Origin of the sequence: Methylomonas sp. DH-1, from assembly GCF_046097555.1 — a bacterium.
GTDB classification, from domain to species: domain Bacteria; phylum Pseudomonadota; class Gammaproteobacteria; order Methylococcales; family Methylomonadaceae; genus Methylomonas; species Methylomonas koyamae.
Window position 1 is genome coordinate 4,296,688 of record NZ_CP143089.1, and the last position, 57,127, is coordinate 4,353,814.

54 protein-coding genes and 1 other RNA gene (1 of these 55 cut by a window edge) are annotated in these 57,127 nt (G+C 57.7%); 24 read left to right on the forward strand and 31 right to left on the reverse strand.

All coding sequences use genetic code 11. The features are described from left to right. Positions 1-139: 139 nt before the first annotated feature. The 9 genes from VXJ35_RS19665 to gcvH form a co-directional block, all read right to left on the reverse strand. Positions 140-928 (reverse strand): general secretion pathway protein GspB, encoded by a 789-nt coding sequence (locus tag VXJ35_RS19665; protein WP_064022862.1) that lies wholly within the window; start codon positions 926-928, stop codon positions 140-142. Positions 929-938: 10 nt separating this feature from the next. Then, entirely contained in the window at positions 939-2,528 is a 1,590-nt protein-coding gene (locus VXJ35_RS19670) for an ExeA family protein (protein WP_064022863.1), read from the reverse strand. 173 nt (positions 2,529-2,701) lie between these two features. Then, complete coding sequence (locus VXJ35_RS19675; RefSeq protein WP_064022864.1) at positions 2,702-5,068, reverse strand: phosphoketolase; 2,367 nt, start codon at positions 5,066-5,068, stop codon at positions 2,702-2,704. Between the two features lie 72 nt (positions 5,069-5,140). Then, the gene (locus VXJ35_RS19680) at positions 5,141-5,659 is read right to left on the reverse strand and encodes a hypothetical protein (protein ID WP_054763604.1); all 519 of its coding nucleotides are present in this window, start codon (positions 5,657-5,659) and stop codon (positions 5,141-5,143) included. Positions 5,660-5,758: 99 nt separating this feature from the next. Then, positions 5,759-6,208 carry a hypothetical protein gene (locus tag VXJ35_RS19685; protein ID WP_064022865.1) on the reverse strand — a complete coding sequence of 150 codons (450 nt, stop codon included), beginning with the start codon at positions 6,206-6,208 and terminating at the stop codon, positions 5,759-5,761. A gap of 3 nt (positions 6,209-6,211) precedes the next feature. Next, the gene (gene mazG / locus VXJ35_RS19690; protein WP_082881013.1) at positions 6,212-7,015 is read right to left on the reverse strand and encodes a nucleoside triphosphate pyrophosphohydrolase; all 804 of its coding nucleotides are present in this window, start codon (positions 7,013-7,015) and stop codon (positions 6,212-6,214) included. Next, entirely contained in the window at positions 7,012-7,944 is a 933-nt protein-coding gene (locus VXJ35_RS19695; protein WP_064022866.1) for a carbohydrate kinase family protein, read from the reverse strand. The genes mazG and VXJ35_RS19695 overlap by 4 nt, the downstream gene beginning before the upstream one ends. Before the next feature lie 102 nt (positions 7,945-8,046). Further along, the gene (locus VXJ35_RS19700; protein ID WP_064022867.1) at positions 8,047-8,406 is read right to left on the reverse strand and encodes a diacylglycerol kinase; all 360 of its coding nucleotides are present in this window, start codon (positions 8,404-8,406) and stop codon (positions 8,047-8,049) included. A gap of 9 nt (positions 8,407-8,415) precedes the next feature. Beyond that, positions 8,416-8,799, reverse strand: coding sequence for a glycine cleavage system protein GcvH (gcvH, locus tag VXJ35_RS19705; RefSeq protein ID WP_064022868.1), 384 nt, complete (start codon positions 8,797-8,799; stop codon positions 8,416-8,418). A 145-nt stretch (positions 8,800-8,944) separates the two neighbouring features. Between gcvH and VXJ35_RS19710 the strand changes: the two genes are divergently transcribed. Beyond that, positions 8,945-10,009 (forward strand): efflux RND transporter periplasmic adaptor subunit, encoded by a 1,065-nt coding sequence (locus tag VXJ35_RS19710; protein WP_231914787.1) that lies wholly within the window; start codon positions 8,945-8,947, stop codon positions 10,007-10,009. 15 nt (positions 10,010-10,024) lie between these two features. Here VXJ35_RS19710 and VXJ35_RS19715 read toward each other — a convergent pair whose 3' ends face one another. Next, positions 10,025-11,065: an MJ1255/VC2487 family glycosyltransferase gene (locus tag VXJ35_RS19715; protein WP_064022869.1), complete on the reverse strand. Its 1,041-nt coding sequence runs from the start codon at positions 11,063-11,065 to the stop codon at positions 10,025-10,027. Next, positions 11,062-11,586 (reverse strand): phosphatase PAP2 family protein, encoded by a 525-nt coding sequence (locus VXJ35_RS19720; RefSeq protein ID WP_064022870.1) that lies wholly within the window; start codon positions 11,584-11,586, stop codon positions 11,062-11,064. The genes VXJ35_RS19715 and VXJ35_RS19720 overlap by 4 nt, the downstream gene beginning before the upstream one ends. A gap of 291 nt (positions 11,587-11,877) precedes the next feature. On the opposite strand from VXJ35_RS19720, the gene VXJ35_RS19725 reads away from it, so the two are divergent. The 5 genes from VXJ35_RS19725 to VXJ35_RS19745 all read left to right on the forward strand — a co-directional run bounded on the left by VXJ35_RS19725 (position 11,878) and on the right by VXJ35_RS19745 (position 20,216). Continuing rightward, entirely contained in the window at positions 11,878-13,335 is a 1,458-nt protein-coding gene (locus tag VXJ35_RS19725; RefSeq protein WP_064023616.1) for a TrkH family potassium uptake protein, read from the forward strand. 103 nt (positions 13,336-13,438) lie between these two features. Then, positions 13,439-14,368, forward strand: a complete 930-nt coding sequence (gene secF / locus VXJ35_RS19730) for a protein translocase subunit SecF (protein WP_064022871.1) — start codon at positions 13,439-13,441, stop codon at positions 14,366-14,368. 54 nt (positions 14,369-14,422) lie between these two features. Next, positions 14,423-18,022: an FAD-dependent oxidoreductase gene (locus VXJ35_RS19735; RefSeq protein ID WP_064022872.1), complete on the forward strand. Its 3,600-nt coding sequence runs from the start codon at positions 14,423-14,425 to the stop codon at positions 18,020-18,022. Between the two features lie 118 nt (positions 18,023-18,140). Next, positions 18,141-19,577, forward strand: coding sequence for a sodium:proton antiporter NhaD (nhaD, locus tag VXJ35_RS19740; protein ID WP_064022873.1), 1,437 nt, complete (start codon positions 18,141-18,143; stop codon positions 19,575-19,577). Positions 19,578-20,006: 429 nt separating this feature from the next. Continuing rightward, positions 20,007-20,216, forward strand: a complete 210-nt coding sequence (locus VXJ35_RS19745; RefSeq protein ID WP_054760518.1) for a cold-shock protein — start codon at positions 20,007-20,009, stop codon at positions 20,214-20,216. A 37-nt stretch (positions 20,217-20,253) separates the two neighbouring features. Here VXJ35_RS19745 and rimO read toward each other — a convergent pair whose 3' ends face one another. Genes rimO through VXJ35_RS19765 form a run of 4 tightly spaced genes read right to left on the reverse strand, consistent with a single transcriptional unit; the run spans position 20,254 to position 22,519 of the window. Continuing rightward, the gene (gene rimO, locus VXJ35_RS19750; protein ID WP_064022874.1) at positions 20,254-21,564 is read right to left on the reverse strand and encodes a 30S ribosomal protein S12 methylthiotransferase RimO; all 1,311 of its coding nucleotides are present in this window, start codon (positions 21,562-21,564) and stop codon (positions 20,254-20,256) included. Positions 21,565-21,582: 18 nt separating this feature from the next. Further along, a complete protein-coding gene (locus VXJ35_RS19755; RefSeq protein ID WP_197485042.1) occupies positions 21,583-21,915 on the reverse strand; it encodes a TusE/DsrC/DsvC family sulfur relay protein in 333 nt (110 codons plus the stop codon). Continuing rightward, complete coding sequence (gene tusB / locus VXJ35_RS19760) at positions 21,906-22,199, reverse strand: sulfurtransferase complex subunit TusB (RefSeq protein WP_054760515.1); 294 nt, start codon at positions 22,197-22,199, stop codon at positions 21,906-21,908. Before tusB ends, VXJ35_RS19755 begins: the two co-directional genes overlap by 10 nt. Then, positions 22,199-22,519: a multidrug efflux SMR transporter gene (locus tag VXJ35_RS19765; RefSeq protein ID WP_054760514.1), complete on the reverse strand. Its 321-nt coding sequence runs from the start codon at positions 22,517-22,519 to the stop codon at positions 22,199-22,201. The genes tusB and VXJ35_RS19765 overlap by 1 nt, the downstream gene beginning before the upstream one ends. A 79-nt stretch (positions 22,520-22,598) precedes the next feature. Here VXJ35_RS19765 and VXJ35_RS19770 point away from each other — a divergent pair, with 79 nt between their 5' ends. From VXJ35_RS19770 to VXJ35_RS19790, 5 genes are all read left to right on the forward strand, one after another. Next, complete coding sequence (locus VXJ35_RS19770; RefSeq protein ID WP_064022876.1) at positions 22,599-23,354, forward strand: flagellar brake protein; 756 nt, start codon at positions 22,599-22,601, stop codon at positions 23,352-23,354. A 109-nt stretch (positions 23,355-23,463) separates the two neighbouring features. Continuing rightward, complete coding sequence (gene mfd, locus VXJ35_RS19775) at positions 23,464-26,910, forward strand: transcription-repair coupling factor (RefSeq protein ID WP_064022877.1); 3,447 nt, start codon at positions 23,464-23,466, stop codon at positions 26,908-26,910. Positions 26,911-26,925: 15 nt separating this feature from the next. Further along, positions 26,926-27,114: a hypothetical protein gene (locus VXJ35_RS19780; protein ID WP_064023617.1), complete on the forward strand. Its 189-nt coding sequence runs from the start codon at positions 26,926-26,928 to the stop codon at positions 27,112-27,114. Beyond that, positions 27,108-27,269: a type II toxin-antitoxin system RelE/ParE family toxin gene (locus tag VXJ35_RS19785; RefSeq protein WP_082881014.1), complete on the forward strand. Its 162-nt coding sequence runs from the start codon at positions 27,108-27,110 to the stop codon at positions 27,267-27,269. Before VXJ35_RS19780 ends, VXJ35_RS19785 begins: the two co-directional genes overlap by 7 nt. Before the next feature lie 197 nt (positions 27,270-27,466). Continuing rightward, complete coding sequence (locus tag VXJ35_RS19790; RefSeq protein WP_064022878.1) at positions 27,467-28,336, forward strand: GIY-YIG nuclease family protein; 870 nt, start codon at positions 27,467-27,469, stop codon at positions 28,334-28,336. A 91-nt stretch (positions 28,337-28,427) separates the two neighbouring features. Here the strand turns inward: VXJ35_RS19790 and VXJ35_RS19795 are convergent, their stop codons facing one another. Both VXJ35_RS19795 and VXJ35_RS19800 read right to left on the reverse strand, forming a co-directional pair. After that, entirely contained in the window at positions 28,428-28,805 is a 378-nt protein-coding gene (locus VXJ35_RS19795) for a lipocalin family protein (RefSeq protein WP_064022879.1), read from the reverse strand. A gap of 190 nt (positions 28,806-28,995) precedes the next feature. Next, positions 28,996-29,454, reverse strand: a complete 459-nt coding sequence (locus VXJ35_RS19800) for a hypothetical protein (RefSeq protein ID WP_064022880.1) — start codon at positions 29,452-29,454, stop codon at positions 28,996-28,998. A gap of 67 nt (positions 29,455-29,521) precedes the next feature. Between VXJ35_RS19800 and VXJ35_RS19805 the strand changes: the two genes are divergently transcribed. Then, on the forward strand, positions 29,522-29,938 hold the full coding sequence (locus VXJ35_RS19805; RefSeq protein ID WP_064022881.1) for a DUF805 domain-containing protein: 417 nt from the start codon (positions 29,522-29,524) through the stop codon (positions 29,936-29,938). Positions 29,939-30,005: 67 nt separating this feature from the next. On the opposite strand, the gene VXJ35_RS19810 is transcribed toward VXJ35_RS19805, so the two are convergent. The 4 genes from VXJ35_RS19810 to orn all read right to left on the reverse strand — a co-directional run bounded on the left by VXJ35_RS19810 (position 30,006) and on the right by orn (position 33,118). Then, positions 30,006-30,395, reverse strand: coding sequence for a group 1 truncated hemoglobin (locus VXJ35_RS19810; protein WP_064022882.1), 390 nt, complete (start codon positions 30,393-30,395; stop codon positions 30,006-30,008). A 157-nt stretch (positions 30,396-30,552) separates the two neighbouring features. Further along, the gene (gene serS, locus VXJ35_RS19815; RefSeq protein WP_064022883.1) at positions 30,553-31,824 is read right to left on the reverse strand and encodes a serine--tRNA ligase; all 1,272 of its coding nucleotides are present in this window, start codon (positions 31,822-31,824) and stop codon (positions 30,553-30,555) included. Between the two features lie 41 nt (positions 31,825-31,865). Further along, entirely contained in the window at positions 31,866-32,573 is a 708-nt protein-coding gene (gene crcB, locus VXJ35_RS19820) for a fluoride efflux transporter CrcB (RefSeq protein ID WP_064022884.1), read from the reverse strand. Continuing rightward, positions 32,573-33,118, reverse strand: a complete 546-nt coding sequence (orn, locus tag VXJ35_RS19825; RefSeq protein ID WP_064022885.1) for an oligoribonuclease — start codon at positions 33,116-33,118, stop codon at positions 32,573-32,575. The genes crcB and orn overlap by 1 nt, the downstream gene beginning before the upstream one ends. Positions 33,119-33,207: 89 nt before the next feature. Between orn and VXJ35_RS19830 the strand changes: the two genes are divergently transcribed. The 7 genes from VXJ35_RS19830 (at position 33,208) to VXJ35_RS19860 (ending at position 40,775) form a co-directional block, all read left to right on the forward strand. Beyond that, the gene (locus VXJ35_RS19830) at positions 33,208-34,458 is read left to right on the forward strand and encodes a M48 family metallopeptidase (RefSeq protein ID WP_064022886.1); all 1,251 of its coding nucleotides are present in this window, start codon (positions 33,208-33,210) and stop codon (positions 34,456-34,458) included. After that, positions 34,458-35,348, forward strand: a complete 891-nt coding sequence (gene rsgA / locus VXJ35_RS19835; protein ID WP_064022887.1) for a ribosome small subunit-dependent GTPase A — start codon at positions 34,458-34,460, stop codon at positions 35,346-35,348. Before VXJ35_RS19830 ends, rsgA begins: the two co-directional genes overlap by 1 nt. 122 nt (positions 35,349-35,470) lie before the next feature. Beyond that, complete coding sequence (locus tag VXJ35_RS19840; RefSeq protein WP_064022888.1) at positions 35,471-37,483, forward strand: alpha-ketoacid dehydrogenase subunit alpha/beta; 2,013 nt, start codon at positions 35,471-35,473, stop codon at positions 37,481-37,483. A gap of 8 nt (positions 37,484-37,491) precedes the next feature. Next, complete coding sequence (locus VXJ35_RS19845) at positions 37,492-38,598, forward strand: 2-oxo acid dehydrogenase subunit E2 (RefSeq protein ID WP_064022889.1); 1,107 nt, start codon at positions 37,492-37,494, stop codon at positions 38,596-38,598. Between the two features lie 25 nt (positions 38,599-38,623). After that, complete coding sequence (locus VXJ35_RS19850) at positions 38,624-38,890, forward strand: phosphopantetheine-binding protein (protein ID WP_054760496.1); 267 nt, start codon at positions 38,624-38,626, stop codon at positions 38,888-38,890. A 38-nt stretch (positions 38,891-38,928) separates the two neighbouring features. Then, entirely contained in the window at positions 38,929-39,786 is an 858-nt protein-coding gene (locus VXJ35_RS19855) for a hypothetical protein (RefSeq protein WP_064022890.1), read from the forward strand. Next, complete coding sequence (locus VXJ35_RS19860; RefSeq protein WP_064022891.1) at positions 39,783-40,775, forward strand: polysaccharide deacetylase family protein; 993 nt, start codon at positions 39,783-39,785, stop codon at positions 40,773-40,775. The genes VXJ35_RS19855 and VXJ35_RS19860 overlap by 4 nt, the downstream gene beginning before the upstream one ends. Here VXJ35_RS19860 and VXJ35_RS19865 read toward each other — a convergent pair whose 3' ends face one another. The 8 genes from VXJ35_RS19865 to rluC form a co-directional block, all read right to left on the reverse strand. Further along, positions 40,776-41,120, reverse strand: coding sequence for a histidine triad nucleotide-binding protein (locus tag VXJ35_RS19865; protein ID WP_064022892.1), 345 nt, complete (start codon positions 41,118-41,120; stop codon positions 40,776-40,778). 8 nt (positions 41,121-41,128) lie between these two features. Then, the gene (recR, locus tag VXJ35_RS19870; RefSeq protein ID WP_054760488.1) at positions 41,129-41,725 is read right to left on the reverse strand and encodes a recombination mediator RecR; all 597 of its coding nucleotides are present in this window, start codon (positions 41,723-41,725) and stop codon (positions 41,129-41,131) included. Positions 41,726-41,728: 3 nt separating this feature from the next. Next, the gene (locus tag VXJ35_RS19875; RefSeq protein ID WP_054760486.1) at positions 41,729-42,052 is read right to left on the reverse strand and encodes a YbaB/EbfC family nucleoid-associated protein; all 324 of its coding nucleotides are present in this window, start codon (positions 42,050-42,052) and stop codon (positions 41,729-41,731) included. Positions 42,053-42,068: 16 nt separating this feature from the next. After that, positions 42,069-43,685, reverse strand: coding sequence for a DNA polymerase III subunit gamma/tau (gene dnaX, locus VXJ35_RS19880; RefSeq protein ID WP_064022893.1), 1,617 nt, complete (start codon positions 43,683-43,685; stop codon positions 42,069-42,071). A 33-nt stretch (positions 43,686-43,718) separates the two neighbouring features. Beyond that, positions 43,719-43,815: signal recognition particle sRNA small type (gene ffs, locus VXJ35_RS19885), an RNA gene on the reverse strand. A gap of 97 nt (positions 43,816-43,912) precedes the next feature. After that, positions 43,913-44,887, reverse strand: coding sequence for a signal peptide peptidase SppA (sppA, locus tag VXJ35_RS19890; RefSeq protein WP_064022894.1), 975 nt, complete (start codon positions 44,885-44,887; stop codon positions 43,913-43,915). 9 nt (positions 44,888-44,896) lie between these two features. Beyond that, positions 44,897-45,544: an HAD-IA family hydrolase gene (locus VXJ35_RS19895; protein ID WP_064022895.1), complete on the reverse strand. Its 648-nt coding sequence runs from the start codon at positions 45,542-45,544 to the stop codon at positions 44,897-44,899. Continuing rightward, positions 45,528-46,487 (reverse strand): 23S rRNA pseudouridine(955/2504/2580) synthase RluC, encoded by a 960-nt coding sequence (rluC, locus tag VXJ35_RS19900; protein ID WP_064022896.1) that lies wholly within the window; start codon positions 46,485-46,487, stop codon positions 45,528-45,530. Before rluC ends, VXJ35_RS19895 begins: the two co-directional genes overlap by 17 nt. Before the next feature lie 419 nt (positions 46,488-46,906). On the opposite strand from rluC, the gene VXJ35_RS19905 reads away from it, so the two are divergent. Beyond that, positions 46,907-49,111 carry an Rne/Rng family ribonuclease gene (locus tag VXJ35_RS19905; RefSeq protein ID WP_064022897.1) on the forward strand — a complete coding sequence of 735 codons (2,205 nt, stop codon included), beginning with the start codon at positions 46,907-46,909 and terminating at the stop codon, positions 49,109-49,111. A gap of 56 nt (positions 49,112-49,167) precedes the next feature. Here the strand turns inward: VXJ35_RS19905 and VXJ35_RS19910 are convergent, their stop codons facing one another. Both VXJ35_RS19910 and VXJ35_RS19915 read right to left on the reverse strand, forming a co-directional pair. Further along, positions 49,168-50,052 (reverse strand): carbon-nitrogen hydrolase, encoded by an 885-nt coding sequence (locus VXJ35_RS19910; protein WP_064022898.1) that lies wholly within the window; start codon positions 50,050-50,052, stop codon positions 49,168-49,170. 68 nt (positions 50,053-50,120) lie between these two features. Then, a complete protein-coding gene (locus VXJ35_RS19915; protein ID WP_064022899.1) occupies positions 50,121-51,152 on the reverse strand; it encodes an agmatine/peptidylarginine deiminase in 1,032 nt (343 codons plus the stop codon). Between the two features lie 333 nt (positions 51,153-51,485). On the opposite strand from VXJ35_RS19915, the gene VXJ35_RS19920 reads away from it, so the two are divergent. The 4 genes from VXJ35_RS19920 to VXJ35_RS19935 form a co-directional block, all read left to right on the forward strand. After that, positions 51,486-53,510 carry a TonB-dependent siderophore receptor gene (locus tag VXJ35_RS19920; RefSeq protein WP_231914788.1) on the forward strand — a complete coding sequence of 675 codons (2,025 nt, stop codon included), beginning with the start codon at positions 51,486-51,488 and terminating at the stop codon, positions 53,508-53,510. Positions 53,511-53,535: 25 nt separating this feature from the next. Then, positions 53,536-54,630, forward strand: coding sequence for a lipocalin family protein (locus VXJ35_RS19925; protein WP_064022900.1), 1,095 nt, complete (start codon positions 53,536-53,538; stop codon positions 54,628-54,630). 191 nt (positions 54,631-54,821) lie between these two features. Beyond that, positions 54,822-55,706, forward strand: a complete 885-nt coding sequence (locus VXJ35_RS19930; RefSeq protein WP_082881015.1) for a YfiR family protein — start codon at positions 54,822-54,824, stop codon at positions 55,704-55,706. A gap of 4 nt (positions 55,707-55,710) precedes the next feature. Beyond that, positions 55,711-57,127, forward strand: partial view of a hybrid sensor histidine kinase/response regulator gene (locus tag VXJ35_RS19935; protein WP_064022901.1) — the 5' end (the start) only. The gene runs 1,592 nt beyond the window's last position; 1,417 of the gene's 3,009 nt are visible here — the first part of the coding sequence; its start codon is at positions 55,711-55,713; its stop codon lies off the right edge, out of view.

The following is a 57,127-nucleotide window of genomic DNA, read 5'->3' on the forward strand; positions in this document are numbered from 1 at the left end:
CTAAGCGCCACTCCTGGCTAGGTTCCGCCGGCCCGTTCCGTCGCCGCTCGGCCGGCAATAGGCTATCAAGGCCACCGCCGCTTAGCAACCTCCGGCCCGCCGGACCCGTTCGGACATAGTACCGCCGGCCCGGCCGCAATCACTGGCGTTTGATTTTAAACTGCTGGCCGTCGTAACTGACGACGATGCCGTCTTCCAGGATCTGCTTCAGTTCCAACCGGTCCTTGATCATTTGGCCGGGTACGTATTTGACCATATCGATCATGACGAAACGCTCGGCCGGAATCGGCGAATAGCTAAAGACGTTGATCGGCAGACTGGGTAGAGACTGGCGCAGCTCTGCCGGCAGTTCTTCCAGCGTCGGCAAACCGCTCTTCGCCGCCAGCGCAACCGCGCCAGCCTCATTGGCGATTGCCGCCCGCATCGGCGGCCGGCCGGCCGGTTCCGCTGCCGGCAACGGCTTGGCGGCACTCGCCGGCTCGGCCTGCGCCAGCGTTTTGGCCGGTGCCGGCGGAACCGGCGCCGGTTTGGCCGGCTCGATTGGCGGCTTCTTGAGCTCGGCGGACTTAACCGCAGTCGCCGGGGTTGCGGCGCGCGTTTGCTCCGGCTTGGCCTTGGGCGAAGCTTTCGGCGGCAGCGGCGGCCGTTCGCCAGGCAGCGCCGGGTTCGATTCTGCGGGCGGCAAGGCCGGCAATTGCTGCGCCGCGGCCTGCGCCGGCGGCGCATTGCCATTGGCGGCCATCCTCGGCGCCACACCCAGGAAGTAAGCCAGAATTGCCGCGTTTACCGCCAACAATGCCGCGATGATTTTGGCGGTAGCGTGCGGCGGCGGCGCGTGTTGCAGCGCAATTCGGCCGGCGACCGTATCAGGTTGGCAAGACTGGCGTTCCCGCTCCGATTTACGTAATGCGTTCAGGATATAAGACATGTCCAAGACCCTAGCGTTGACCGGCCTGCAAATGCGGCGAATCGGCGGCGCCGGTTAAATTATCCAGACGAATCAACGTCCTGGCGCCGGCAATGCCATCGGCCGCCAAATGCTGCAAGCGCTGAAATTCCGTCAATTGCCGTTTCAGCGTATCGTCGAAATAGTCCGGCTCGGCCTCGGCTTTCGCCAATTGCATCGCTTGCCCCAGCCTGTCGCGCAACCACAACACTTCGGCCGATTTCTGCGGTGCGGCAATTTCGCTGACGCCCGGGCGCGGCGAACGCCACAGCAGTAAGAAATTGCCGTCCCAGTCCGCCAGTACATCGGCCAATGGAAAACGGATCGCACCGCCGGCTAAAACCAAGGTCCGCCCCTGTTCCACGGCTTGGATCGGCACGAAGCGCTTGCGCCCCTGGCCGTCGGCAAACTCCAGTAGCGCCGGACGATCCAGAGCGAGTACATCCTTCCAATTACCTGTGCCGGGCAAGCAATTCAAGCCTAGCTCGGCCGCATAACGGCAATCGGCCATCCGCCCGGCCGGCACGGCCGCGCCCCAAATCCGCAACAGTTCGCCGAGTGCGGCATCGAAGGCCGGCGCCGAATACTCCAGCCATGCGCGGAATGCCGGACGTTCCGGCTGGGCGGCAACCGGTTTCGATACGCCCGCTTCCGGAACGGTTAGCGGTTTCGCCGGACTTACCAACCCCAATTCATGCCGCCAAGCATAGCCGCCGGCCATCGCGCCGGTTAACAGCAGCGCCGCGGCAACGGCCGGCAGCCAGCGCGGCAGCCACGATTTCAAACCCAAGGTTTCCCGGGCCGAGCGGTTGACGATGGCCGGGGTAATCCGCCCGGCATCGGTGGCATAGGCGCCGAGCAAGGCTCTATCGCACAAGATATTGATCAGCCGCGGCACGCCGGCCGAATAGCGGTAAATCCGCCGAATCGCGGCAGCGCTGAATAAACGGTGGCTGCCGCGGCAGACCCGCAACCGGTGCTGAATGTAAGCTTTGGTCTCGTCGAACGACAACGGCAGCAGATGGTAACGCGCGGTTATACGTTGGTTTAGCTGGCGCAGCTCGCGCCGCGCCAGCATGGCGTTCAGTTCCGGCTGGCCGACCAGGACGATTTGCAGCAATTTGGCCTTGCTGGTTTCCAGATTGGTCAGCAGCCGAATCTGCTCCAAGACTTCCAGGCTCAGATTCTGGGCTTCGTCGATCAACAGCACGGTGCGCCTGCCGGCGGCATAGGCCGAAAGCAAATATTGATTGATGGCGTCGATCAGGCTTTTCGCCGTCATCCCATCGTGTGCGATACCCAATTCGTCGCAAATCGTCGCCAACAATTCGATAGCGCTCAGCTTGGGGTTCAATATCAGGGCGATATCGATGTTGGCGGGCAATTGTTGCAGCAGACAGTGGCATAGCGTGGTCTTGCCGGTACCCACCTCGCCGGTCAACGCGACGAAACCGCCGCCGCGATCGATGCCGTACAGCAAATGCGCCAGGCCCTCCTGATGCCGTTCGCTCATGTACATGAAGTGCGGATCGGGCGAGATCGAAAACGGCGGCTCGCTGAAGTTGAAATATTGCTGGTACAAAGCGGCGGTTAAGTCGGAAGTTACGTTTGCCTAAAAATTACACTTAAATATCTGACCGAGTGCAAAAGATTTAGGCTTGGCCGGGCAATCCTGCTGCCCCAGCACAGGATTAGCCATCAAAAACATAAAACAACAAACCCAGCCACATTGATTGGAATTGATAGATCGCGGCATCACGGCCAAATCCAATCATCCGCCTCCGGCAAATCCACGCCGTGCTCGTAGGCGTAATGCCGGCATTCGAGCTGCATATCGCGCATTTTTTCCTTGACGTGGGCGCCGGCGACTTTTAGCCCAGGCAAACGGTCGATCGCATCGATCACCAGACTAAAGCGGTCGATTTCGTTTTGAATCGCCAACTCCAGCGGGGTGTTGATGCTGCCCTTTTCCTTGTAGCCGCGCACGTGCAGATTTTTGTGGTTGGCACGCCGATAAGCCAGACGGTGGATCAGCCACGGGTAGCCGTGGAAGTTGAACAGAATCGGTTTATCCAGGGTAAACAGACTGTCGAAATCCTTGTCGCTCAAGCCGTGCGGATGCTCGCTGGTCGGCGTCAGTTTGTACAAATCGACGACGTTGACGAAACGCACTTTCAAATCCGGGAAATGCTGGCGCAGAATCACGGTGGCGGCCAACGCTTCCTTGGTCGGTATGTCGCCGGCACTGGCCATCACCAAGTCCGGCTCGGTGCCGGCATCGTTGCTGGCCCATTCCCAGATGCCGATGCCTTTGCTGCAATGCTTGATCGCAGCGTCGATATCCAGATATTGCAAATGTTTCTGTTTGTCGGAAACGATGACGTTGACGTAATTGGTGCTACGCAGGCAATGGTCGGCAATCGCCAACAGGCAATTGACGTCCGGCGGCAGGTAGATGCGGGTGACCGCCGGGCTTTTGTTGACCACCAAGTCCAGGAAGCCGGGGTCCTGGTGGGTAAAGCCGTTGTGGTCCTGGCGCCAAACGGTCGACGTAATCAACAGATTCAACGACGACACCGGCGCCCGCCACGGCACGGCCTGCATCATTGCCAGCCATTTGGCGTGCTGGTTGAACATCGAATCTATGACGTGGACGAAGGCCTCGTAAGTCGAGAAAAAACCGTGGCGGCCGGTCAATAAATAGCCTTCCAGCCAGCCTTCCAGCGTGTGTTCGGACAGCATTTCCATGACCCGGCCGTCGGGCGACAACTCGCCGCCGTCTGCATCCTCCGGCAGATAATCGGCCAGCCAGGTTTTCTTGCTGGCGGCATAAATCGCATCCAGCTTATTGGAGCTATTTTCGTCGGGACCGAACACCCGAAAGTTGTGCATATTGTCGGCCATGATGTCGCGCAGGAACTGGCCGAGCGGCCGGGTGTTTTCGGCGCCGATTTTGCCCGGTCCGGGCAAGGCCACGGCGTAATCGCGAAAGTCCGGCATCCGCAACGCCCGCCGCAACACGCCGCCGTTAGCCTGCGGTATCGCGCTCATTCGGCGCTGGCCTTGCGGCGCCAGCGCTTTCAGTGCCGGAACTAATTTGCCGTCGGCATCGAACAATTCCTCCGGTTTGTAGCTGCGCAGCCAGTCTTCCAGTTGTTGCAAATGCGCCGGGTTTTCGCGCACAGCCGCCATCGGCACCTGATGCGCGCGCCAGAAGCCTTCGACTTTGCGGTTGTCTACAAACTTGGGACCGGTCCAGCCTTTCGGCGAACGCAACACAATCATCGGCCAACGCGGCCTTACTACTTCGCCGCCATTGCGCGCGGCCTGCTGAATCTTGCGGATTTCCAGCAAACAGGTTTCCAGCGTCTCGGCCATTTTCCGGTGCATCGCCAGCGGCTCGTCGCCTTCCACAAAATACGGGGTCCAGCCGTAGCCTTTGAACAAATCGTCCAATTCCTGATGCGAGATGCGCGACAGCAAGGTCGGATTGTTGATCTTGTAGCCGTTCAAATGCAGGATCGGCAGCACCGCGCCGTCGCGGGCCGGATTCAGAAATTTGTTGGAATGCCAGGACGTGGCCAGCGGTGCAGTCTCCGCTTCGCCGTCGCCGACCACGGCCGCGACCAGCAAATCCGGGTTGTCGAAGGCCGCGCCGAAGGCGTGGGAAATGCTGTAGCCCAACTCGCCGCCTTCGTGGATCGAGCCCGGCGTTTCCGGCGTGCAATGGCTGCCGATACCGCCCGGAAACGAGAATTCCTTGAAGAACTGGCGCATGCCCTCTTCGTCTTCGCCTTTGTTGGGGTAAATCTCGCTGTAAGTGCCTTCCAGATAAGCCGGGGCCAATACGCCGGGCGCGCCGTGGCCGGGGCCGGCAATGAACAGCACGCTCTGGTCGTAGCGCTTAATGATCCGGTTCAAATGCACGTAGGCAAAGCTCAAGCCGGGGCTGGAACCCCAATGGCCGAGCAGGCGGCGTTTGATATGCTCGGGCTGCAAGGGTTGGCGCAGCAACGGGTTGTCGCGCAGGTAAATCATACCGGCGGCCAGATAATTGCAGCCGCGCCAATAGGCGTCGATCTGTTGCAATTCGCTATCGGAAACTAAAGTTGTCGTAGTCATTGCTGCTTCACCGTTGGAGTAAAAATGTAGCGTAGTAAATTTTCGATACGGACTGATAAGTGCACAGCGCGGTCAAGCCAAGGCGTAACCGCCGGCACCGCTTAGTTGCCGGGTGCGGGCATAAGTTTCCTGAATGATCAAAGCATCGGTGCTGGCGCGATGCCGGTGCATGGCAAATTCCTGGATCACCTGGCGCTTGGTTTGGCTCCAGATTTCCATTTGAGTTTCCTTCAATATCAGCTCCAACGCGCTGAGGTAAAAACTCGGTTGCAGGCCGGATTGGTAAAACAGGCGGGACAGCCACGGTTTGTCGACCACCCAACCGTCGCAATAAACGGTTCTGTCGGCCAAGAATTCGTTGAGTTCGACGGCGACTTGCCGAATCGGTTTGCCGTAGTCCAGCAAAGTGTCCCGGCTCAGGCCGTGCACCTGTTCCGCCTGCTCGTCCCAATACACCCAGTTACCGGCCGGCCGAATCAACGCGCAGTATTTTTGCCCGGAACCCAGTACCACGCCGACTTCTATCGGATAACTGTCGTTGCCGAATCCGGACGCTTCGAAATCGAGTACATTCGGTCTGATGGGCTGCATCTGCGTATCCTTTTGCAACGGGGTTAACCAGGCTAAGCCTAGCGCAAACCCAGCCGCAGCGCCCGGATTTTGTCGGGCGGCGACTGGGCCGGACAGCCGTTATTTACGCTGCCTTTTATGGCTGGCGTTTTTTTTCGAGGCAGCCTTGGCTTTCTTGGCGGATTTGGCGGGCGCATGCCTGTTGGCACGCGTGCTTGCGGCTCGGGAAGGCCGGGCCGCGGCCGGAATCGCCTTTGCCGGCTCGGCGGCTTCGGCCGGATCGTCCTGGTCCGCCGGCAAGTCGGGTGTCGGCAGGCTTGCCGGGTTATCGGCCGCGCCGGTGTCGTCGACAGCGGTGTGGTCGCAATCCGGCAAATCCCGGTCCTCCGCCGAGCAGATCACCCGGTACACGATGCGGCGGCCGTCGTTTTTGCCGGCCGGGGCCGGTTCGGGCTGCGGTTTCGGCGCGGTGTCGTCGGAGATGCTACCCAGCAATTCGGCCTTGGCCGGTAGCGCCGCGGCCAAAACCAGAGCCAAGCCGGCTATGTGCGAAAAAGAGATGCCGCTCACGCCTCAAACCTGCTTCAGCTCGCGCTTGGCCCGATTCCACAAGCCGTCCAGCTCGGCCAGTTCGCAGTCGCGCAATTGGCGGCCGGACGCGGCGACCTGCTTTTCGATGTAATTGAAGCGGCGGGTGAATTTTTTGGTGGCATCGCGCAGCGCTATTTCCGGATTGACTTTCAAATGCCGGGCCAGATTGACCGCCACCAGCAACAAATCGCCGACCTCTTCGTGGATGTGGGCTTGATCGCCGGATCGCCAGGCTTCGTGGACCTCGTCGAGTTCCTCGCGGACCTTGTCGAACACCGGCTCGGCTTCGGGCCAATCGAAACCATGGCTGGCGGCGCGGTTCTGGATTTTCTCGCATTGCACCAGGGCCGGCAGGCTGTGGGCGACGCCGGCCAGCACGCTTTCCGGCTGGGATTCCGCCTGCTTCTGGCGCCGCTCCTTGGCCTTGGCTTCGTCCCAGGCTTGTTGGCGCTGCTCGTCGTTGTCGAACTTGACGCCGGCAAACACGTGCGGATGGCGGCTGACCAGTTTCTGGCCGATGGCCGCCGCGACTTGTTCGAAATCGAACAGGCCGCGCTCCTGGGCAATTTGCGAATGAAACACCACTTGCAGCAACAGATCGCCCAGCTCGCCGCGCAAATCGTCGAAATCGTTGCGCTCGATGGCATCGGCCACTTCGTAGGCTTCTTCGATGGTATACGGGATCAAGCTGTGAAAATCCTGCTTCAGGTCCCAGGCGCAACCCCGTTCGGGGTCGCGCAAGCGGGACATCAAGGCCAGCAGATCCTGGGTTTTCTGTAAACTCAAAACGTCGAACCGAAGGTTTCCTGATAGCGTTTTTTGAATTCCGCCATCGTGAAGGTGTGGTTCTGGGTGCCGTTGTGCTCGATTTTGATCGCGCCCAGCAGCGAGGCGATGCGGCCGGTAACCTCCCAGTCGTAATCGTTGATCAGGCCGAACAGCAAACCGGCCCGGTAAGCGTCGCCGCAACCGGTCGGATCGAGAATTTGTTTTGGGCTGGCCGGCGGGATGTCGATGATTTCGCCGCGGGTATAGACTTTGGAGCCTTGGCTACCCAAGGTCACGATCAAGGCGTCGACTTTTTCGGCGATTTGTTCCGGCGCCAGGCCGGTGCGCTGTTGCAGCAGTTCGAACTCGTAATCGTTGAAAGTGGCGTAATTGGCCTGCTCCAAAAACTGCAGCAGTTCCGCGCCATCGAACATCGGCATGCCTTGGCCCGGATCGAAAATAAACGGAATGCCTTGCTCGACGAATTGCTGGGCGTGTTCCTGCATGCCTTGCTTGCCGTCCGGCGAGACGATGCCGATCGTGATTTCCGAGTCCAGCGGCACGCTGTTGAAATGCGAGAAATTCATCGCCCCCGGATGGAAAGCGGTGATCTGGTTATCGTCCTGGTCGGTGGTGATGTAGGCCTGGCCGGTGTAATGGTCGTCCAGCACCTTGATGTAGCGGCTGCTGATGCCGCATTGGCTGAGCCATTGCGCATACGGCTCGAAATCGTGGCCGACGGTAGCCATGATCCACGGCTCTTCCTGCAACAGCTTCAGATTGTAGGCGATGTTGCCGGCACAGCCGCCGTATTCGCGCCGCATCGCCGGCACCAGAAACGACACGTTCAGGATATGGACTTTTTCCGGCAGGATGTGGTTTTTGAATTTGTCGTGAAACACCATGATGGTGTCGTAGGCCATGGAGCCACAGATCAATGCACTCATTGTTTTCCTTTGGGTTTGACTAAACTTTAGCGGCCCCTAAGGTAACGGATGTTGCTAACCGGTACAAGATAGCAGGCGAAACAACGAAAAGCCGGCTTTCGCCTACAGTAATATCATGCCCCAGGTCGCCGCCGCCCAGATCAAGGACAGCATCACCGCCGCCGAGCCGATGTCCTTGGCCCGGCCGGACAATTCGTGGTGTTCGAAACCGACCCGGTCGACGACGGCTTCGACCGCGGAATTCAATAGCTCCACCAGCAGCACCAATACCACGCTACCTATCAACAATACCTTTTCTATCGCGCCTTGCCCCAGCCACAATGCCAGCGGCGTCGTCACCACGAATAACGCCACTTCCTGGCGAAACGCCTCCTCGTGTTGCCAGGTCGCCTTGAAGCCGGCAATCGAAAAAAAACAGGCGTTGATCAAGCGCCGCAAACCCTTTGCGTTTTGGTTAGCCATCGGTGGTTCTTATGCCTCTATCAAATTTTGGTAGCCCTGCGCGTCCAATAATTGGTCGAGTTCGGCAGGGTCGTCGGCCTGGATGCAAAACAGCCAGGTTTGGTAAGCGTCTTCGTTGACCAGCTCCGGTGCATCCTGCACTGCTTCGTTAACTGCAACGACGCTGCCGCTGACCGGGCTGAACAAATCGGATGCGGTTTTGACCGACTCGACCACGGCCAATTGCTCCTGGGCTTTGACGGCGCGGCCGACCTCGGGCAGGCCGATGAAGACGATGTCGCCCAGTTCGGACTGGGCAAAATCGGTGATGCCAACCCGCACCAGGCCGCCGTCTTCCAGCTTGGCCCATTCGTGAGTTTGCGCGTATTTCAAATTCTCTGGTGCTTCTGTCATGGGATATCTCTCTGGCCGTAATCAATCCGAAACAGGATAACCGGCTAATTTTTTAACACAACAAAAAAATGCAGGGCCAGCCGCGGCGAACCTTATAATTCCGGCCAACTCCGCCCCGGCCGGCGGCCACTGCCGCCGGCCGGGATTGTTCATTCAAACCGTCATCCAGTTCATGCGTAGCGCTTATGCCCTGGCCTGCTTGTTAGGCAGTTTCTCACTATTGGCGGCAGCGGCCGCAACAGACGGCGACGACGCGCCGGCGCCGGCGCCGGCGCCGGCGAAAACCGCAGCGGCTCCGGCTCGGCCGCAAGGCGATACGCTGGAGCTGGACGCCGCCGGCCAAGCCTTGGCCGGCATTCGCAGCGAACCGCTGCGGGCCGCGCGCCGACAACCGGAGACCACCGCCTACGGCACGGTGCTGAATCCGGAGCCGTTGTTGGCGGTGCGCCAGCAGTTTCTGGCGGCCAGCGCCCAGCAAGCCGGCGCCCGTTCCCGCTTCAGCGAAGCCGAACATAACCTGAACCGCACCCGCGACCTGCACCGCCAGGACATCGTTTCGACCCGACGCCTACAAGAACAGCAGGCGATACGCGATGCCGACCAAGCCAATCTGGCCGCCAACAGCTACCAGCAGCAACTGATCGTCGCCAACAGCCGGTTAACCTGGGGCGACACGCTGACCGAGTGGTTTACCCGCCCCGAACATAAAGCCGCCGCCGAACTGCTCGAGCACCGGGCGCAACTGCTGCAAATCACGCTGCCGGCCGGCACTCGGCTGGAACCCGGAACCGCCCGGATTCAAGCCGACCCGGCCGGACAACGCCAAACCGCGCTTAGCGCCGACCTGGTCTCGGCGGCTCCGCAAGCCGATCCGGTCACGCTGGGCCAGCGTTACTTTTTTAAATGCAGCCAATGCCGCTGGCCGCTGGGCACGCACATTACCGTCTGGCTGCCCAGCGGCCCAGCCGGCGAAAGCGGCGTCGATGTGCCGCAGTCGGCACTGGTCTGGCATATGGGCCAAGCCTGGGTGTTCGTCAAAACCGATGCGACCCATTTCAGCCGGCGGCCGCTGGCGGCCTATTCCGCCAACGGCGCGCACTATTTCGTCGGCGAAGGCCTGCATCCCGGCGAGGAAATCGTCACCGCCGGCGCGCAAACCTTGTTATCGCAAATGCTGAAGGCGCAGATTCCGGAGGAAGACGACGATTGACGGCAACGCGCGAGGCTAGTGCTTGACTTGCAACACTTCGACCGATTCCCAAACCCGTTCGACGAACTCGGTGTCCATGGCCGGCATGCCGGCGTTGATCCACTGCACGATAATCTTGGCGACGTTCGGATAGGTCACCCGCAGGCTGTGCGGATTATGCAGCCAATCCTCGATCACTTGCGGCGCCAGGTCGAACATGGTGTGGCCGTATCCGAGCTGCTTCAGCGCTTTGGCATTGGAGATCTGTTCCATCTGCGAGTGCAGCGGCTTGACCAGAATTTTCTTGCCCAACTGCAAGGACTCGCTCGCCAGCTCGAAACCGGCGTTGCTGATGATGCCGGCGCAATCGTATAAATCCCGCTGAAAGCCGTCGCGCGACAAAGGTTTGCATTGCACGTGCGCATACTTCGAGACGGCGGGTTGCGGCGAGTAGACGTGGAACTCGAAATTTTCGAACGGACACAACAGCCTGACCACTTCGTCGCCGTCTTCGAACGGCAGATACACCACGATCTTGTTGGCCTGCACCTGCTGCGGCAATTCCGGGGTTTCGATGATGGGCGGCAGGATCGGCTGACCGAAGTGGTGCCAATGCAAGCCGATGCCGATGTCGGCCGGTGCAAAATATTTCATGACCCGGTCGGCGATCGGGTCGCCGCCGGCACGCGGAATCTGGTGGCCGAATGCGTATTGATGGCCGATACCGAGCACTTTTTTCTGCTGCCGTTTCGCGGCCCAGGCCGTAACCGGCTCGAAATCGCTGATGACCAAATCGTAGCCACTCAAATCCAGACTGCCGATATCTCTGACGAAGCGGATCGGGCTGGCCTCGAGCGCGGTTTTCAGGTAGCTGACCTGGCCTTTGTGGGTGTTGAAGGTCAAACCGGTTTTCACCCGGTAGCCGTTGAACACTTCCATGTCGAAATATTGTTCCGCCGGGCGGCCGCTGAACTGAAAGTCCACCTGGCAACCGGCCGCATACAATTCCTTTGCCATGACCCGAGCCCGGGTAATGTGGCCATTACCGGTACCTTGCACACCGTAAAAAATTTTCATGATAAAACGTAATTGAGGCTAAAAAATGCGGTGCCGACACCCAGAAACATGCCCATCAACGTGTCGGTCGGAAAGTGCACGCCGAGCACGACCCGGGACAAGCCGACGGCGGCGGCCCAGCAATACAACGCAGTCGCCAGTTGCGGCAGGCAATAGCCGAACAGGGTTGCCACCATGAACGCCGCCGAGGTATGGCCCGAGGGAAAACTGAACTGGTCGGCCGGCTTGATCGCACTTTGAAAGTTGCTGAGCGCTTGCTGCGGGCGGTTGCGTTTAAAACCCTTTTTCAACGCGAAATACACCGGCCTTTCGATCAGAAACGCCAGCACCATGGCTTGCAACAGCCCGTCCTGGCCGCCGCGGTCCCAATACAGCCAGCCGGCCGCCAGCACGTACAGCAAACCGTCCGCCGTCCGAGAAATTCCTCGGCACACCGGCATCAGGCTGGTACGGATCGCGACGGCGTTGACCCAGGTGAACATCGTCACGTCGTATTTGTGTATGGAATAAATCAGTTTCATGTCCGGCCCTCCGGGGTTGATTGCGCAGGTCGACCGCGACTGCCGCGCAAGCTGAAAATCTTGGATTTTCCGTATGTTCGAATTCCCTAACTGCAGTGCCAGCTTAGGATCGGTTTGTGACAGGCGAATGACGCTTTGTTTAAGGTTTTGTGACAGGGCCAAATTCGGGATTGTTTGTTACAATTGCCGGCTGCGGCGCGTCCGGCCCTTCTGCCTGCCGGCCCCGATTTTCCGGCCCGCGCTTTTCCATTAATCGGCAACCCTCCTTTCGGATCGATTCAGGCGGCAAACATGCAACGTTTTTGTACCCTCGGTTTTGTGCTCGGCCTGATTCTGATGGTGTTCGGTTTGACTTATACCCTGCCGATTGCGACGTCTTTGTATTTCGACGACGGCATGGCCGAACACTTCGTCAACGGCATGTCTTTGAATATCGGCGTCGGCAGCCTGCTATCCGGCCTGACCATGCGTTTTCGCGGCGAAGTGAAGACCCGCGACGGCTATTTGTTGGTGGCATTGTTCTGGATATTGATGTCGGCGGCGGCAACCATGCCGTTGCTCTGGGGCATCCCGGGCTTGTCGTTTACCGACGCGTTTTTCGAGTGCGTGTCCGGCTTTACCACCTCCGGTGCCACGGTGTTGGTGGGCCTGGACCATCTGGCGCCATCGCTGAACCTGTGGCGGCACGAAATGGTCTGGATCGGCGGTCTGGGTATCATCGTGTTGGCCGTGGCGATTCTGCCGCTGTTGGGCGTCGGCGGCATGCAGTTGTACAAGGCCGAGATTGCCGGCCCGGTCAAGGACAGCAAGATCACGCCGCGCATCACCGAAACCGCGCGCTTGCTGTGGCTGGTCTACGCTGGCGGCACGGTGTTGTGCACGTTGAGCCTGAAACTGGCCGGCATGGGCTGGTTCGATGCGCTCTGCCACGCGTTTTCCACGCTGGGCCTGGGCGGATTTTCGACCCACGACGCCAGCATCAGTTATTACAATTCTCCGGCGATCGAATTCGTACTGGTCGTGTTCATGCTGATCTCGGCCATTAATTTCGCCACGCATTACACGGTGGTGCATCAAATCAGCCTGAAGCCCTACCTGCTGGATCCGGAAGCGATTCCGATGCTGGGTGTGGTGTCAGGCAGCATTCTGCTTTGCGCCGGCTACTTGTGGCATTTCGAAACCTATCCAGATTTTTTCGAGAGCCTGCGCCACGTTGCGTTCAATTTGGTCTCGGTCGCCACCGATTGCGGCTTCATGAGCGCGGACTACGACCGCTGGCCGCCCTTCGTGCCGTGGTGGATGTTGTATTTGAGCTGCATCACCGCCTGCACCGGCTCGACCGGCGGCGGCATCAAGATGTTCCGCACCCTGTTGCTGTGGAAGCAGGCCGGCCGGGAAATGTTCAGCATTCTGCATCCGCGCGCGGTCAATCCGATCCGGATCGGCGATACCCCGATCGCCAACAAGATCATTTTCGCGGTATTGGCCTTCATCTTTCTGTATTTCATTTCGATCGTCGTACTGACCTTTTCGCTGATCTTTTCCGGGCTGGACCCGATTTCGGCGCTGAGCGGCATTATCGCCTGCATCAATAACGCCGGCCCCGGCTTGAACGTGATCGGCCCAGCGCAGAATTACGGAGTACTCAGCGATTTCCAGACCTGGATTTGCTCGATCGCGATGCTGCTGGGACGCTTGGAAGTATTCACGCTGCTCGTGCTTTTTACACCCACGTTCTGGAGAAAATAGTACAATTCGCCGGACCAATTCTGCGTCGGCCCGGCCAACTGCGCTCGTTTTGAGCCGGCCACAGGCTACAAAAATCTCAATTCTAAAATCAGGAACATTTGACATGACTTCCGCCCGACATATCGACTTTCTCAGCAAAAGAAAAATAGCCTTTTTCTTTTCCGGCAGCCTGCTACTGATTTCGGTCATTTCGTTTTTCGCCAAGGGCTTGGATCTGGGCATCGATTTCACCGGCGGCAGCGTCTACGAGATGCATTACAACCAAGCCGCCGATCTGGACAAGATGCGCGCCACGTTGGAACAGGAAGGTTTTGCCGACGCCAATCTGCAGCATTTCGGCAGCGCGGCGGACGTGCTGATTCGACTGAAGCCGGTAGAGAACATCAGCCAAAAGGAACTTAGCGAAAAAGTCCTGAAAGTCGCCAACAGCAGCCAAGCCCAGCCCGGCGAAATGCGCCGCGTCGAGTTCGTCGGCCCGCAAGTCGGCGAAGACCTGATCAACGACGGCGGCTTGGCGCTGCTGTTCGCTTTTATCGGCATCATGGTTTACGTCAGCGTTCGCTTCGAGTGGAAACTGTCGCTGAGCGCTATCGCCGCGCTGTTCCACGACACCATCATCACCATAGGCTTTTTCTCGGTGTTCGGCTGGGAGTTCGACATGACGGTGCTGTCGGCGATTCTGGCGCTGATCGGCTACTCGATCAACGACACCATCGTCGTCTACGACCGGATCCGGGAGACGGTCCACACCAGCAGGATCAAGGAATCGATCAACGAAATCGTCAACACCGCGCTGAACGACACCTTGAGCCGGACCATCCTGACCTCTTTGACCGTATTCCTGACCTTGCTGGCGCTGGCATTTCTGGGCGGCAAGACCATCCACGGCTTCGCCATCGCAATGTTGATCGGCGTCGTTAAGGGCACTTATTCCTCGATTTATATCGCCAGCTCGTTGGCGCTGAGCCTTGGCCTGACCCGCGAAGACTTGATGCCTCCGGCCAAGGACAACGTCGTCGACGACATGCCTTAATTGGCCGCCTTATTCCGATTCCCAACTTCGAGCGTACATTCACGGACTAACTTGATGACCCAACAGCTAAATACTCGCGAACTGACTCAACTGACTCTCGGCATCCCCGGCTTCGAATACAAAGACCTTTACGACAGCAAACGCCTGGCCGATTTGTTGTCCGTGTTCGACCAATCGGTCAAGCAACACGACTCGGCTCTGTTCGACGAGATCGCCGCCTACCGCGCTTGCGGCGGCGCCGGCATGAAGCCGGAAGACATATCGGATCTGTTGGTCAGAACGGCGCCGCTGGTCGGCACCTTCGTTGCCAAGCTGTTCAACGTTGAAGACGTACGCGACCAGCAAATCGGCCATATTCGCGGCGAGTTCGACAGCGTGTTTACTTACCGCACCCAGATCGTTGGCAACCTGGCCAAACTGTTCAAAGGCCAAACCATCGACGGTTGGGATATAGCGGCATTGCGCGCTGAAATGGACGGCCTGCTGGCCGCCGCCGGCAAAACTGAGTTGTTCGACACCGATCCGGAATTGGCGGTTAGTCAATTGGGCGCCGACCTGTGGCGGGCGACGCAGCAGGAAAACCCCAGCGCGGCAGATGCTGCTGCCTACGATACGGTTTGCCGCTGGAGCTTTGCCGCCAAACAGACCCCCGAATTGCAAAGCCTGGTCGCAAAATGGCTGAGCTTTAAAGTCCCGGAAAAAACCAATCTGGAAAATCTGGTCGACCACGAAAGCGTGGCGCAAAACGGTTACGACGTTTGGGCCTGCGACGACCACCATCACCGCCGCCGCGACGGCTTTGCCTTGACCGACAAGCGCTTCAACCAGCGCCAGGCCTTGTACGAAGTCGACCATTGCATCTATTGCCACGACCGCGACAACGACTCCTGCTCGAAGGGCATCAAAAACAAAAAAGACGGCACGTTCAAAACCAACCATTTGAACGCGCTGATGACCGGCTGCCCGCTGGAAGAAAAAATTTCCGAAATGCACGTCGTCAAACGCCAGGGCGACAACATCGGTGCGCTGGCGATGATCATCATCGACAACCCGATGTGCCCCGGCACCGGCCATCGGATTTGCAACGACTGCATGCGCGGCTGTATCTATCAAAAAACCGAGTCGGTCAACATCCCGCAAATCGAAACCAACGTATTGACCGACGTGTTGTTCATGCCGTGGGGCTTCGAGATTTACAGCCTGCTGACCCGCTGGAACCCGCTCAACGTCAAGCGCCCGGTCGCCCTGCCCTACAACGGCAAAAACGTACTGGTCGCCGGTATGGGCCCGGCCGGTTATACCTTGGCGCATTACCTGTTGAACGAAGGCTTCGGCGTAGTCGGCATCGACGCGCTGAAAATCGAGCCGCTGCCGTTGCATTTGACCGGCGACCGCAACAACCCACCGCTGCCGATCATCGACTTTAAGGATCTATACGAAGATCTGGACAAACGGGTCATGCTCGGCTTCGGCGGCGTCGCCGAATACGGCATTACCGTGCGTTGGGATAAAAACTTCCTGAAAGTGATTTACCTGACCCTGCTGCGCCGCAACGCCTTCAAATGCTACGGCGGCATCCGTTTCGGCGGTACCGTAACGATAGAAGAAGCTTGGGAACTGGGCTTCGACCATATCGCCATTGCCAGCGGCGCCGGCAAGCCGACCATTATCGACCTGAAAAACAATATGACCCGCGGCATCCGCAAGGCCTCGGACTTTTTGATGGGCTTGCAATTGACCGGCGCCGCCAAGGAATCCTCGCTGGCCAATCTGCAGGTGCGCCTGCCGGCCGGCGTCATCGGTGGCGGTTTGACCGCCATCGATACCGCCACCGAATTGTTGGCTTACTATCCCGGCCAGGTCAGCAAAATCCTGCACCGCTACGAGAAACTGGTGGCTAAATACGGCGAAACCGAAGTCCGCCGCCGTTACGACGCCGAGGAATTGGAAATTCTGGAAGAATTCCTGGCCCACGGCCGCGTCATCGAACAAGAACGCGAACGCGCCGCCGCAGCCGGCGAGACGCCGAATTTCCTGCCGCTCCTGAAACAATGGGGTGGCGTGACCTTGTTCTACCGCAAAGGCATCAAGGATTCGCCGGCTTACCGGCAAAACCACGAAGAGATTCACGAAGCTTTGTCCGAAGGCATTTTCCTAGCGGAGGGCATGAGCCCACTGGAAGCGATCGAAGACCAATACGGCCACCTGAAAGCCGTCCGTTTCGAGAAACTGACCGAGCAGGAAGGCCGCTGGCGCAAAACCGACGAAGTCGAAGTAAGCCTACGCGGCTTGTTCATCGCCGCCGGCACCGCACCGAACACGATCTACCAATCCGAGCATCCGCGCACTTTCGCGATGGAAGGCAAATTCTACAAACGCCACGAACCGGACTGGTTGGACGGCAAAGCGCAACTGGCGCCGATGGCCGACGACGCCCAAGTCAAGGTCGGCAAACCGGCGCCGTTTACCTCCTACCAAAGCGAAGGCCGCTACATCACCTTCTACGGCGACAACCACCCGGTTTACGCCGGCAACGTGGTTAAAGCGATGGCCAGCGCCAAAGACGGTTATCCGTATATCGTCAAATTGTTCGCCAACGAACTGGCTGCGCTCGACCCGGCCCAACAAAGCCAACGCGACGCCCAACTGCACGGCTTGCAAGACAAACTGGACGAGTTGTTTTTGGCCCGCGTCGTCGAAGTCAATCGCCTGACGCCGACCATTATCGAAGTGGTGATCAAGGCCCCGGCAGCGGCCAAGCATTTCGAACCCGGCCAATTCTATCGGGTGCAGAATTACGAATCGCTGGCCCCGGTGGTCGAAGGCACCACGCTGGCCGCGGAAGGCTTGGCGTTGACCGGCGCCTGGGTTGACAAAGAAAAAGGCCTGGTATCCTTGATCGCATTGGAAATGGGCAGTTCCAGCCGCCTGTGCGCGACCTGGAAACCCGGCGACCCGTTGGTGTTGATGGGCGTCACCGGCGCTCCGACCGAAATTCCGACCGGCAAAACCGTATTGCTGCTGGGCGGCGGTTTGGGCAACGCGGTACTGTTCTCGATCGGCAAGGCCATGCGCAATGCCGGCAATAAAGTGTTGTACTTCGCCGGTTACCGCAACCGTATCGACTTGTTCAAGGTACCGGAAATCGAGGAAGCGTCCGACGTCATCGTCTGGGCCGTCGATAACATACCGGGCAACGACGCGATTCCAGTGACCCGGCCGCAGGACAAGACCTTCGTCGGCAACATCGTCGAAGCGATGGTCGCCTACGCCGAAGGCCAATTAGGCGAAACCACGCTGAAATTGCAGGATGTCGACCATCTGATCGTGATCGGCTCCGACCGCATGATGGCAGCGGTCAAAGCGGCGCGCTTCGCAGCGCTGAAACCGTATTTGAAGACCGACCACGAAGCGGTCGGCTCGATCAACTCGCCGATGCAGTGCATGATGAAAGGGGTCTGCGCGCAGTGCTTGTGCAAGCACGTCGATCCGGAAAGCGGCGAGGAAAGCTTCATGTACTCCTGTTACAACCAGGACCAAGCCTTGGACTACGTGGACTTTCCGAATTTGAACGCCCGCTTACGGCAAAATACCGTGCAGGAAAAACTGTCGTCGTTGTGGTTGACTTACTTGCTGGAAGCGGCCGGTAACTAAACCTTTACAACATAAGCCCGCATTCCGGCTCCGGCTGGAAACGCGGGCCGCTTTCGCGGCTAAGGAACTCGGTACCGCCGCGACAGTCTGGGCTTCAAATTCTGAAAGGAGTTCGCTCGTGTTACTACGTATTTCGTTGTTTCTGCTATTTGCTTGCTCGCCAACCCTAATTTGGGCCAGCAACGAACCCACCGCCTCCCATGTACTCGATTTGACCCACCACTGGGTAGGCTACCTCGCCATTTGCATTTTCTCGCTGGCCTACACCCTGGCTATGACCGAGGAAGTCACGGAACTCAACAAATCCAAACCGATGGTGCTCGCGGCGAGCTTGATCTGGGCGTTTATCGCCGGCGTCTACGTTAACGGCGGCATGCGCGAGGAGGCAGGTCAAGCCTTTCGCGCCGCGCTGATCGGCTACGCCGAGCTGTTTTTGTTCATCATGGTGTCGATGGCCTATTTGAACGCGATGGAAAATCGCGGGGTGTTCGATAATTTGCGGGTCTGGCTGCTGAGCAAAGGCTTCAGCTACCGCAAGCTATTCTGGATAACCGGATTCATGTCGTTTTTCATGTCGTCGGTGTGCAATAACCTGACGACGGCGCTGTTGATGGGTGCCGTGATCATGGCGATGGGCAAGGACAACCGGCGTTTCGTGACCTTGGCTTCGGTCAATGTGGTGGTGGCGACCAACGCCGGCGGCTCGTTCAGCCCGTTCGGCGATATCACAACGTTGCTGGTCTGGCAGAGCGGCGTGGTGCCGTTCGCCGATTTCTTCTCGCTGTTCATCCCGGCAATCGTCAATTTTGCGTTGCCGGCTATCGTCATGCATTTCTGGATTCCGCGCGAATTTCCGGCGGCAGTGGGCAAAGCGCCGACCATGAAGCGCGGCGCGCTGGCGATGATCGTCCTGTTTTTGTTGACCATCATCACCGCAGTCTGCTTCGAGAACTTCCTGAAATTACCGCCCGCCGCGGGCATGCTGGCCGGCCTGACTTATCTGAAATTTCTCGGTTATTACCTGCAAAAAACCGAAGACAAGAGCAAAGGCAGCGATTTTGCCCACGTTTACAAGCTGTTTCAGGTTGAGTTGCCGGCCACGCAGCAAAACCAAAGTTTCGACGTATTCAAGAGCGTCGCCCACCTGGAATGGGACACCTTACTGTTTTTCTACGGCGTCATGATGAGCGTCGGCGGTTTGAGTTTCATCGGTTATTTGACGATGGCCTCCAACGTGCTTTACATCGGCATGGACCCGACGATTGCCAACATTCTGGTCGGCATTTTTTCCGCCTTCATCGATAACGGCACGATTATGTTTGCAGTACTGACGATGCACCCGGACATCTCGCAAGGCCAATGGCTGCTGGTGACGTTGACCGCCGGCGTCGGCGGCAGCCTGTTGGCGATCGGGTCGGCAGCCGGCGTCGGCCTGATGGGGCAAATGAAGGGTATTTATACCTTTAGCAGCCATTTGAAATGGATGCCGGTGATTCTACTGGGCTTCTTCGGCAGTATCGCCGCCCATTTCCTGCTCAACGGCCATTATTTCTGAGCCACAATCGGCAGCAAGGGATTGCTGCCCGATAGGGCAATTGCCAAAAACATCGGATTTGTATCGCTTTTTGCAACACGTCATTTGGCGCTAGCTTCCACCGCCGCCAGCCGCCCCTGCCGGACGCACCGAAAGAATATTTATTTATTTTTCAAAGCGTTAAACCCAGCCCATCTTACCGAAACCGTCTCCCGCCGCCCGCGACCGCCGCAAACATTCGGCAAGCCCGCCACATGCCAGGCAAAAATCGCTTTACTTTTTGTGGATAGCCGCAGCGAGCCATGTATAATGCAACCGATTTAGCTCGGTATCGTTGTCGCTTTTCAAGCTCGCAATAGGATCAACAAACTTTGTTTTCCGCTTACCCGCTTTAGTCACAAACCCTAGTTACAAACCAGCGAATAGCACTTTATAAAGCAAGAGAAATTTATGTCAGTTCAAGTAGAAGGCAAAGTTAAATGGTTCAACGATGAAAAAGGTTTCGGCTTCATCGAACAAGAGGGCGGCAAAGACGTGTTTGTGCATTTCAGCGCAATCAATGGCAGCGGCCGCAGAACTTTGAAAGAAGGCCAAAAAGTCACGATGGAAGTGACCAACGGCCAAAAAGGTCCGCAAGCGGAAAACGTTACTCCGTTATAAATCCGATAAAAAAGCCGCCTCACCAGCGGCTTTTTTGTTAGACCAGTCTGGCCCAAAGGTCGTATTCGTCGGCGTCCTCGATTTCGACGTCGACGAATTCCCCGACCTGAAGATGGCTGGCGCCATCGATGAACACCTGCCCGTCGATTTCGGGGGCGTCGCTTCTGCTGCGTGCCACCGCGCCTTCTTCGACCACTTCGTCGACCAACACGGTCTCCCGATTGCCTATCCGCCGCTTTAAGCGTTCGGCACTGATTGCAGCCTGATGCTCCATGAAACGCGCCAACCGTTCCTGCTTAACTTCTTCCGCCACCGCATCCGGTAACGCGTTTGCCGCCGCTCCCTTGACCGGCGAATAAGCAAAACAACCGACTCGGTCCATTTGCGCTTCCGTCAAAAATTGCAATAGTTCTTCGAATTCCCGCTCGGTTTCGCCGGGGAAACCGACGATAAACGTACTGCGTATGGTTAAATCCGGACAAATTTCGCGCCATACACGAATGCGCTCCAGATTGTTTTCCGCTGCGGCCGGCCGCTTCATCAACTTCAAAATCCGGCTGCTGGCGTGTTGAAACGGGATATCCAGGTACGGCAGGATTTTCCCGTCGGCCATCAGCGGCACCACGTCGTCGACATGCGGATAGGGATAGACGTAATGCATCCGCACCCAAATCCCGAGCTCGCCCAAGGCCGCCGCCAAATCTTTGAAGCGGGTTTGGTAGTCGCGGCCACGCCACGACCGGCTTTGGTAGTGCAAATCCAAACCGTAAGCGCTGGTATCCTGCGACACGATCAACAGCTCTTTAACGCCCGCGCCAGCCAGCTTCTCGGCCTCGACCATCACATCGTCGAGCGGCCTGCTGACCAGGTCGCCACGCATCGACGGAATGATGCAAAAGGTACAACGGTGGTTGCAGCCTTCCGAAATCTTCAAGTAGGCATAATGCTTGGGCGTCAATTTAATGCCTTGCGGCGGCAACAGCTCCAGGAAGGGATTGTGCGCCGGCGGCAAATGTTCGTGCACCGCTTCCAGCACTTCGTCGGTGGCGTGAGCGCCGGTGATTTTCAGCACTTGCGGGTGCCGCGCCAGAATTTCGTCCTGCCGCGCGCCTAGACAACCGGTAACGATAACCTTACCGTTTTCGGCCAGGGCTTCGCCGATGCTGTCCAGCGACTCTTCCACCGCTGCATCGATAAAACCGCACGTATTGACGATGACCAGATCGGAATCCTTGTAATTCGGCGACACCTGGTAACCCTCGGTGCGTAAGCGGGTCAGAATCTGTTCGCTATCGACCAGGGCTTTCGGACACCCCAAACTAATAAAACCAACACGCGGATTACTCATCAAATTCTCTCGAAAACGTTATAAACAGGTAGGCGGCTTCGGCAAGCCGGCAATTTTGCAGGCGTATTTCAGCGGACCTTTGGGAAATAGTTTTTGCAGATAACGGCTGTTGCCTTTGTCTTCGCCGAATTGTTTACGCACCGCGGCGACAAACATCCTGGCGTTGGGCAAATGCTTAAAGCGCGCGTAGTAGTCGCGAATGAAATACAGGATTTCCCAATGGGCATCCTCCAGCTCCATTGCCTCGGCCAGCGCCAACGCCTTGGCGACGTTTGGATTCCATTGCCCTGGGTCGCGCAAGAAACCGTCTGCCGTGGTTTCCAAACCCGCGCCGTCGTGTTTCAACACCAGGAATGGATCGCCGGATGCTTGACGGTTAACTCGACCAAGCCGGCGTAGTCTATCGCTTCGATCCCGGGCAACAAGCGATCCGCCGCCAAGCCGTGAGCCGCGACCATATCCCGCATCGCATACAACTTGCAGGATCGATCCAATGCCCGTTGCAACAAGCGGTTATCCCGGTGGCCGCGCAACGCACTACAGACCGTGGCATCCAGCAGCACGATCTCGTCGCCCGGCGCCATTCTCTCGAATAGCTCGGCCTGTAGCGGCGCTTGCGACAACAAATGCAACATCACTCGGCGTGGGTCAATTTCAGGCCGACGATGCCCACGACAATAAACATAATCGACGCCAGCCGCACCCAGTCGGCCGGCTCCTTGAACCACACCACGCCGATCACGGCGACCCCGACCGCGCCCATGCCGGTCCACACCGCGTAGGCGGTTCCCAACGGCAAAGTGCGGATAGCCAACATCAACAAATAAAAACTGCCGATACCGGAGATCCCGGTCACCACGCTCGGCCACAGCTTGGTAAAGCCATCGTTAAACTTCAGACTTACCGCAAACACGATTTCCGAACAACCAGCGGCCAACAATAGCAACCAACCCATCAAAACCCCTGCCTTTGGACTATAATCGCCGTTATTTTACAATAGCGCTTTCCGCAAACTGCAATATTTAGCAACCTTAATGGAAAAAGAATCCGATTATCTTGTTAGAAACGCCAAATTGGTTTACGGCCACCTGACCGATCTGGTAAAGAAAAAGTGCATTATTTCCGCGCACTTTGGCGAACACAACCAATCGTTTTTAACCACGATTATCGATCTCGACCAGAAAGCCAACCTGTTGACGCTCGACGTGGCGCCCACCGAGTTGCTGAACAAGCAGTTGCTGAATTCGCCCAAAGTCCTGTTCCGCACCGAATTCGACGGCATCAAGGTGTCGTTCCGCGGCAAATCGATCAAGAAATCGCAAAGCGACGGCCATCCGGTGTTCGCCATGCCGATACCGGATGCGATTTTCTGGATGCAACGCCGCCAGTTTTACCGGATTAAGATACCTCTGTCCCATATCAACAGCGTGTGCCAAATCGAATTCACCGCGCCGCGCGATCCCGACAACGCCGAGCCTGTCACTTCGAAAGGCGTTTTCAGACTGGTAGACCTCAGCATTTCCGGATTTGCCTTTCTGAATCCCGACCCGCAATTCGACAAATTCCTCAACCCGGAAGATAAGCACGAAGGCTGCATGATTTATCTGCACGACGGCGGCCAAGCCAAAATCAGTTTCGAGATCAAGGAAATTACCAAGGTCAGAGCGACCATGACCGCCACGCAACTGCGGGTCGGTTGCCGGTTCACCGATATTCCGCAGGCATTCGAATCCAACATTCAGCGCTATATGCAGGATATCGAAATCCAACAGAAAAACTTGGCCGGATAGAGAACACGGCCGCCGAGCGGAATTCCGCCCGGCGGCCGTTTCCGGCCACTCCGCTTACCAGTTAGCCTTTATTTTTTAAGTTCTTACCGCCATTGCCCGTCTAGTTGCCATGACCGCCTCTCCGCTACGCCTCCCCGAATTACCGAAACAAAGCGCACAGGTGCAAATCTGGCGCGGCCTAGCCGGCTGCGGCGATGCTTTAGCGCTGGCCAACGCGATCGCCGGCGAAAAGCGCCTGGCCGTCATCGTCACGCCGGACACGCAAACCGCGTTGCGCCTGGAACACGAATTGGCCTTTTTCCTCGATAACGCTTTCCCGATCCTGCAATTCCCGGATTGGGAAACCCTGCCCTACGACGTGTTCTCGCCGCTGCCGGAAATCGTTTCCGAACGTCTGCGCACGCTGGCCTTATTACCGGAAACCAAGCGCGGCGCGCTGATCGTACCGATCTCGACCTTAATGCACCGGCTGGCGCCGCGCGAACACATCCTCGCGCATAGCTTTGCCATCGAAGTCGGCGGCACCTTAAACCTGGAACTAACCCGCGCCAAACTGGAGGCGGTAGGCTACCAATGCGTGTCTCAGGTCTACCAGCACGGCGAATTCGCGGTACGCGGTTCGATTCTGGACCTGTTCCCGATGGGTTCGAAACAGCCCTACCGCATCGAACTGTTCGACGACGACGTCGAATCGATCCGCAGCTTCGATCCCGATACGCAAATGTCGCAAGACAAAATGCAGAAGGTCGAGTTGTTTCCCGCTCGCGAATTTCCGTTTACCGACGAAGCGATCAAACGCTTCCGCCAGGCCTTCCGCGAACAATTCCCGGACGCGTCGCCGAAGAATAATCTGTACCTGGACGTTTCCAAGCAAATCGCTCCGGCCGGTATCGAGTACTACTTGCCGCTGTTCGTCGAGCGCACCGAATCGCTGTTCGATTATTTACCTAAGACCGCGCTATTCGTGTTGCCGGCCGAGTTCGAAACCGGTGCCGGCCAGTTCTACGCCGAAGCCGAAGAGCGTTACCAACAACGCAAGTACGATATCGATAGGCCGCTGCTGCCGCCGCAACGCTTGTTCTTATCCGCCGACGAGTTGGTTGGCAAAACCGGCAGTTTCAGCCGGATCGTGCTGGACTACCAGGGCGAACTAGGCGAATCGCTGCATTGCCAAGCATTGCCCGATGTCGCTATCGATAGCCGCTTGAAAGAGCCGGCGCAACGCCTGCGTCAGTTTATCGAAGGCTTTGCCGGCAAAATCCTGTTCGTCGCCGAAACCGCCGGCCACCGCGAAGGCCTGATCGAAAAACTGAAAAGCGTCAAACTGGCCGCGAAACAGGTGCAGAGCTGGGCGGAGTTTTTGGGCAGCGAACAATCGCCGTGCATCGTCGTAGCACCGATGGACCACGGGCTGTTGCTCGAAGAACCTCCTCTGGCCATCGTCACCGAGAGCCAGCTCAGCGGCGAAAAAGTCCAGCAGCGCCGGCGCCGGGCCAAGTCCGCGGCTCGGGCGCTGGAAAACATCTTCAATAACCTCGACGAATTGACCATCGGCTCGCCGGTGGTGCACCAGGAACACGGCGTCGGCCGTTACCTGGGCTTGCAGACCTTGACCGTCGGCGGCATCGAAGCCGAGTTCCTGATGCTGGAATACGCCGGCGGCGACAAGATTTACGTGCCGGTAGCCTCCCTGCATTTGATCGGCCGCTATTCCGGGGTCAGCGCCGAAAACGCGCCGCTGCACAAACTCGGTACCGAGCAATGGAGCAAGGCCAAGCAAAAAGCCATGGAGCGGGCGCGCGACGTGGCCGCCGAATTGCTCGACATCCACGCCAAACGCGCGGCGCGCGGCGGCTTCGCTTTCAACGTCGAAGACGCCGATTACAACGCCTTCGCCGCTGCCTTCCCGTTCGAGGAAACGCCTGATCAACTCAGTGCCATCGACGCCATTCTGCAGGATATGGCCTCGCCGCAACCCATGGATCGAGTGGTGTGCGGCGACGTCGGCTTCGGCAAGACCGAAGTGGCGATGCGCGCGGCCTTCGTCGCGGTGCAAAGCGGCAAGCAGGTCGCGGTGCTGGTGCCCACCACGCTACTGGCGCAACAGCATTATCAAAACTTCCGCGACCGCTTCGCCGACTGGCCGGTGCGCATCGAAGTCACCTCGCGCTTCGTCACCGCCAAGCAGCAAAATGCAATCGCCGACGATCTGGCCGAAGGCAAGGTCGACATTGTCATCGGCACTCACAAATTGCTGTCCAAGGAGATGAAATACAAAGCTCTGGGCCTGGTAATCATCGACGAGGAGCATCGTTTCGGCGTTACTCAGAAAGAGCATTTCAAGAAGCTGCGCTCCGAACTGGACTTGTTGACGCTGACCGCGACGCCAATCCCAAGAACGTTGAATATGGCGATGTCCGGCCTGCGCGACATTTCCATCATCGCCACGCCGCCGCCGAATCGCCACGCCATCAAGACTTTCGTCAGCGAATGGATAGACTCGCAAGTGCAGGAAGCCTGCCAGCGCGAAATCAAGCGCGGTGGTCAGGTATTCTTCCTGCACAACGACGTCAAGACCATGGACAAGATGATGCGCGAGCTGGCCGAACTGGTGCCGGAAGCGCGGATTCAGATCGCCCACGGCCAGATGGCGGAACGCGAGCTGGAGCAGATCATGCTGGATTTTTACCACCAGCGCTTCAACCTGCTGATCGCCACGACCATTATCGAGAGCGGCATCGACATCCCCAGCGCCAACACCATCGTCATCAACCGCGCCGATAAGTTGGGTCTGGCCCAGTTGCACCAGTTGCGCGGTCGGGTCGGCCGGTCGCACCATCGCGCCTATTGCTATTGCATCGTGCCGCCGAAAACCTTGATGACCAAGGACGCCATCAAGCGCCTGGAAGCCTTCGAAACTTCGGGCGAACTCGGCGCCGGTTTCATGCTGTCCTCGCACGACATGGAGATTCGCGGCGCCGGCGAGTTGCTAGGCGACGAGCAAAGCGGCCAGATTCAAGAAATCGGCTTTACCTTGTACACCGAACTGTTGGAACGCGCGGTCAAGGCTTTGAAATCCGGCAAACAACCGGAATTGGACGCGCCGCTGGATTACGGCCCGGAAGTGGACTTGCAAGTTGCCACGTTGATTCCGGAAGATTATTTGCCGGACATCCACGCCCGACTGGTGTTGTACAAACGCATCGCCAGCGCCGAAACCGAAGAGGATTTGCGCAAACTCAAAATCGAAATGATCGACCGTTTCGGCCTGTTGCCGGATCAGGTCAAAGCTTTGTTCGCGGTCACCGAACTGAAACAACAAGCGGCTCACTTGGGCATCAGGAAAATCGAAGCCCACGCCAGCGGCGGCCGCATCGTCTTCACCGCCACGCCGCAGATCGATACCGGCGAGTTGATTTTGATGATTCAAAGCCAGTCGCAGGTGTATAAATTCGACGGCGCCGATAAATTACGCTTTACCCAGACCTTTAAGGACATGGAGGATAAGGTGGCGTTTTTGCAGAAGTTGTTGATACGATTGAGTCCAAAATCTTAATTTTTGGAGGGCGATATGCGGCAGAGCCAAACCGCTAAACAGGAAGCCATCGCCGCCATTAACCTGTTGCCCGATACGGTGGATTTCGAAGAAATCGTGTACCGGCTCTATGTTCTTAACAAGATACATCAGGGACTACGAGATGTTGAGCAAGGCAACGACATCGCTAGCGAGCAATTACTGCATGAAATCGAACAATGGTAATTTGGACGCCTCGCGCCAAAAACAATCTAAAAGCCATCCATGATTACATCGCGCAAGATTCGCCACTTACCACCAAACGCCTTGTCCGCGAATTGATACAAAAAACCGGCGAGTTGCTAGCCGCTCCGTACATCGGCAAAAGATGCCGGAGTTAGATCAACAGGAATTACTCGAAATCGGCATGTATTCCTGGCGAATTATCTACCAAATTCGGTTCAATCAAATCTCTGTCGTCACAGTCGTTTATAAACTCCGAGATTTCAAAACTACGGATTTATCTATAACTCAATAAATTGGAAATTCAAGGAAGCAACAATTTTCAAATGCTAATACAAAAGATGGAGGTTGAAACATGTTGACACTGGTAGATTTATTCAAACATTACGATTTAAATCCCGCCGAAATAAAACTCGTCAGACACGGCACCGAAAAAACGGTCGAAAAGAACCTTTCCAACCCAAATATCTTGGAATTTTTTCAGACCAAACGCGAACAGTTCTGCGATTATCAGAGCTTTCAACTGCCGAAAAAATTTGACAAAGCTAAACATATTGCGGCCTTCGCACGAACACGCGGTACTACGGCTCTATTCTTGGGCATTTGGGATGTAAAAGGCCACCTACCTGTTAGCGACTTTGACGAACAGCTTTTACGCCGCTTCGCGGATTGTAAGAAACAATACGGCTGGACAGACGATATGGTTTGCTACGACTTAATACCAAATCCAAAAATGGAAGAACTATCTCAACGATTAGTCATCGACTGGGGTAAAGGGACGTTAGCCTGGGTACAAAATGGCTCTACAACCAAAAACATCCTTGAAATCAAACCGAAAAACTCAATTGATCAATTCAAATCCTACGACGAAGTCCTTTTAGGCTATCAAGATTTGAAACAATTGCTCAACGATGCTGCCGCTAACTCCGAATGGGTCATTAAATTGTCTGCGGTCAAAGGCGTTTATCTGATCAGAGACCGCTTAAAAGGAAAACTTTACGTCGGCTCGGCCTACGGAGACAAAGGTATTTACGGACGCTGGGCCGAATACGCGAGAAATGGGCATGGAAACAATCAACAACTCAAAGAACTCGACTATTACCATTTTGAATTCTCGATTCTGGAAACCCTACCCTTCGGTTTTGAAGATGACGCAGTCATTGCTCGAGAAAACCGTTGGAAAGAAAGGTTAGGCACTCTAGAATTCGGTTTGAACAGTAATTAAAGACGGCATCCAGAATAATCGCGACGATCCGCCACACAGAAATTAAATCAAGCGGCTTGCTTGCGCAAAGCCGCCCTACAGTTTATTGAATCTATTTCTTATTAAAGTGATAAATATCCCCAAACTTGCCTTTCAAGGTCATCGTTTTGTCGTCTTTTTCGACCAACGAAAATACGTCGAATTTGTCGGACCGGCCCAATAGCGAAATCTTTAATTTGCCGTTTTCCACTTCGTAATTGACCGGCGATTGGTCGTAATAGGTGCCGTCGCGCGGGATATGAGTAATCGTGACCTTGCCGGCGTTGAACGCCCAAGTATCTTCCCGTTTGATCGTCTCCTGGGCGCTGGCCGACTTCTTGGTGTACTCCAACTTCCAGCTCCCTTGAATTTCGTCGCTGGATTGCAACGGAACGTCGGCAAAACCCTGGCCGGCCATTGCCAATAACAGCACTGCCCAATATTTTTTCATGTCGCTCTCCCCGTTTTGATAAACATAGAGCGTCAGGATTGTACGCTCAGTTTTCCGGAAAGTATCCTTATTCATTTCCAGCAGTGTGGTTTTAGTTCAGCGCTCGGCAACATACCCGACGCAGCTGCTTAGCAGGCTTAACCACTGCCCGGCCGATGGCACCAAACCGAGCGAATCGGCCAGCCCATGGCTATTGCTCCGAATTACTCGGATAGCTATAAATTGCCTGCCCGTTCGCTTTATCGACGTAAACCATGTCCACCGTGGCTATCGGTACCGAAGGCACTAACATCGGATAGCTGTGTATGCCGCGGTTATAGGCGGGATCGTCGTAAAGCACCTGCACCGCCGCCGATGCGGGGTGTCCGGAACCGACTGCGCGGTCGCCATGGGCAACTGCCGCTCCGGAAAACAAGCCAGCGGCGATAACGATGGTTTTGATAATGTTTGTAGTTTTCATGATTGTTCTCCCGGTGATATTGGAATCGCCTGTTGCGCCAAAATTTAGGCGTTCCGGCTTGGAGAGCATTCTGGACAAGTTGAAAAAATAAATAAAATCGATTGTTTTTATAACGACAATAGCAATTTTGAATAGACCGCCCCCGGCTTGACACAACGCCACGGCGAGAGGCCAGCGCAGAATCCGCACGGCCGGAAAATGCGGTTTCCGTTAAAATTGCCGGCCTATTGGTTAATATTCCCGGATCAAATCATCCATGCTGCGCTACGGTCGCTCTCGATACAATGCGTTAGGCCTGCCCTGTTTGGCCAACGCTGCACTACTGGTCTATGGGCTGGAACTAAAGTTGGGAGTATTCCCGGAGGGTTTTATTGAGCGTGGTTACTGGTTGCTGGCCGCCGGCTTGGGCCTATTCGGTGCGACGGCGATGATCAAGCGCGCCCGCGACATCGGCTCGTCGGCATGGGGAATATTGCTGGGATTTTTATTCGCAGCACCGCTGATGCTGCTGATCGGGATTGTGTTGTGTTTCGTGCCGAGCAATCCGGATGCGGACCGTCTGGAACCGGCTCCAGAGCCGGCAACAACCAAACTTTGGTTGCTGGGCGGCGGCTTGTGCGTGCTACCTTGGCTTGCCGTGCTGGCGCTCCGTTACTGGGGAGGCATTTTGTGACATTCCGCCGCGCCGATTGACGCCGCCACACTACCGGCAAAGGCCGGCGGCAATGGCGGCAAACAGCTTATTTACCCAACACTTCGCCTCTGACGCTCTCTACCAGAGCCGCCGCTTCGGCAATCAGTTCCTGCGGAACGTTCAATTCGGTCATCGTCGCGCCCAGATGCTCCATGACGGCATCGTAGTGCGAGTCGTTCAGCCCCATTTTGACCAGGCGGGCGTGGCCGTCGCGCAAGGAGCGGCCGGTGTAATTATTCGGCCCACCGAAAGCCACCGTCATAAACGCTTTCAAATGTTCGACCTGTTTCGCCATGTCGGTTTTCTCGAAAAACCGATTGATGCGGAAATCGCCCAACACTTTGCCGTAAAACAAATCGACTGCGGCATTGACCGCCGCCTCGCCGCCGATTCTTTCGTATAACGATGGCCCTTGCACTTCGTTCGCTTCACTCATGGTTACCCCTCCTCTGTATTTGGTTATTATCGAGGCCGGAGCCGATACGGCAAGCCTTTGATTTTGCCCAGGTTACCAGCCTCGGCGCGAATGATAACCCAGGATAGTTTCGCCTCCAAACTATTTCGGCGACACCAAAGACCGGACAAAGCGTAAGTTATTGAATCTTTTCGAGACCGCCCATATATGGCCGTAACGCTTCCGGCACCGTGATCGAGCCGTCTTCGTTTTGGTAATTCTCGATGATTGCAATCAAGGTACGGCCGGCAGCCAATCCGGAGCCGTTCAAGGTATGCACCAACTCCGGCTTGCCGGTTTCCGGGTTGCGCCAACGCGCTTGCAGGCGGCGGGCCTGGAAGTCCTTGAAATTGCTGCAGGACGAAATTTCCCGGTATTTTTGCTGGCCCGGCAGCCACACTTCCAGATCGTAGGTTTTAGACGACGAGAAGCCGGTGTCGCCGGCACACAGCAGGACCTTGCGGTACGGCAGATTCAATATTTGCAGAATCTTTTCGGCATGAGCGGTCAGCTCTTCGTGAGCCAGGGCCGATTGTTCCGGCGCCGTGATCTGCACCAATTCCACTTTCTCGAACTGGTGCTGGCGAATCATGCCGCGCACGTCGCTGCCGTAGGCGCCGGCTTCGCTGCGGAAACACGGCGAATGGCAGACGAATTTCAGCGGCATTTGTTTGGCGTCGACGATGACGTCGCGGACGATATTGGTGACCGGTACTTCGGCGGTCGGAATCAAGTAAAACGTCGGATCGTTTTTGACGGTAAACAGATCGGCTTCGAACTTGGGCAACTGGCCGGTGCCGCGCAAGCTGTCGGCATTGGCCATGAACGGCACATAAGTTTCCTGGTAACCGTGTTCGTTGATGTGGGTATTCAGCATCAGTTGAATGATCGCCCGTTGCAAGGTCGCCAGTTTGCCGGCCAACACGACGAAGCGGGCGCTGGCAATTTTGGCGCCCAATTCGAAGTTCATACCCAACGGCTCGCCCAAATCGACGTGGTCCTTCGGCGTAAAATCGAACTGGCGCGGCTCGCCCCAGCGGCTGATTTCGACATTGTCGGCATCGCTTTTGCCGGCCGGCACCGATTCGTCGAGAATGTTAGGAATGCCTTCCAACAGCGTGTTCAGTTGCGTCTGAATAGCATTTAGCTCGCTTTCCGCCGCCTTCAACTGGTCGCCCAAATCGGCCACTTGGTCCAGCAAGGGCTGGATGTCCTCGCCCTTGGCTTTGGCTTGGCCGATGGCTTTGGAGCGGGTGTTGCGCTCGTTCTGCAAATCCTGGGTTTTAACCTGAATATCCTTGCGCCGATCTTCGAGTGCCTGGTAAGCGGCGGCATCGAATTGAAAACCGCGTCTTTGCAACTGTTGCACGACCAATTCCAGGTCGCTTCTGAACAAACGGGGATCTAACATGGTTACAGCTATCCTGAATTAATGATGGGAAAAAACGACGCTTATACCTGCTTGCCCAGCCACAAGCCGAACCACAACGCGGCACCGCAAAACAGCAGGTTGCCCAGAAACACCGTTAACATGGCGTCGATATGCGATTCGAACGAATGTCCGCTTTCCAGCAGATACAAAATCAAATACAAACCGGACAGAGTCAGGAATACGCCGATCAGCAGCGTCACCAAAATCGCCCGGTGCTCAATGGAAATTTCAAGTTTATGCAGCAATATCGTGGCGACGATGCCGATCAGAAAGGCGCCGATGCCGTTTACCACAGTCAACGCGTACGGATATGGCCAATCGCCGATACGCACGGCGCCCTGGCCGTAGAAAAACAAGCCCTTACCTAAAGACAGGCCGGCCCAGACCGCCAACAGGCAACCCAAGACGCTGACCGCGATATTCAGTCCGGCTTTGCCGATTTGGCCTTGTTCCAGCAGATAAAAGGTTTCCAGCGAAAAACTGGAGAAGGTTGTGAAACCGCCCATGACGCCGGCCAAAATCGCCGTGCGGTATTCCAAGGCGATTGCCAAGCGTTGCAGAATCAAGGCTTCCGACATCAAGCCGATCAGGAACGACCCGATTAGATTGACCGTTAGCGTGCCGTACGGAAAGCCGCGGCCGAGCCACAGGTAAACGCCGCTGGATGCCAGATAGCGCAGCAGGGAACCGATGGCACCGCCCAACGCGACGGCAAATAGTTGCAGCATCAGAACTTGAAGAAAGTTTCCCGGTAATAACGCAGCTCATCGATCGACTCGATAATGTCGTCGAGCGCTTTATGGGAAGCCTGTTTGTTGAATCCATCTCTGACCTGCGGCGCCCAGCGTGCGGCCAGTTCCTTAACGGTGGATACGTCCAGGTTGCGGTAATGGAAAAACGCTTCCAGTTTAGGCATGTAACGGTACAAAAACCGCCGGTCCTGGCAAATGCTGTTGCCGCACATCGGCGAGGTTCCGGCCGGCAGCCATTGTTGCAGGAAATCCAAGGTGCGGCGTTCGGCTTCGGCGGCGTCGATATCGGAATCCTTGACCCGCTGAATCAGCCCGGATTCGCCGTGGTGCTGCTGGTTCCATTCATCCATCGCCGCCAGCGCGTCATCGGACTGGTGTACCGCCATGACCGGGCCTTGCGCCAGCACATTCAGATTCTTATCGGTGACCACCGTGGCAATTTCAATGATCAAATCGTTGTCGGGATCCAAGCCGGTCATTTCCAAATCGATCCAGATCAGATTGTCCTTATCTTGAGCCATTGCGTTTCTATGTTATTAATAATGTTGCGGCGGATTGTAGCATTAGCTAATCTGTACCGCTAATTGTTAACCCCACCTATCTTGGCTTGATGAACACGTTTACCGGCATATTTTTATTAGCTTTCGTCCTCTCCTACGGCACCCAATTCTGGCTTGCCAGACGCCAAAAAAATCATGTTTTGCAGCACCGGGACCAAGTGCCCGCCGCATTCCGGGATCGGGTAACCTTGGCCGCCCACCAGAAAGCCGCCGATTACACGATCGAAAAAGGCAAATTGCACGATGTCGACAGCGTGGTCGGTATGGTATTTCTGCTGGCGTTGACCCTAGGCGGCGGCATCAGCCTGGTGTTCGACTTCTGGTCGACCTTCGATTTGTCGCCGCTGACCGCTGACTTGGCGGCGATGGCCAGCATCTTTTTGCTAATGACGGTGGTCGAAATCCCGTTCAGCTTGTACCAAACCTTCGTCATCGAAGAGAAGTTCGGCTTCAACAAAAACACCATCCCGCAGTTCGCCAAAGACCAACTGTTGTCCTTTGGTCTGACGCTGGCCATCGGCCTGCCGGTCCTGGCGCTGATCCTGTGGGTTATGGACAGCATCGGCAGCCTTTGGTGGCTATATGCCTGGGCGATTCTGATGAGTTTTTCGTTGCTGATGAGCTGGCTGTTTCCGACCTTGATCGCGCCGTTGTTCAATAAATTCGAGCCGATGCAGGAAGGCTCGTTAAAACAGCGGATCCAAGGCTTGCTGGAGCGCTGCGGCTTCAGCAGCAAAGGCATTTTCATCATGGACGGCTCGCGCCGCTCCGGCCACGGCAACGCCTATTTCACCGGCTTGGGCAACAATAAGCGCATCGTGTTTTTCGATACCCTGGTCAATTCGTTGGACGAAGAAGAATTGGAAGCGGTTCTGGCCCACGAACTCGGCCACTTCAAATGCAAGCACACCATCAAGATGCTGGTAGCCTCGTCGATCATGACGCTGATCAGTTTCGCGGTGTTAGGCTGGCTGATCACCCAGGACTGGTTCTTCGACGGCTTGGGCGTCACCACCCATTCCAACGCCGCCGCTTTATTGCTGTTCATGCTGGTGTCGCCGGTGTTCACCACCTTTATGCAACCGATCAGCGCCTATTTCCAACGCAAGTTCGAATTCGAAGCCGACGACTTTGCTACCCGCAACGCGCAGGGCAGAAAAATGATCAGCGGTTTGGTCAAACTCTATGAAGAAAACGCCAGCACGTTGACGCCCGATCCTTTGTATTCGGCTTTCCATTACAGCCATCCGCCGGCGGCGATCCGCATCGCCCACATCGAACAAAAAATGCAGTCCGCTTGATGGCCGAGCTGCACCAAGGCTTGGTCGTTTCCCACCTCGGCAAGGGCATCGCCGTCGAGGTCGGGGAACAAACCGTGCTGTGCCAAACCCTGCGCAAGCTGGATACCGTCGTCGTCGGCGACCAAGTCTTACTGTCCTTATCCGGCCCTGAACAAGGCCGCATCGAACAAATCCTGCCGCGGCGCTCGGTATTGCAACGCCCCAGCCGCGGCGACCAGGTCCGGCCGGTGGCCGCCAATCTGGATACGATTTTTGTCGTGTTCGCCGCCGAACCCGAGTGCGATTTTCTATTATTGGACCAGTATTTGGCCATTTGCGAAAACTGCAATATCGACGCCGCCTTGGTATTCAACAAGATCGACATCCCGTGCAGCGCATCGGTTGCGGCGGAATTGAAAATATACGAAAGCCAGGGTTACCGGGTGTACCGGGTCAGTGCCAAACAGCACGCCGGCATCGAAGAATTAAAGCAAATATTGCAAGGACAAACCGCCATGTTCGCCGGCCAATCCGGCGTCGGCAAATCGTCGCTGACCAACGCGTTGTTACCGGACCGAACCCTACGCACCAATAGCGTCTCCGCGACCACCCGCCACGGCCGCCATACCACGACCGCCGCGACTCTTTACCATTTACCGGACGGCGGCGATTTGATCGACAGCCCCGGCGTGGCGATTTTCGGCCTAGCCGGCCTTTCCGAAGCGCAACTGGCATGGGGTTACCGCGATTTCCAGCCCTACATCGGCAATTGCAAATTCAACGATTGCCGCCATGCCGGCGATAAGGACTGCGCAGTCCGGGCCGCGGCCGAATCCGGCGCGATATCGCCCAGCCGTTACCAGCGCTTTTTGAAATTGCGGGAAAAAATGCCACCCGGCAATCGGCTATAGTTACGGCGCATATGTTGAACTCACCCGCCTCTGCGAAGCGTCTGCCGGCTTGCGCCGCGGCCCGGCCTTAGCGTAAATTAGCGCTTTTAACCCGAGTCGTCCCCGGCGCCTGGAACCAGCACATGGAAATCAGCCAAAAATCAACCGATCAGGCAATTCTGGCTTGGGCTAGAGACGATCACGGCAAACCGCAAATAGCGCTCGATCCGGAAAGCCTTTACCGTTACGGCCATCTGATTCGGTTGACCGAACAACTGGTCCTCGACCAGTTTTCCCGCGGCCTGGTTTCCGGCACCACACATACCTGCATCGGCCAGGAATTAACGGCGATGTCGGTCGTGCGAGCGCTCAACCATCCCGACGACGCCGTGCTGTCCAACCACCGCAACCACGGCCACTTTTTGACCTATTCCGGCGATTTCGTCGGCTTGGTCGCCGAAATCATGGGCCGCGAAGCCGGCGCCTGCGGCGGCTGGGGCGGCAGCCAGCATTTGGTGCACCGGCATTTTCACAGCAACGGCGTTCAGGGCGGCATGCTGGGTATCGGCGCCGGTTTGGCTTTAGCGCGCAAACTGCACAACAGCGACGGCATCGTCGCGGCCATTATCGGCGACGGCACGCTGGGTCAGGGCCTGGTTTACGAAGCAATGAATCTGGCGTCGGTCTGGAATGCGCCATTGCTCGTTGTCGTGGAAAATAACGGCATTGCCCAAACCACCGTTAGCAGCCATACCCTGGGCGGCGACATCGAAGCCCGCGGCGCGGCGTTCGGCCTGCCTACTTGGCGCTTGGCCGACGACGATCCGGAATTTTTGGCGAAAGTCGACGGCGTCGTCAACACGGTCCGCGGCAGGCGCGGCCCCGGCTTTCTAGTTATCGACACCCGGCGCATGGGCCCGCACAGCAAGGGCGACGATTTGCGCGACCCCGAGGAGTTGGAGCAAATACGCAACCGCGACCCGCTGGCGGCGCTCGGGCGGCTTCTGCCGGCAGACGTCCGCAATGCCATCGAATCAAACAATCGCCAGTTCGTAGAGGCCGTGCGCCAAGCCGCCGACGCCTCTCCGGAAGCCTGCCTCCGCGAAACTCCGGCCCATATTTTCGAGCAACCGGCTCAACCGGAACCCATGTCCGTTCCGGAAGTTTCGGCCGGCAGCAACGTCCGCCAGGCCATCAACAGCACATTGCGCCATTTGCTCGACTCGGATAAGCGCGTTTTGGTGATCGGCGAAGATTTGCACGATCCCTACGGCGGCGCCTTCAAGGTTACCCAAGGTTTATCGACCGATTTTCCCGGAAGGGTGATTTCCACGCCGATCAGCGAAGCCGGCATCACCGGCGCGGCAATCGGTTTGGCGCTGGACGGCTACCTGCCGATCGTGGAAATCATGTTCGCCGACTTCCTGACGCTTTGCATGGATCAACTGTTGAACCATGCCGTCAAATTTCCCGGCATGTTCCCGGACGTCTCGGTGCCGCTAGTGATCCGCACCCCGTGTGGCGGACGGCGCGGTTACGGCCCGACCCATAGCCAAAGCCCCGAGCACCTGTTCACCGCTGTTCCGGGTTTGACCGTAGCCTACCCCAGCCATCGCCACGACGTATCCGGCTTGCTGGCCAACGCCGTGCAACGTTGGCATTATCCGGTGCTGTTCCTGGAACACAAATTACTGTACGGCGAAAAACTGGATCCGGCCGACTATACTGCCCTGGATAGTACCGACGATGTCGCCACCGAGCTGTTTCCAACGCTCAGGCGCGGCGCCGACGATCCCGATGTGACGCTAGTGGCCTACGGCGGCATGCTGCCGATTGCCGAGGCCGTAGCCAGGCGCCTGGAAACCGAAGAGGAACTGGCGGTGGAAATCGTCGCCCCCGCCTTGCTGTCGCCGTTGCCGCGCGACTCGATGATAGGCCATCTGCTCGAGCGGCAAACCGTCGTTGTCGTCGAAGAATCGCACCACGATTTCGGCGTCAGCGCCGAAATTGCCGCCGCTCTACTCGAATCGGGTTTTAGCGGCCAACTGTTGCGCATCGGCACGCCGCCGGTACCGATCGCTTCGGCACGCAGCCTGGAACGAAGCATCATTCCCGACGAACAATCCATCATCGACCAAATTCTCGACCTTTTCTAAGGATTGCCATGGCCAGCTACCAGACCGTCCCTTGCGTCAATATCAACGACGAATTCGTCGACATCGTCAGCATCGACGTCAAACCGGGCCAATACGTCAACAGCGGCGACATCGTCGCCACGGTCGAAACCGACAAATCGATGATCGACGTGGTGGCGGAGCAAGCCGGTTACGTATTGAGAATCGACGGCACCGAAAAAGAAAAAGCCCGGGTCGGCTCGATCCTGTTTTGGTTGGGCGAAGCGGCGGACGACCCGATTCCCGAGCAAGCATCCGATCCGGTAGCGACCGACTCCGTTACGCGGCAGCCGACCGCGAAAGCCCGGGCGCTGTTGAAGCGGTTAGGCTTGGCTACCGGAGATATTCCGAGCAGCGGCGAACGGCTATCGGTCGCGGACATCGAAACCTGGCTGGCCCGTAACGGCAAAACCGTCGCCCCAGCCGCCGGTGCCGCACCGATTGCTCGCCAGGACCCGATGCCGGCTGTTAATGGCGAATTGGAAACGCTCTCCTCGGAAGCGGCCGGCATGCTGCAGGCGGTCACCTGGCACCGCGACCACGCCGCGGCCGGCTACATCGAAATGGAATACGATCCCGAACCGTGGGAAGAGTATGCCGCCGCCTATGCCGCCGAACACAAATTGATGTTATCGCCGCTGCTGCCGCTGTTGGCCTTCCACCTGGCCCAGCTAGGCCGCGAACGCCCGACCATCAACTCCACCATCGTCAACGGCCAACGCTACCAATATCGGCCGGTCAATTTGGGATTTACGGTCCAAGCCGGCAACATGCTGTATTTGACCGTGGTCCGCGATACCCAGGACATGGATACCGCCCAGTTCATCGGCGCCTTGGGCGAAGTGCAACGCCATGCCATGGGCCACAAGTTGCCGCCGCAGGAAGCCTCCGGTGCAACTTTGTCGTTTTCCAGCATGGCCCGTTGGAACGTTAGCCGCCATATTCCGATTTTGCCGCCGCAAACCTCGCTGATCGTCGCCCATGCCGCGCCGAAAAACGCCGGCCATGCCGTGTTAGCCGCCAGCTACGACCACCGCGTGCTAACCGGCTTCGATGTCGCCCAAGTCTTGCAAGCTTTGTCGCAACCGCCCAAATAACCCCAAACCTGAAGAGAAATACTGCATGAGCCTGAATCCAGACGCTATCAAAGCCGCGCTCCGCGCCAAAGTCATCGAACTCGCCGCACCGCTGGGTATGGATGCCAGCGGCGTAACGGACGACGATATTCTGCCGGCCACCGGCTTGCTCGACTCCGGCGCCATTTTGGAATTGGTGGTGTGGTTCGAAGCAACATACGACATTCGTATCAAACAAGAAGAGATGAATATCGATAACCTCGGTTCGATCAACGCGATGACCGATTTTCTGTTGGCCCGCAAACCAAGCTAGACAATCAAGCCCTTTCAACTTCACCTAAGGCGATACATATGGCATTGCCGACCATCGAACCGATACAGGACGGCGATCTGCTGCCGTTCTGCCAATTCCTGACCGAACATCTAAGCAACCAGCGTAGCGCCGAGCAATGGGCGCAAGCCTTTCGGCAAAACTGGATTTCGGACAAGCCCAATAACGGATTTGTAATCCGCGACAACGGCAAAATCGTCGGCGGTATCGGCGCCATTTACGCCGAGCGCAAGATTCGCGGCCAAACCGAACGCTTCTGCAATATTACCAGTTGGTGCGTGTTGGAAGCCTACCGCGCGCAAAGCATGCGTCTGGCGATGGCGGTGGTTTCTCAACCCGGATTCCACTTTACCGACCTGACCCCCACCGAAGTAGTTTCGAAGACCTTACAGTTTCTGAAATTCAAACCGATGAACGAACGGCATGCGATTTGGCCGAACTTTCCATGGCCGTTTTCGGCAATCGCCGGCGTAAAGGTCATTACCGATCACGAAATGATTGCCAGCGTGCTGCCGGCCGACGCCGGCAAAGTGTTTGCGGAACATCGCCATTTGTCTTGGTTGCAACATGCCGCCGTAGGTAAGCCCGGCGCCTATTGCCATGTGGTCTGGAAACCGAATCGCTTGAAAGGCGTGAACGGCGCGATGATTCTGGGATTCAGCGACGCCGAATTATTTTTACGCTACCGGCACACGTTTGGCAGCCATCTGTTCTGGCAAGGCCGTTTTTACACCCGCGTCGAATCGCGCCTGCTGCCGACGGTGCCGACTCTGGCGCTGGAACTGGCCGGCTACCGCAATAAAGTGTTCCGCAGCGACACGCTGACAGCGGCCGACATCAGCAATTTCTACTCCGAACTAATGGCATTAGACCTATGATCGAGCGAACCCTAATTAAGCCTGAGCCGGCAACCCGCCCGATTTTATCGGTCGTAATCCATACCGAGGAAGAATTCGATTGGAACCGGCCCTACGATCGCAACGCCACCGGCGTCAGCCACATGCAATATATCGACCGCGCCCAAAGCGTGTTCGATAGCTTCGGCATCGTGCCGAACTACGTGATCGACTATCCGATTGCCTCCAAACCCGAGGCCGTAGCTCCTTTGAAAGCCTATGCCGACAGCGGTAGGGCGCTGATCGGCGCCCATTTGCATCCGTGGGTTTCGCCGCCGTTCGACGAAGAAATCAATGCACGCAACTCCTATCCGGGAAATTTGCCTGCGGAATTGGAGCGGGAAAAACTTCGGCTGCTGACCGAGCAAATCACGGCCTCGTTCGGTAGCCGGCCGCTGACTTATTTGGCCGGCCGTTACGGTTTCGGCCCCAACACGGCGGATATTTTGGAAGAGCTGGGTTACGAGGTCGATATCAGCGTGGCGGCGTCGATCGACTATAGCGGCGACGGCGGTCCGGATTATGCCAACGTCAGCAGCGATCCGTTCTGGTTCGGCCGCCAGCGGCGCCTGCTGGGCTTACCGGGCTCCGGCGGCTACGTCGGTTACTTGCGTAGCGGCGGCACGCCGCTTTACCGGCAACTGACCCAGCCATGGCTGCGCAAAATCCGCGTTTCCGGCGCCGTTGCGCGCTTACGGATGCTGGAAAGGATTCGGCTATCGCCCGAAGATTACAGCGAACCGGAAATGCGCCGCTTGACCGAATCGCTGCTGGACGACGGGATACGGATTTTTGTGTTCAGCTTCCATTCGCCGTCGGTGATGCCGGGCGGCACCCCCTACGTCAGAAACCAAGCCGACCTGGAACGCTTCCTGGGCAAATGCCGGGATTACTTCGATTTTTTTATGGGCCAATTGGGCGGCACGGCAATGACACCGTTGCAGATCAAGGCCTGGCTGGAGCAGCGCTAACTAACCCGGCGGCCAGTGCATTTGCCGGCCGGCCAGCAGGTGCAGGTGCAGGTGCAGATGAAACACAGTCTGCCCGCCGTCGGCGTTGCAGTTCAGCACGGTGCGGTAGCCGTTATCGGCGTAACCGAGATCCTTGGCGATCTGTGCGGCGGTTTGCAGCAGACGTCCGCCCAGCCCGGCGTCGTCCAGTTCGTTCAATGTGGCAACGTGCCGCTTCGGAATCACCAACGCGTGCAGCGGCGCCTGCGGATGCAAATCGCGGAACGCCAGGACTTGATCGTCTTCGTAGACCACGTCCGGCTTGATTTCGCCGGCCGCCATTTTGCAAAACAAACAATCGCTCATAGTTGCTCCTAAAGTTCGCGCCGGCCGTTGAAGGCGTGCGCCAAAGTACCGCTGTCGATAAACTCCAGTTCGCCGCCCATCGGCACGCCGTGGGCGATGCGCGTGGCGCGAACGCCGAATTTGGCGGCGACGTCGGCAATGAAGTGGGCGGTGGCTTGGCCTTCGACTGTCGAATTGGTCGCCAGAATGATTTCCTTGATTTGGCCGGAAGCCATACGCTGCTCCAGCAAATCGAAGCCGAGTTGGTCAGGGCCGATACCGTCCAGCGGCGACAGGCGGCCGTGCAACACGAAATATTTACCCTTGAAGGTCGTCGCTTGGTCCACCACCCAAACGTCGGCCGGGCTCTCGACCACGCACAAGGTTTCGGCATCGCGTAGCGGGTTGGCGCAAACCTCGCACAACTCGGCTTCGGTCAAAGTCCGGCATTCGCGGCAATGGCCGATTTCGTTGACGGCCCGCTCCAGCATCTTGCCAAGTTGCAAACCGCCCTCGCGGTTACGCTGCAACAAATGAAAAGCCATGCGTTGCGCCGACTTGGGCCCGACACCCGGCAAACAGCACAGGCTTTGAATCAGTTCTTTCAGCAAGCCCTGGTTCTGCATCGTTTAAAACGGCATTTGAAACCCGGGCGGAATCGGAATCCCGGCCGTGACGTCGGCCATTTTCTCTTTCTTCATCTTGCCAACCTTATGCACCGCGTCGTTGATCGCCGCCGCCACCAAATCTTCCAGCATGTCCTTATCGTCGCCGACCAGAGACGGATCGATGCTGACTTTACGCACTTCGCGCTTGCCGGTCATGACGATGGTCACCAAGCCGCCGCCGGACTCGCCCCGGACCTCCATGGCTTCCAATTCTTCCTGGGCTTTTTTCAAATTTTCCTGCATTTTTTGGGCTTGCTGCATGATGCCCGCGAGTGCGTTTTTCATTTCTGTCTCCAACCATTCAATTCAGCGGTTCGATGCTGCCAGGCACAATTCTGGCTCCGAACGTTTCTTTTAAAGCCTGTACGTTAGGGTCGGCGTTGATATTGTCCACCGCCGCCTGCTGCCGGTCTTCCCGGGCTTTCTGCATTTCCAGTGCCGGCGTCATTTGTGCCGCCGCCTGCTGGGTAATGACCAATTTCAACGGCTTACCGTAATAATGTTGCAAGGCCGCGCGCAGATTTTCCTCGGCCCGGCTGCCGACTTGGTGAAAGCCGGGATCCAGCAATAGCCGGCAACTGCTGTCGTCGATACTGTCCAGCACGCAATTATTGGCCAATTCGCGAGTACGGCCATTCAGATTCAAGGCCGCAATAATATCTCGCCAGCGGCTTCCGGCATCGGCGGCGGCAATCGGTTGCACCGCCGGGGCTACGACCGGCTCGGCCACCGTTTCGGCAACCGGCGCTGTCCGCGCCGGGGGCTCGCCGGCTGGTGCCATATTCGGCACGACGGGAGTCCCAGCCGCAACAGCCGTTACCGGCATGCGGCCAGCCGCCGCCGGGCGAAAAGCCAGCATGCGCAATAACGTCATTTCGAAGCCGCTGCGCGGATCGGGCGCTAAAACCAAGTCGCGTTGGCCGGTCAAGCCAATCTGATAGTACAACTGCACGTCCTCCGGCGTTAACCGCTGCGCCAGCTCGCCCAGCAACTGCTTGTCGAATTCGTGGTCGACGAAAGCCGGCACCTGTTGCAATACGGCTACCCGATGCAATACCCGCAATATCTGCTGCAGAATCTCGGCGAAGTCCGGCGTCAGTTGCGCCACGTCGGCGATCTTTGCCAAGATCTGGCGAGCCTCGCCGGCCGCCAAGGCCAACAAAATATCGTCGACCGGTTGCTGGGCGACCGCGCCGAGCATGCCCAGCACCGCGTCGCCGGTTACCGTGCCGCTGCCGTAGACGATCGCCTGATCCAGCAAGCTCAAGCCGTCGCGCAAACTGCCGTCGGCCGCTCGCGCCAACATTTTCAGGGCCTGAGACTCGAATGCGATATTTTCCTCGCCGAGGATGAATTGCATCTGCCGGTCGATTTGCTCGGGAGTCAGCCGTTTCAGATTGAATTGCAGACAGCGCGATAGCACGGTAACCGGGATCTTGTGCGGATCGGTAGTCGCCAGCAGAAACTTGACGTGGGGCGGCGGCTCTTCCAGCGTTTTCAGCAGCGCATTGAAGCTGTGACCTGACAGCATGTGCACTTCGTCGATCAGATAAACCTTGTAGCGGCCCTGGTTCGGCGCGTATTGGGCGTTATCCAGCAGATCGCGGGTGTCTTCGACTTTGGTGCGGGAGGCGGCATCGACTTCGATCAAGTCCATAAATCGGCCTTGTTCGAATGCCTGGCACACAGCACAAGCGCCGCAGGGATTGAAGTTTTGCAGATTTTCGCAGTTGATAGCCTTGGCCAATATCCTAGCGACCGTGGTTTTGCCGACGCCGCGGGTACCGGTAAACAAATAGGCGTGGTGCAAGCGTTCGTGCTGCAGAGCGTGGATCAAAGACTGGCTGACATGCTCCTGTCCGACGAGCTGAGAAAAGTTGCTGGGACGCCATTTTCTGGCAAGAACCTGATAAGCCATTAGCAACGGGAGCGGCAGGAGATTGGGCGGCTACTGCGCCAGCCGCATCCCGGCACACGAATCCGCTGCTACCGTTGCTTCCTTCCGGACCTGGCGGGGTTTACAGCGTATCGTTGCGAGAGGACCGACACAGTAACCATAAAACATCAGCGACTGGCTGAAGAGCTGGCTATTATCCTTAAATCGCTGCCGTTAGGCAAGCGACCCGCGAAAAATAAACTCCGTCCCTAGCGAAAGCCGCCAATATTCAACGCTGTGGCGATGCTGTGACCGAATGCGACGCCGAAACGGCCGACCAAGCGATCGATCAAGCGTTCGTGCGGCGTGAAATTGACCGTTTCCTCGGTGCCGAATTGCTCACGCACCACCGAATCGATGCTGCCGAAGCCATCGGCCAAGCCCAACTGGACGCTTTCCTGCCCGGACCAGATCAAGCCGGAGAACATTTCCGAGGTCTCTTTCAACCGCTCGCCGCGTCCGGCTCTGACCGCCTCGATGAATTGCTGATGGACCTGGTTCAACAAAGACTGCATGTGCTTGCTCTCGCGCTCGTTCACCGGCGAGAACGGATCGAGCATAGCTTTATGCTCGCCCGCGGTCAGCAAGCGCCGCTCCACACCCAGTTTTTCCAGCACATTGCTGAAGCCGAAACCGTTCATGACGACGCCGATCGAGCCGACCAGACTGGCTTGGTTGACGTAAATCTTGTCGCTGGCCGAAGCGATGTAGTAGCCGCCAGACGCACAAATATCGCCGACAACCGAATAAATCGGCAACTGCGGGTGCACGGCTTTCAAGCGCCGGATTTCGTCATAGACGTAGGCCGATTGCACGGCGCTGCCGCCCGGCGAATTGATATTCAGGATGATGCCTTTGGTATTTTTATCCTTGGCCGCATCGCGCAGGCCTTCGATAATGGTATCGGCCGCCGCGCCTTCGCCCTCGGCGATCTGACCCAATACATCGACGATGGCTACGTGTTGCGCCGACCCGGTCTCAACCTCCTGCTTCAGTTGCGGATACAAAGCCACGCCCAGCGCCACCGACAAATACGCGAAAGTCAGTAATTTGAAGAAAATACCCCAACGCCGCGCGGCCTTTTGCTCGGCAATCGCCGCGAACGCCAATTTCTCGAGCACCTCCTTTTCCCAACCGGGCGCGTCCTGGTTCGAATGATCGGGATGCTGTTGATTCGTATCCACCGTAACCTCCTAAAGTAATTCGAGCAAATCCGTCGGATAATCCAGACAAAGCAACGGCTTGTATTGCTGCAACGTCTCGCGGGAATGGGCACCGCAAGTGACGCCGGCCGCAGCGACTCCGGCATTGGCCGCCATTTGCATATCGTGCGCGGAGTCGCCGACCAGCAAGGCCCGCTGCTTGTCGATGCCCAGTTCCGCTAAAATTTCGGCCACCATCAACGGGTCGGGCTTCGATGCGGTCTGGTCCGAACTGCGCGTGGTACAAAACAAATCGGCTACGCCGGTACCGCGTATCGCCTGATCCAAACCGGCGCGTTTCTTGCCAGTAGCCACCGCCAGCCTAAAGCCATCGCCGCGCAGCCGTTCGAGCATGGCCGTAACTCCCGGAAACAAATCGGCCGGACCGATCTGTTTGGAAAAAAAAGCCTTGCTGTAAACCTCGGCCAAACGTTGCCGGGTTTCGGTATCGACGCCGGGAAACAATTGCCGGGTGGCGTTATCGATACTCAAACCGATAATATCCTTGACTGCAGCCGCCGACGGTATGTCGCACGCACACTCCGCCGCCGCCTGTTGAATGCAGTGGACGATCCAGTCCACCGAATCCATCAGCGTGCCGTCCCAATCGAAAATGATTAAGTCAAAGCGGTTTTTCATGATCGATCAATTGTTGCAAATCGGCCGGCAACGGCGCCACGAAGTGCAGCGGCTCACCGGTCAGCGGATGGGCAAACTGTAATTGTTCGGCGTGCAAGAATAGCCGCTTGTACCCGCGTTTTTTAAACATCTTGTTGGTCTCGCCGTCGCCGTAGCGGTCGTCCGCGACTATCGGATGCCCGAGCCAAGCCGCATGCACCCGGATCTGGTGGGTCCGGCCCGTCTTCGGCGCCGCATGCACCAGAGTCGCATCCTGATATTGCTTTAGCCGCGTGAACAGGGTTTCCGCGGCCTTGCCGGCCTGACTGACTACCACCATGCGTTCGCCGCCATGGGCGACGTTCTTCAGCAACGGCACGTCCACCACCTGCTTTTTGCGTTGAAACTGCCCGACCAACAAAGCCAAATAGGTCTTCTGAATGCCGTCGCCGCGAAAAAGTTCATGCAATACCTTCAATACCGAGCGTTTCTTGGCAATCAGCAAACAACCGGAAGTATCTTTGTCCAGCCGATGCACCAGCTCCAGAAACTTCTGTTGCGGCCGGATTTGCCGCAACCCCTCGATCACGCCGGAACTGACGCCGCTACCGCCGTGCACGGCAAATCCGGCCGGCTTGTTCAACACGATGAAACCGTCGTCTTCGTACAGAATGTGGTTTTCCAAACTGAACTTCAAGGTCGGCTGAACGATGGCCTCGTCTTTTTTTTCGGAAACCCTGACCGGCGGGATGCGCACGATATCGCCGAGTTGCAGCTTGTAACTGACGTCGATACGGCCTTTGTTGACCCGAACCTCACCCTTCCTGACCATGCGGTAAATTCGAGTTTTCGGTACGCCTTTCAGATAAGCGATCAGAAAATTATCGAGCCTTTGTTCGCTGTTCGCCTCGGTAATTTCCAGCCATTGCACTTGCGGAGTAGTCTGGTCTGCTGCGGTATTCATGCTCCAAATGATAACAACATATCCGTAAGCTATGTTTAAAATTGCTGGCCCGAATAAACATTGCTATATTAGGCTGGTTTATCTTTGGATAGACTTTGACTATAAAAATTTAAAACCATGGTTTTAGCGCTGTTTCGCCGCGCCAAGCTTATAAAGAATTTTTTCGGGTTTTGTCGCTCAACCCATGATGAGCGAGCTGCATCCTTTGCGTAGAGTTCGGTAAAACAGACCTCCCACTTTTCAAGCGCCCCGCTCGGCATTGCCGATACCCACTGCGACAATAACTACAAGACCTTGCAGTTTTCAGTCAGTCCGGCCGCTCAACTAAAAGTCATATTGGGAAACATGCCGCCTTTATCCGCGACAACCAAACCTGTTCAAGCTCTAGGTAGGATACACAGAACAATAAGGATAATTAAATGAAAAGAATGCTTATCAACGCCACGCAGCCCGAAGAGCTGCGGGTGGCATTGGTAGATGGTCAGAAACTTTACGATTTCGACATCGAAGTTCCATCGAAAGAACAAAAAAAATCCAATATTTACAAAGGCATCATCACCCGGGTAGAACCCAGCCTCGAAGCCGCCTTCGTCAACTACGGCGCCGAAAAACACGGATTCCTGCCGTTCAAGGAAATCGCCCCGGAATACCGCACCGGCGACGGGCAGGAAGGCAAACCATCCAGCAAAAGCAATATCCGCGAAGGCCAGGAAATTGTCGTTCAAATCGAAAAAGAAGAACGCGGCAACAAAGGCGCGGCGCTAACAACCTACATCAGTCTGGCCGGCACCTATCTGGTGCTGATGCCAAACAACCCCAAAGCCGGCGGCATTTCCAGGCGCATCGAAGGCGACAACCGTAGCGAATTGCGCGAAACCATGGCCGCCCTGGAAATTCCGGACAGCATGGGCTTGATCATCCGCACCGCCGGCTCCGACAAAAACGTCGAAGAGCTGCAGTGGGACTTAAACTACCTACTGCAACTGTGGGAAGCCATCGACCGCTCCAGCACCGAGCAAACCGCGCCCTTCCTGATTTTCCAGGAAAGCAACGTCATCATCCGCGCACTGCGCGATCACTTGCGCGGCGACATCGACGAAATCCTGATTGACCAGGAAGGCGCCTTCAAACTGGTGCATAACTTCCTGAAACAGGTGATGCCGCATAATCTGCACAAGGCCAAACTGTACCAGGACAGCGTGCCGCTGTTCAGCCGCTACCAGATCGAAACCCAGATCGAGATGGCTTATAAGCGCGAAGTGTCGCTGCCGTCCGGCGGCTCCATCGTCATCGACCACACCGAGGCTCTGACATCGATAGACATTAACTCGGCCCGCGCCACCAAGGGCAGCGACATCGAGGAAACCGCGCTGAACACCAACCTGGAAGCGGCCGACGAAATCGCCCGCCAATTGCGTCTGCGCGACTTGGGCGGTCTGTTCGTGATCGACTTCATCGACATGATGTCGAACAAAAACCAGCGCGAAGTGGAAAACCGCTTACGCGATGCGTTAAAAATCGACCGCGCTCGTATCCAGACCGGCCGCATCTCCCGCTTCGGCTTGATGGAAATGTCGCGCCAACGCTTGCGGCCGTCTTTGGGCGATTCGACCCAATTGACCTGCCCGCGCTGCAAAGGCCAAGGCACGATCCGTAACGTCGAATCGGTCACGCTGGCCGTGCTGCGCTTGATCGAAGAAGAAGCGATGAAAAAAGGCACCGAGCGCGTCATCGCCCACTTGCCGATCGATTGCGCCACCTTCCTGCTCAACGAAAAACGCGCGGCGATTCAGGAAATCGAATCCAGGCTGCAAGTCGGCATCATCGTGCTGCCGAGCAAACACCTGGAAACGCCGGCTTACGACATCGAGCGGATCAAAGCCATCGGCGATAGCGAAGAAAAAGCCAGCCATTTGCAAATCAAAGAAGAAGACATCACGGTGCCGGAATTCGCCAAACAACTGGGCCCGAAAACCGAAAAAGCCGCGATCAAGGAATTTCTGCCGGATTCGCCGGCACCGGTACAGAGCAAAAAGACTTCGGCCAGCCTGATACAGCGCTTCTGGCAACGCCTGATCGGCGCCGGCAAGACCGTTGAAACCGACGAAGTCGGCGAAAAAAGCGGCGAAGACAAAACCAAACCGGGCCGCAATAATCGCCGCGACCGTGGCGAGCGCGGTGAACGTGGCGCCGGCCGCAACAACAACCGCCGCAGCGGTAACCGCCGTCCGGCGAACCAGCCACCCGCAGCGGCTGGCCAGGAAACCGCACCCAACCTGAACGACGACGCCAAACCGGTGGCGGCAAGCTCCGAACTCGAATCCGGAGCCGATAACGCTGCAAAAAGGGCCCCAGGCGCGCCGGACCGGGAACGCAGCCGCCGCAGCCGTAGCCGCCGCCGCGGCCCGCGCAACGGTGCCGAGAAACGCGGCGAACCAAGCCTGAACGGAACGGACGGCGAAGCGCCGCAAGCCAGCGAATATATCCCGCCGGCCGCCGTCGACAGCGGAGAAGGCCACAATCAGCCGCGCTCATATAACCGCGAGTTTGCCGAGCGGAATCAACGCCCGGCCGAGGACAGCCGGCAAGACCACGAACCCGTCAGAACCGCCGCCGAAGAATAAACGACGGCAACCGGGCGCCGTCTCGGCACGGCGCCCGCCTCATCTCTACTGCGCGCCTAATCGATATAGCGCCGCAACAAATCCTGGTAGGCCTCGATACGGCGGTCGCGTAAGAACGGCCAAATCCGTCTAACATCCTCGCTGCGGCGCATATCGAGCTCGGCAAACAGCAGCAAATCCTGTTTATCGTCGGCGCTAGCCAAAATCTCGCCCTGCGGACCGGCGATAAAGCTATTACCCCAAAACTGGATGCCTTGCGCCTGGTCCGGCGCCGCTTCGAAGCCGATTCGGTTGCAGGAAATTAGCGGCAAACCGTTGGCCACGGCATGCCCGCGCTGCACGGTCACCCAGGCGTCGCGCTGGCGCTGCTGCTCGTCCGCAGCGTCGCTGGGATCCCAGCCGATAGCGGTCGGATAAATCAACACCTCCGCACCGGCCAAGGCCATCAAGCGCGCCGCTTCCGGGTACCACTGGTCCCAGCAGATCAATACCCCCAATTTGCCAATCGAGGTTTCGATCGGTCGAAAGCCGAGATCGCCCGGCGTGAAATAAAACTTCTCGTGAAACCCCGGGTCGTCGGGGATGTGCATTTTGCGGAAGGTGCCGGCAATGCTGCCGTCCTTGTCGAACACCACGGCCGTGTTGTGGTACAACCCCGGCGCCCGCCGTTCGAAGATCGTCGACACGATCACGACGTTATTGGCGGCGGCGACTTTGGCCAGTACCTCGCAGGTCGGCCCGGGCACCGGTTGCGCCAAATCGAAACAAGCGGTGTCTTCGCTTTGGCAAAAATAATGGTCCAGATGCAGTTCCGGCAGCACGACCAAATCGGCATTTTGTTGGGCAGCCGCTTCGATTTGGCTGATGGAATAGGCCAGATTGGTGTCCCGGCCGCGATTGCATGGTTGCTGCACCGCACAAGCGATGATGGTTTTCTTCATACTCAGTAGTAATCACGCTAAATCCGGCGCCGCGAACGCGGGCCGGAAACAATGCCAAGGGTTAATTGTTAAAAATTCAGTTTGACGATGGCCGGTACCTGCATGCTGGCGCAATGCAGGCTGCCGTACTGGTGTACCAGTGCCCGGCACGGCACGGCAATCACTTCGCGATCCGGGAAGCAGGCAGCCAAACGCTGCAACGCCACGGCATCGTTAGCGTCGTCGTAAACCGGCACCAGCACCGCACCGTTGATAATCAGAAAATTGGCGTAATTGGCCGGCAAACGTTGGCCGTGTTCGTCGCTGATCGGTTGCGGCAACGGCAGCGGCACCAGCTTGTAAGCCACGCCGGATTCGGTGCGGAAAGCCTGTAACTGGGCTTCCATATTTTTCAGGCTGGCATAGTGCGGGTCCGCGCTATCGTCGCAAGCGGTATAAGCGATGGTATCGGCACTGCAAAACCGCGCCAACGTGTCGATATGGGCATCGGTATCGTCGCCGGCCAGATTGCTCTGTTCGACCCACAAAATCCGTTTCGCGCCCAAATAATTCTGCAACTGGCCGGTAATCGCGGCGGCGGACATATCCGGATTGCGGTTCGGATTGAACAGGCAATTTTTGGTGCTCAGCAAGGTGCCTTGGCCGTCGGATTCGATACTGCCGCCTTCCAACACCAAGTCCAGCGTCGCCGTCGGATAACCCTTGAAAATAGGATGGGCGAACAAGGCCAGATTCAACGCATCGTCGGCGGCGTGCGGGTATTTGTTGCCCCAGCCGTTAAAGCGGAAATTCAGCATCTGCACGGCAGCCTTCGGATGTTGCCATTCCAGGGTCAGAAACACCGTATCCCGCAACCAGATGTCGTTGTAGTCGGCTTGTACGTAATGGATTTGCGGATTGTGCGGCAATTGCGTCTGGATGTGCTGCTGGTGCTCGCCGTCCTTGCACAAAATCACCAATGGCTGAAACCGGCTGATCGCGGTGGCGGCCGCGTGGTAGCAATCCTCGACCGCGGACAAATTGCTGAAATCGCCGCTGCGGTGCGGCCAAGCGATGATAACCGCCGCTTGCGGTTCCCATTCGGCAGGAAAGCGAATCATGGAGTACTCCCGGATAAATGACTGAAAAAACGCGGCATTGTACCAACAGGCGGCGGTTAAGACTTGTCCGCTATGTTTTTATTCGCGAGCCGAACGGGCGAGGTAGCCATCGCGCCGCTTGCGGGAACGGCCGATTGCGCCCAGCCTTATCGGCCGCGGCGCTCTAGCTCGACCGAAAACCGAGCGCTAACCCTTGCTTTTTAAAAATTCCCGCCATACTTAGTCCGGCCGGCTGCGTAGCGAGACGCGGCCGGGCTTTGACCGTAACGCCGCCATCTTAGACCAAGATACCGATGCCGATTCGCCGCCAGCCAGATTAAGCCGCCCGCACACATGAAACCTTACCCGCCGTTTCCATTCCGCCAATTCGTGCCGGCGACGCCCGGTTCGCGCCGCATTTTTTTCGGACTGGCCCTCGGCGTCAATTGCGCGGCGGCCGCCGAGCCGCTACCGGCACTGGAGGACTTGTCGATCAACGAACTGATGCAAATGGAAGTGTCGTCGGCGTCCAGAAAAACCCAAACCGTATCCGACACGGCGGCGGCGGCTTTCGTCATCAGCCAGGACGACATTCGCCGCTCCGGCGTGACCTCGATTCCCGATGCGCTGCGCTTGGCGCCGGGCCTGGAAGTTGCGCAAATCAACGCCAGCCTGTGGTCGGTCACCGCACGCGGCTTCAACGGCCGCTACGCCAACAAACTGCTGGTGTTGATGGACGGCCGCTCGGTGTATACGCCGCTGTTCTCCGGCGTGTTCTGGGACTTGCAGGACACGATGATGGAAGACATCGAGCGCATCGAAGTGATCCGCGGCCCCGGCGCCGTGATGTGGGGTGCCAACGCGGTGAACGGCGTGATCAACATCATCACCAAAAAAGCCAAGGACACCCAGGGCAACCTGTTCGTGGCCGGCGGCGGCAACCAGGAAACCGGCTTCGCCGGCTACCGCCACGGCGGCCGGGTCGGCGACGACGGCAGTTACCGGGTCTATGCCAGAACCTTCGAGCGCAACACCTTTGTCAATAACAGCGGCGAACGCCTGCACGACGACTGGCGCTCGGTCCAGGGCGGTTTCCGGATCGACAACCGCATCTCCAACGACAACCGCTACACTGTGCAAGGCGACGTCTACCGAAAAAACGTCGGCAACACGGTGCCGGCGCAAACCGTAGCACCGCCGTTCAACAGGCCGTTCGATACCGACGACCATGCCGAAGGCGCCAACCTACTGGCACGCTGGGAAGGCAATCTCAGCGACGGCTCCGAGTTTACGCTGCAAGCTTATTACGACCGGGTCAATTTCAGCGCGGCGACCTTGTCCGACAGCCAGGACATGTTCGACATCGATTTCCAGCACCGGCTGCATCCCAATGCCGACCATGACCTGATGTGGGGTGCCAGCTACCGTTTCATCCACAGCGCGACCAGCGGCAGCGCGGCGATCTCGTTCAACCCCACCAGCCTGGGCTACCATAACGGCAGCGCCTTCGTGCAGGACGACATCACGCTGATCGACGACACGTTGCGTTTGACCTTGGGCACAAAACTGGAAGAAAGCCACTTCGGCAACACCCAGGTTCAGCCCAATGCCCGCTTGATGTGGACGCCGGACCCGAAACATTCGGTCTGGGCCTCGGTGTCGCGGGCGGCACGCACGCCGTCGCGCGGCGAAGCCCAGGCCAGCATCGGATTGGGCACAGCCCCGCCGCCTTTCACGATGATTCAGGTCATGGCACAACCCAATCCCGATTTGCGAGCTGAAAAGGTGTTTGCCGCCGAAATCGGCTACAGAACGCAGTGGACCGACAAGTTCTCCACCGATATTACCGCGTTCAGCAACCATTACACCGACCTGATCATGTTCCGCCAAGGTTCGCTCAATTTCGCCACGCTGACCCAACCCCTGATCTGGTACAACAACAGCCGCGAAGTCACGACCCGCGGCATCGAGATTGCCGGCGAATGGCAAGCCCTGGATTGGATGCGCTTCACCGGCAATTACAGCCACCTGAAAATCGAACGGCCTTACGACAGCGACAATCCCGATATCGCCGGCCTCAGTCCGCGCCACCGCGGCTCGCTGCGCTGGCAGATGGACTTGCCGGAACGAGTCAAACTCGATCTGACTTTGCGCCACGTCGGCAAACTGGCCGCAGTCGGCCAGCAAGTGCCGGCTTACACTACGTTCGACGCCCGTCTGGCCTACGAACCGGTTTCCGGGCTGGAGCTGGCGTTCGTTGCCCAAAATCTGTTCTCGCCGCGGCATCCGGAATTCCAAGACTCGGCGGCCATTTCCCTGCCCGGAGCGGCGGCGGAAATCCCGCGCTCGATCTACGGCAAACTCAGTTGGCGTTTTTGATTTTTCCCCTATGCGAGTACCCACCATGCAAGCGTTCTTGAAAAAGTACCTACCCTGGATCGTCGTCGGCTTCGTGCTGTTGGTCGGCTGGCTGTGGCCGAGCTGGTTACCCTGGCTGCTGTTGGCGTTGAGCATCGCCGCATGGCTGTTTCTGCCCCGCCGCGGCTTGATCGGACCGGTCGAATTGCCGGCCGACGACGCCTTTTTACCGACCGAACAGGTGCAATGGTGGTATTGGACCGGACATTTAGTCAGCGAAGACGGCCGCCGTTTCGGTTTCGAGGTGGTGTTCTTCTCCTTCGACAGCCTGGTGATATTCCGCGACCAACTGGTACAGGCCGCCGTGACCGACGTCGACGGTCAAAAATTCAGTTTCGAAGAATTCGTCGAATTCCACTTACCGCAGCGCACGCCGAACGGCTTCAACCTGACCTCGGGCAAAGACAATAAAGTCACCGCGGTCGGCGGCGGCGGTAACGACCGCCTGCACGCCGAAGTCGACGGCTATGTGCTGGATCTGGAACTGAAATCGACGCAGGAGCCGGCCTTGCATTACGGCGGCGATGCCCACCCGTACCGTTTTGGCGGTTACACCTATTACTATTCGCGGCCGAAAATGGCGACCACCGGCACCATCAGCGTCGGCGGCCAGACCTTTAAGGTCAGCGGCAACAGCTGGTTCGACCGCCAATACGGCGAGCTTTACCAAGCCATCCAACAAGGCTGGCAATGGTTCGCGATCGAACTGGCGGACAACCGGCAAATCATGCTGTTCGACTTCAAGGGCAGCGACAGCAACGTCGAAAAATCCGGCTCGATTACCGACGCTCAAGGCCAAACCGTGACCTTGGCCGCGCACGAATTCGAGGTCAAAGTGCTGGGCGAATGGACCAGTCCACACACCGGTTGCACCTACCCGTCCGGCTGGGAAGTCAGCGTGCGCGGCGAGACTTTTACGGTGGAACCGCTGGTCAAGGACCAGGAACTTCGCGCCCGGCACAACCTTTGGATTGGACCGGTCTATTGGGAAGGCGCCTGCGGCGTCACCGGCGCCAGCGCCGGCCAAGCCTATGTGGAATTGAACGGCTTTTGCCGCTGCCCGAACAAAGGCCTGGGGTAAAAACAGCCGCCGCACACCGCGGCGGCTAGTTCAACGCTCCGGCAGACCGCACCCGAGAATATGGCGACCGCGGCGACAAGCTGTTACCTTAGCCAGCGGAATAACAACCATTCGAGCCTGGATGGCCGTTGACCGAGCCCAGCTCGGCGCCCGCCGCCGGCACACCGATCCCCCGTTGCACAATACGATACATGACGCCAACCGCTCCTGACGCACCGTCGACCTCGGCCGCCCGCAATTTGCGCGGCCGGGCGCTTTGCCGTCTGCGAGCCGGCCTGACCGACGCGGCGGCGCTGGTTTCGGCAGTGCCGCGGTTGGCGCCGATTCACCCGCTCCGTTGGCTGGAGGCGACTGCGAACACGTCGCTTCCACGCGCCGTGCTCAAGCTGTGCCGGCGGCGGAACGCGCCGCCCCGGCTTCGCTCCGAACCAGCCGCGGCGCCGCATCGCCGCTGTCCCTACCCGCGCCAACCCGCCATCTGCCTGCGCCGCCAACCGGACAAATCCATCCGACCGTTAGCGGAACGGACCGGCATTCGCCACAAGTTTTTCGCCGCACTTTATCTAATCGCCTTATTCGCGGCGACCGGCCGGCAAACCCAGGCGGCCGACAGCCTGTCCGAAGCCCAGATCAAGGCCGCCTATCTGTATAACTTCGCCAAATTCGTGGAATGGCCGGATACCGCCGCGCCGGCATCGACCGACATCAACCTGTGCGTGATCGGCAACAACGTATTGGACGGCGCCCTACAAGCCTTGGATGGGCGCAAGGCCGGCGAGCGCAGCCTGAAAGTCACGCCGCACAGCCCTGCCGACACGTCGCTGGCTGAGTGCCACTTGCTCTACGTCGGCGTTTCCGAACAACAGCGGATGGTGCCGATACTGAAAAACCTGGGCAATGCGCCGGTACTGACACTATCGGATATCGCCGATTTCGCCGAAAAAGGCGGCGGCATCGCCTTGCTGTTCCGCGACAACAAAGTCGTGTTCGAAGTCAATCTGGAATCGATCCGCAATGCCGGCCTGCGGCTTCCCGGCCAGTTGTTGAACATCGCCACCCATGTCTACGGGAGATAGACCGATGCGCGTTTTACCCGACTTTCCGAATTGGTCTTTACGCCGCAAACTGCTCTCTATCATCATGCTGAGCTGCGCGGCCTGCCTGTTGGTCAGCTTGTCGGCGATGGCGGTCAGCTCGGCGGTCGGCCGCTACCGCAACGCCTTGCAGGATATCGTCGGTCTGGCCGACGTGCTGGCCGAAAACGGCCAGGCCGCGCTGGTCTTCTCCGACCAAAACGAAGCCCGCCGCCTGCTGAACTCGCTGCAAGAACACCAGGAAATCGCCGCGGCCTGGATGGTCGCGGCCGACGGCTCGGTACTGGCCAACTGGAACCGCAACGGCCGACCGGCAGCACCGCCGCGCGATTCGCGTTCACCGGTACGGGAACTGCGCACCGATTTCTGGCGGCGCAGCGCCGAGCTGTACGCGCCGGTAATCCGCAACACCGAATACGTCGGTTACGTGCTGATGCAAGCCGATTTCACCGATCACTGGAACAGCCAACTCGCCGATCTCGGCAAAGGCCTAGCCGCCGCCGCCTTGGCCTTGACCTTGGTATCGCTGCTGGCATTGCGCCTGCAACGCATCGTCTCCGGCCCGGTCGAGCAATTGGCGGCCACCGCGCGCCTGATCGCTCACGAGCAGAATTACGCGTTGCGCGTACCGCAACGCCATCGCGACGAAATCGGCGAGCTGGTCAACGCCTTCAACAGCATGCTGGAAGAGATTCAGCGCCGCGACCAAACCCTGACCGGACACCGCGACCGGCTGGAGCACGAAGTGGCGCAGCGCACCGCCGAGCTACTGCAAGCCAAGGAGCTGGCGGAGGCGGCCTCCCGCTCCAAAGGCCTGTTCCTGGCCAACATGAGCCATGAAATCCGCACGCCGATGAATGCGATCATCGGCCTGTCGGACTTGGCCTTGAACAGCAACCCGCCGGCCAAGCTGCGCGATTATTTGCGCAAGATCCACACCTCCTCGCTGGCGTTGCTGGCGATTACCAACGACATTCTGGACTACTCGAAAATCGAAGCCGGCCGCATGGCCTTGATCGCGGAAACGTTCAATCTGGAGGAAGTACTGGAAAACGTACTGAATCTATTCATCGTCCGCGCCGAGGAAAAGCAACTGGAGGTCGTGCTGGAACTGGATCCGGCCGTGCCGCTGCTGTTGGAAGGCGATGCTTTGCGCTTGAGCCAGATTCTGAACAACCTGGTCGGCAATGCCGTCAAGTTCACCCAACGCGGCGAAATCCACATCAAAGTCGCGCTGCGCGCCAAACAGGACGGCCTGGCCGAACTGCTGTTTTCGGTGCGCGACACCGGCATCGGCATGACCGCCGAACAAGTCGCCAACCTGTTTCAGGCCTTCACCCAGGCCGACGGCTCCATCACCCGCCGCTTCGGCGGCACCGGCCTGGGTTTGACCATCAGCAAGC

What these genes read in the sequence shown, in the direction of transcription:
- VXJ35_RS19680 (WP_054763604.1), bottom strand. Translation starts at nt 5,659, where the DNA reads ATGCAGCCCATCAGACCGAATGTACTCGATTTCGAAGCGTCCGGATTC.
- VXJ35_RS19785 (WP_082881014.1), top strand. Translation starts at nt 27,108, where the DNA reads ATGGTAATTTGGACGCCTCGCGCCAAAAACAATCTAAAAGCCATCCAT.
- tusB (WP_054760515.1), bottom strand. Translation starts at nt 22,199, where the DNA reads ATGTTGCATTTGTTGTCGCAAGCGCCGCTACAGGCCGAGCTATTCGAG.
- VXJ35_RS19830 (WP_064022886.1), top strand. Translation starts at nt 33,208, where the DNA reads ATGAACACGTTTACCGGCATATTTTTATTAGCTTTCGTCCTCTCCTAC.
- VXJ35_RS19780 (WP_064023617.1), top strand. Translation starts at nt 26,926, where the DNA reads ATGCGGCAGAGCCAAACCGCTAAACAGGAAGCCATCGCCGCCATTAAC.
- VXJ35_RS19805 (WP_064022881.1), top strand. Translation starts at nt 29,522, where the DNA reads ATGCTGCGCTACGGTCGCTCTCGATACAATGCGTTAGGCCTGCCCTGT.
- VXJ35_RS19925 (WP_064022900.1), top strand. Translation starts at nt 53,536, where the DNA reads ATGCAAGCGTTCTTGAAAAAGTACCTACCCTGGATCGTCGTCGGCTTC.
- VXJ35_RS19675 (WP_064022864.1), bottom strand. Translation starts at nt 5,068, where the DNA reads ATGACTACGACAACTTTAGTTTCCGATAGCGAATTGCAACAGATCGAC.
- mfd (WP_064022877.1), top strand. Translation starts at nt 23,464, where the DNA reads ATGACCGCCTCTCCGCTACGCCTCCCCGAATTACCGAAACAAAGCGCA.
- recR (WP_054760488.1), bottom strand. Translation starts at nt 41,725, where the DNA reads ATGCAGAACCAGGGCTTGCTGAAAGAACTGATTCAAAGCCTGTGCTGT.
- VXJ35_RS19915 (WP_064022899.1), bottom strand. Translation starts at nt 51,152, where the DNA reads ATGATTCGCTTTCCTGCCGAATGGGAACCGCAAGCGGCGGTTATCATC.
- VXJ35_RS19725 (WP_064023616.1), top strand. Translation starts at nt 11,878, where the DNA reads ATGCAACGTTTTTGTACCCTCGGTTTTGTGCTCGGCCTGATTCTGATG.
- VXJ35_RS19895 (WP_064022895.1), bottom strand. Translation starts at nt 45,544, where the DNA reads ATGAAAAACCGCTTTGACTTAATCATTTTCGATTGGGACGGCACGCTG.
- rluC (WP_064022896.1), bottom strand. Translation starts at nt 46,487, where the DNA reads ATGAATACCGCAGCAGACCAGACTACTCCGCAAGTGCAATGGCTGGAA.
- VXJ35_RS19790 (WP_064022878.1), top strand. Translation starts at nt 27,467, where the DNA reads ATGTTGACACTGGTAGATTTATTCAAACATTACGATTTAAATCCCGCC.
- VXJ35_RS19845 (WP_064022889.1), top strand. Translation starts at nt 37,492, where the DNA reads ATGGCCAGCTACCAGACCGTCCCTTGCGTCAATATCAACGACGAATTC.
- rimO (WP_064022874.1), bottom strand. Translation starts at nt 21,564, where the DNA reads ATGAGTAATCCGCGTGTTGGTTTTATTAGTTTGGGGTGTCCGAAAGCC.
- crcB (WP_064022884.1), bottom strand. Translation starts at nt 32,573, where the DNA reads ATGCTGCAACTATTTGCCGTCGCGTTGGGCGGTGCCATCGGTTCCCTG.
- secF (WP_064022871.1), top strand. Translation starts at nt 13,439, where the DNA reads ATGACTTCCGCCCGACATATCGACTTTCTCAGCAAAAGAAAAATAGCC.
- dnaX (WP_064022893.1), bottom strand. Translation starts at nt 43,685, where the DNA reads ATGGCTTATCAGGTTCTTGCCAGAAAATGGCGTCCCAGCAACTTTTCT.
- VXJ35_RS19765 (WP_054760514.1), bottom strand. Translation starts at nt 22,519, where the DNA reads ATGGGTTGGTTGCTATTGTTGGCCGCTGGTTGTTCGGAAATCGTGTTT.
- VXJ35_RS19735 (WP_064022872.1), top strand. Translation starts at nt 14,423, where the DNA reads ATGACCCAACAGCTAAATACTCGCGAACTGACTCAACTGACTCTCGGC.
- VXJ35_RS19665 (WP_064022862.1), bottom strand. Translation starts at nt 928, where the DNA reads ATGTCTTATATCCTGAACGCATTACGTAAATCGGAGCGGGAACGCCAG.
- VXJ35_RS19910 (WP_064022898.1), bottom strand. Translation starts at nt 50,052, where the DNA reads ATGAAGAAAACCATCATCGCTTGTGCGGTGCAGCAACCATGCAATCGC.
- VXJ35_RS19770 (WP_064022876.1), top strand. Translation starts at nt 22,599, where the DNA reads ATGGAAAAAGAATCCGATTATCTTGTTAGAAACGCCAAATTGGTTTAC.
- VXJ35_RS19745 (WP_054760518.1), top strand. Translation starts at nt 20,007, where the DNA reads ATGTCAGTTCAAGTAGAAGGCAAAGTTAAATGGTTCAACGATGAAAAA.
- VXJ35_RS19720 (WP_064022870.1), bottom strand. Translation starts at nt 11,586, where the DNA reads ATGAAACTGATTTATTCCATACACAAATACGACGTGACGATGTTCACC.
- VXJ35_RS19695 (WP_064022866.1), bottom strand. Translation starts at nt 7,944, where the DNA reads ATGAGTGCATTGATCTGTGGCTCCATGGCCTACGACACCATCATGGTG.
- VXJ35_RS19905 (WP_064022897.1), top strand. Translation starts at nt 46,907, where the DNA reads ATGAAAAGAATGCTTATCAACGCCACGCAGCCCGAAGAGCTGCGGGTG.
- VXJ35_RS19795 (WP_064022879.1), bottom strand. Translation starts at nt 28,805, where the DNA reads ATGAAAAAATATTGGGCAGTGCTGTTATTGGCAATGGCCGGCCAGGGT.
- VXJ35_RS19700 (WP_064022867.1), bottom strand. Translation starts at nt 8,406, where the DNA reads ATGGCTAACCAAAACGCAAAGGGTTTGCGGCGCTTGATCAACGCCTGT.
- serS (WP_064022883.1), bottom strand. Translation starts at nt 31,824, where the DNA reads ATGTTAGATCCCCGTTTGTTCAGAAGCGACCTGGAATTGGTCGTGCAA.
- VXJ35_RS19930 (WP_082881015.1), top strand. Translation starts at nt 54,822, where the DNA reads ATGACGCCAACCGCTCCTGACGCACCGTCGACCTCGGCCGCCCGCAAT.
- VXJ35_RS19920 (WP_231914788.1), top strand. Translation starts at nt 51,486, where the DNA reads ATGAAACCTTACCCGCCGTTTCCATTCCGCCAATTCGTGCCGGCGACG.
- VXJ35_RS19715 (WP_064022869.1), bottom strand. Translation starts at nt 11,065, where the DNA reads ATGAAAATTTTTTACGGTGTGCAAGGTACCGGTAATGGCCACATTACC.
- VXJ35_RS19855 (WP_064022890.1), top strand. Translation starts at nt 38,929, where the DNA reads ATGGCATTGCCGACCATCGAACCGATACAGGACGGCGATCTGCTGCCG.
- VXJ35_RS19850 (WP_054760496.1), top strand. Translation starts at nt 38,624, where the DNA reads ATGAGCCTGAATCCAGACGCTATCAAAGCCGCGCTCCGCGCCAAAGTC.
- VXJ35_RS19810 (WP_064022882.1), bottom strand. Translation starts at nt 30,395, where the DNA reads ATGAGTGAAGCGAACGAAGTGCAAGGGCCATCGTTATACGAAAGAATC.
- VXJ35_RS19875 (WP_054760486.1), bottom strand. Translation starts at nt 42,052, where the DNA reads ATGAAAAACGCACTCGCGGGCATCATGCAGCAAGCCCAAAAAATGCAG.
- VXJ35_RS19865 (WP_064022892.1), bottom strand. Translation starts at nt 41,120, where the DNA reads ATGAGCGATTGTTTGTTTTGCAAAATGGCGGCCGGCGAAATCAAGCCG.
- rsgA (WP_064022887.1), top strand. Translation starts at nt 34,458, where the DNA reads ATGGCCGAGCTGCACCAAGGCTTGGTCGTTTCCCACCTCGGCAAGGGC.
- VXJ35_RS19840 (WP_064022888.1), top strand. Translation starts at nt 35,471, where the DNA reads ATGGAAATCAGCCAAAAATCAACCGATCAGGCAATTCTGGCTTGGGCT.
- orn (WP_064022885.1), bottom strand. Translation starts at nt 33,118, where the DNA reads ATGGCTCAAGATAAGGACAATCTGATCTGGATCGATTTGGAAATGACC.
- VXJ35_RS19860 (WP_064022891.1), top strand. Translation starts at nt 39,783, where the DNA reads ATGATCGAGCGAACCCTAATTAAGCCTGAGCCGGCAACCCGCCCGATT.
- gcvH (WP_064022868.1), bottom strand. Translation starts at nt 8,799, where the DNA reads ATGACAGAAGCACCAGAGAATTTGAAATACGCGCAAACTCACGAATGG.